The organism is Staphylococcus sp. GDY8P120P, assembly GCF_017892065.1.
Classification (GTDB): Bacteria; Bacillota; Bacilli; order Staphylococcales; family Staphylococcaceae; genus Staphylococcus; species Staphylococcus nepalensis.
Genome location: NZ_JAESKI010000003.1, coordinates 115,343 through 173,013 on the forward strand (window position 1 = coordinate 115,343; position 57,671 = coordinate 173,013).

Annotated in this window: 54 protein-coding genes and 4 pseudogenes (2 of these 58 running past the window's edge); 8 read left to right on the plus strand and 50 right to left on the minus strand. The window is 32.8% G+C overall.

The features are described from left to right. Window positions 1-402, plus strand: the 3' end of a protein-coding gene (locus tag KA900_RS02705; protein ID WP_245339147.1) for an MFS transporter. 501 nt of this gene lie to the left of the window's left edge; the window shows 402 of its 903 coding nt (coding positions 502-903); its start codon lies beyond the left edge, outside the window; its stop codon occupies window positions 400-402. A 273-nt stretch (window positions 403-675) separates the two neighbouring features. Here KA900_RS02705 and KA900_RS02710 read toward each other — a convergent pair whose 3' ends face one another. The 3 genes and pseudogenes from KA900_RS02710 to KA900_RS02720 form a co-directional block, all read right to left on the minus strand. Further along, window positions 676-1,293 carry an FMN-binding negative transcriptional regulator gene (locus tag KA900_RS02710; RefSeq protein WP_107644381.1) on the minus strand — a complete coding sequence of 206 codons (618 nt, stop codon included), beginning with the start codon at window positions 1,291-1,293 and terminating at the stop codon, window positions 676-678. A 15-nt stretch (window positions 1,294-1,308) separates the two neighbouring features. Then, window positions 1,309-1,814: pseudogene (locus tag KA900_RS02715) on the minus strand (GNAT family N-acetyltransferase). Between the two features lie 17 nt (window positions 1,815-1,831). After that, window positions 1,832-2,284 carry a MarR family winged helix-turn-helix transcriptional regulator gene (locus KA900_RS02720; protein ID WP_103372570.1) on the minus strand — a complete coding sequence of 151 codons (453 nt, stop codon included), beginning with the start codon at window positions 2,282-2,284 and terminating at the stop codon, window positions 1,832-1,834. Window positions 2,285-2,481: 197 nt separating this feature from the next. On the opposite strand from KA900_RS02720, the pseudogene KA900_RS02725 reads away from it, so the two are divergent. Beyond that, window positions 2,482-3,119: pseudogene (locus KA900_RS02725) on the plus strand (HD domain-containing protein). A gap of 513 nt (window positions 3,120-3,632) precedes the next feature. On the opposite strand, the pseudogene tnpA reads toward KA900_RS02725, so the two are convergent. From tnpA to KA900_RS02750, 5 genes and pseudogenes are all read right to left on the minus strand, one after another. After that, window positions 3,633-4,097 (minus strand): annotated as a pseudogene (tnpA, locus tag KA900_RS02730) (IS200/IS605 family transposase). 244 nt (window positions 4,098-4,341) lie between these two features. Continuing rightward, on the minus strand, window positions 4,342-5,145 hold the full coding sequence (locus tag KA900_RS02735) for a Cof-type HAD-IIB family hydrolase (protein ID WP_210139287.1): 804 nt from the start codon (window positions 5,143-5,145) through the stop codon (window positions 4,342-4,344). Window positions 5,146-5,190: 45 nt separating this feature from the next. After that, window positions 5,191-6,111 (minus strand): homoserine kinase, encoded by a 921-nt coding sequence (gene thrB, locus KA900_RS02740; protein WP_096809964.1) that lies wholly within the window; start codon window positions 6,109-6,111, stop codon window positions 5,191-5,193. 1 nt (window position 6,112) lies between these two features. Continuing rightward, window positions 6,113-7,174: a threonine synthase gene (gene thrC / locus KA900_RS02745; protein WP_210139288.1), complete on the minus strand. Its 1,062-nt coding sequence runs from the start codon at window positions 7,172-7,174 to the stop codon at window positions 6,113-6,115. A gap of 5 nt (window positions 7,175-7,179) precedes the next feature. Then, entirely contained in the window at window positions 7,180-8,463 is a 1,284-nt protein-coding gene (locus KA900_RS02750; RefSeq protein ID WP_108909348.1) for a homoserine dehydrogenase, read from the minus strand. A 192-nt stretch (window positions 8,464-8,655) separates the two neighbouring features. Here KA900_RS02750 and KA900_RS02755 point away from each other — a divergent pair, with 192 nt between their 5' ends. Further along, complete coding sequence (locus KA900_RS02755) at window positions 8,656-10,023, plus strand: aspartate kinase (protein WP_115342190.1); 1,368 nt, start codon at window positions 8,656-8,658, stop codon at window positions 10,021-10,023. Between the two features lie 93 nt (window positions 10,024-10,116). Here the strand turns inward: KA900_RS02755 and KA900_RS02760 are convergent, their stop codons facing one another. Continuing rightward, window positions 10,117-10,710: a hypothetical protein gene (locus KA900_RS02760; RefSeq protein WP_096809971.1), complete on the minus strand. Its 594-nt coding sequence runs from the start codon at window positions 10,708-10,710 to the stop codon at window positions 10,117-10,119. A gap of 111 nt (window positions 10,711-10,821) precedes the next feature. Continuing rightward, window positions 10,822-11,268 carry a sugar phosphate isomerase family gene (locus KA900_RS02765; protein WP_229719048.1) on the minus strand — a complete coding sequence of 149 codons (447 nt, stop codon included), beginning with the start codon at window positions 11,266-11,268 and terminating at the stop codon, window positions 10,822-10,824. A 285-nt stretch (window positions 11,269-11,553) separates the two neighbouring features. On the opposite strand from KA900_RS02765, the gene KA900_RS02770 reads away from it, so the two are divergent. Further along, entirely contained in the window at window positions 11,554-12,417 is an 864-nt protein-coding gene (locus KA900_RS02770) for an NERD domain-containing protein (protein WP_096809973.1), read from the plus strand. A 107-nt stretch (window positions 12,418-12,524) separates the two neighbouring features. On the opposite strand, the gene nucI is transcribed toward KA900_RS02770, so the two are convergent. Next, window positions 12,525-13,055, minus strand: a complete 531-nt coding sequence (gene nucI / locus KA900_RS02775) for a thermonuclease NucI (RefSeq protein WP_096809975.1) — start codon at window positions 13,053-13,055, stop codon at window positions 12,525-12,527. Window positions 13,056-13,265: 210 nt separating this feature from the next. On the opposite strand from nucI, the gene KA900_RS02780 reads away from it, so the two are divergent. Next, on the plus strand, window positions 13,266-13,457 hold the full coding sequence (locus KA900_RS02780; protein ID WP_096809976.1) for a hypothetical protein: 192 nt from the start codon (window positions 13,266-13,268) through the stop codon (window positions 13,455-13,457). Between the two features lie 285 nt (window positions 13,458-13,742). Then, the gene (gene isaB / locus KA900_RS02785) at window positions 13,743-14,252 is read left to right on the plus strand and encodes an immunodominant staphylococcal antigen IsaB family protein (RefSeq protein ID WP_096809978.1); all 510 of its coding nucleotides are present in this window, start codon (window positions 13,743-13,745) and stop codon (window positions 14,250-14,252) included. A 761-nt stretch (window positions 14,253-15,013) separates the two neighbouring features. On the opposite strand, the gene KA900_RS02790 is transcribed toward isaB, so the two are convergent. The 8 genes from KA900_RS02790 to hflX all read right to left on the minus strand — a co-directional run bounded on the left by KA900_RS02790 (window position 15,014) and on the right by hflX (window position 22,271). Next, entirely contained in the window at window positions 15,014-15,286 is a 273-nt protein-coding gene (locus tag KA900_RS02790) for a hypothetical protein (protein WP_096809979.1), read from the minus strand. Window positions 15,287-15,727: 441 nt separating this feature from the next. Then, window positions 15,728-16,141 carry an SRPBCC family protein gene (locus tag KA900_RS02795; RefSeq protein ID WP_207572640.1) on the minus strand — a complete coding sequence of 138 codons (414 nt, stop codon included), beginning with the start codon at window positions 16,139-16,141 and terminating at the stop codon, window positions 15,728-15,730. Between the two features lie 255 nt (window positions 16,142-16,396). After that, complete coding sequence (locus KA900_RS02800; protein ID WP_232164794.1) at window positions 16,397-16,948, minus strand: GNAT family N-acetyltransferase; 552 nt, start codon at window positions 16,946-16,948, stop codon at window positions 16,397-16,399. A gap of 239 nt (window positions 16,949-17,187) precedes the next feature. Next, window positions 17,188-17,385, minus strand: a complete 198-nt coding sequence (locus KA900_RS02805) for a hypothetical protein (RefSeq protein WP_096809983.1) — start codon at window positions 17,383-17,385, stop codon at window positions 17,188-17,190. Between the two features lie 420 nt (window positions 17,386-17,805). Further along, window positions 17,806-19,146 (minus strand): type I glutamate--ammonia ligase, encoded by a 1,341-nt coding sequence (gene glnA / locus KA900_RS02810; RefSeq protein ID WP_096809985.1) that lies wholly within the window; start codon window positions 19,144-19,146, stop codon window positions 17,806-17,808. Between the two features lie 20 nt (window positions 19,147-19,166). Further along, entirely contained in the window at window positions 19,167-19,535 is a 369-nt protein-coding gene (locus KA900_RS02815) for a MerR family transcriptional regulator (RefSeq protein WP_170006890.1), read from the minus strand. A gap of 252 nt (window positions 19,536-19,787) precedes the next feature. Further along, window positions 19,788-21,020, minus strand: coding sequence for a methionine gamma-lyase family protein (locus KA900_RS02820; protein ID WP_103373139.1), 1,233 nt, complete (start codon window positions 21,018-21,020; stop codon window positions 19,788-19,790). A 15-nt stretch (window positions 21,021-21,035) separates the two neighbouring features. Next, window positions 21,036-22,271, minus strand: coding sequence for a GTPase HflX (gene hflX / locus KA900_RS02825; protein ID WP_096809989.1), 1,236 nt, complete (start codon window positions 22,269-22,271; stop codon window positions 21,036-21,038). Window positions 22,272-22,374: 103 nt separating this feature from the next. Between hflX and KA900_RS02830 the strand changes: the two genes are divergently transcribed. Then, a complete protein-coding gene (locus KA900_RS02830; protein WP_096809991.1) occupies window positions 22,375-22,848 on the plus strand; it encodes a glutathione peroxidase in 474 nt (157 codons plus the stop codon). A 102-nt stretch (window positions 22,849-22,950) separates the two neighbouring features. Here the strand turns inward: KA900_RS02830 and hfq are convergent, their stop codons facing one another. The 20 genes from hfq to KA900_RS02930 all read right to left on the minus strand — a co-directional run bounded on the left by hfq (window position 22,951) and on the right by KA900_RS02930 (window position 45,871). After that, window positions 22,951-23,169, minus strand: coding sequence for an RNA chaperone Hfq (hfq, locus tag KA900_RS02835; RefSeq protein WP_096809993.1), 219 nt, complete (start codon window positions 23,167-23,169; stop codon window positions 22,951-22,953). 1 nt (window position 23,170) lies between these two features. After that, on the minus strand, window positions 23,171-24,118 hold the full coding sequence (gene miaA, locus KA900_RS02840; protein ID WP_096809995.1) for a tRNA (adenosine(37)-N6)-dimethylallyltransferase MiaA: 948 nt from the start codon (window positions 24,116-24,118) through the stop codon (window positions 23,171-23,173). Window positions 24,119-24,123: 5 nt separating this feature from the next. Beyond that, window positions 24,124-25,056, minus strand: coding sequence for an alpha/beta hydrolase (locus KA900_RS02845; RefSeq protein WP_115342192.1), 933 nt, complete (start codon window positions 25,054-25,056; stop codon window positions 24,124-24,126). 674 nt (window positions 25,057-25,730) lie between these two features. Next, a complete protein-coding gene (locus KA900_RS02850; RefSeq protein ID WP_096809998.1) occupies window positions 25,731-27,404 on the minus strand; it encodes a glycerol-3-phosphate dehydrogenase/oxidase in 1,674 nt (557 codons plus the stop codon). Between the two features lie 146 nt (window positions 27,405-27,550). After that, window positions 27,551-29,053, minus strand: a complete 1,503-nt coding sequence (gene glpK / locus KA900_RS02855; RefSeq protein WP_210139289.1) for a glycerol kinase GlpK — start codon at window positions 29,051-29,053, stop codon at window positions 27,551-27,553. Window positions 29,054-29,231: 178 nt separating this feature from the next. Beyond that, window positions 29,232-30,050 (minus strand): MIP/aquaporin family protein, encoded by an 819-nt coding sequence (locus KA900_RS02860; protein ID WP_096810002.1) that lies wholly within the window; start codon window positions 30,048-30,050, stop codon window positions 29,232-29,234. A gap of 172 nt (window positions 30,051-30,222) precedes the next feature. Beyond that, window positions 30,223-31,257, minus strand: a complete 1,035-nt coding sequence (locus KA900_RS02865; RefSeq protein ID WP_103373146.1) for a S66 family peptidase — start codon at window positions 31,255-31,257, stop codon at window positions 30,223-30,225. A 177-nt stretch (window positions 31,258-31,434) separates the two neighbouring features. Then, the gene (locus tag KA900_RS02870; RefSeq protein ID WP_096810004.1) at window positions 31,435-31,968 is read right to left on the minus strand and encodes a glycerol-3-phosphate responsive antiterminator; all 534 of its coding nucleotides are present in this window, start codon (window positions 31,966-31,968) and stop codon (window positions 31,435-31,437) included. 13 nt (window positions 31,969-31,981) lie between these two features. Next, the gene (gene mutL, locus KA900_RS02875; RefSeq protein WP_103373143.1) at window positions 31,982-33,943 is read right to left on the minus strand and encodes a DNA mismatch repair endonuclease MutL; all 1,962 of its coding nucleotides are present in this window, start codon (window positions 33,941-33,943) and stop codon (window positions 31,982-31,984) included. A 15-nt stretch (window positions 33,944-33,958) separates the two neighbouring features. Continuing rightward, on the minus strand, window positions 33,959-36,601 hold the full coding sequence (gene mutS / locus KA900_RS02880) for a DNA mismatch repair protein MutS (RefSeq protein ID WP_103373144.1): 2,643 nt from the start codon (window positions 36,599-36,601) through the stop codon (window positions 33,959-33,961). Between the two features lie 386 nt (window positions 36,602-36,987). After that, on the minus strand, window positions 36,988-37,476 hold the full coding sequence (thiW, locus tag KA900_RS02885; RefSeq protein ID WP_107644220.1) for an energy coupling factor transporter S component ThiW: 489 nt from the start codon (window positions 37,474-37,476) through the stop codon (window positions 36,988-36,990). 34 nt (window positions 37,477-37,510) lie between these two features. Further along, window positions 37,511-37,870 (minus strand): YlbF/YmcA family competence regulator, encoded by a 360-nt coding sequence (locus KA900_RS02890; protein WP_096823876.1) that lies wholly within the window; start codon window positions 37,868-37,870, stop codon window positions 37,511-37,513. Beyond that, window positions 37,870-39,411, minus strand: a complete 1,542-nt coding sequence (miaB, locus tag KA900_RS02895; protein ID WP_096810014.1) for a tRNA (N6-isopentenyl adenosine(37)-C2)-methylthiotransferase MiaB — start codon at window positions 39,409-39,411, stop codon at window positions 37,870-37,872. The genes KA900_RS02890 and miaB overlap by 1 nt, the downstream gene beginning before the upstream one ends. Before the next feature lie 224 nt (window positions 39,412-39,635). Next, window positions 39,636-39,932: a thiamine-binding protein gene (locus KA900_RS02900; protein ID WP_096810016.1), complete on the minus strand. Its 297-nt coding sequence runs from the start codon at window positions 39,930-39,932 to the stop codon at window positions 39,636-39,638. A gap of 108 nt (window positions 39,933-40,040) precedes the next feature. After that, window positions 40,041-40,937 carry an NAD(P)/FAD-dependent oxidoreductase gene (locus KA900_RS02905; protein WP_210139290.1) on the minus strand — a complete coding sequence of 299 codons (897 nt, stop codon included), beginning with the start codon at window positions 40,935-40,937 and terminating at the stop codon, window positions 40,041-40,043. 72 nt (window positions 40,938-41,009) lie between these two features. Beyond that, on the minus strand, window positions 41,010-41,393 hold the full coding sequence (locus KA900_RS02910) for an RrF2 family transcriptional regulator (RefSeq protein WP_096810020.1): 384 nt from the start codon (window positions 41,391-41,393) through the stop codon (window positions 41,010-41,012). 104 nt (window positions 41,394-41,497) lie between these two features. Next, a complete protein-coding gene (locus KA900_RS02915; protein ID WP_103373194.1) occupies window positions 41,498-42,133 on the minus strand; it encodes a poly-gamma-glutamate hydrolase family protein in 636 nt (211 codons plus the stop codon). Between the two features lie 206 nt (window positions 42,134-42,339). Next, on the minus strand, window positions 42,340-43,206 hold the full coding sequence (locus KA900_RS02920; RefSeq protein ID WP_103373195.1) for a 2-oxoacid:ferredoxin oxidoreductase subunit beta: 867 nt from the start codon (window positions 43,204-43,206) through the stop codon (window positions 42,340-42,342). Continuing rightward, window positions 43,207-44,967, minus strand: a complete 1,761-nt coding sequence (locus KA900_RS02925; RefSeq protein ID WP_103373196.1) for a 2-oxoacid:acceptor oxidoreductase subunit alpha — start codon at window positions 44,965-44,967, stop codon at window positions 43,207-43,209. 115 nt (window positions 44,968-45,082) lie between these two features. Further along, the gene (locus KA900_RS02930; protein ID WP_096810028.1) at window positions 45,083-45,871 is read right to left on the minus strand and encodes a TIGR00282 family metallophosphoesterase; all 789 of its coding nucleotides are present in this window, start codon (window positions 45,869-45,871) and stop codon (window positions 45,083-45,085) included. 165 nt (window positions 45,872-46,036) lie between these two features. Between KA900_RS02930 and KA900_RS02935 the strand changes: the two genes are divergently transcribed. Further along, window positions 46,037-46,252: a hypothetical protein gene (locus KA900_RS02935; RefSeq protein WP_096810030.1), complete on the plus strand. Its 216-nt coding sequence runs from the start codon at window positions 46,037-46,039 to the stop codon at window positions 46,250-46,252. Between the two features lie 509 nt (window positions 46,253-46,761). Here the strand turns inward: KA900_RS02935 and rny are convergent. The 11 genes and pseudogenes from rny to KA900_RS14970 all read right to left on the minus strand — a co-directional run. Next, window positions 46,762-48,321: a ribonuclease Y gene (rny, locus tag KA900_RS02940; protein WP_096810032.1), complete on the minus strand. Its 1,560-nt coding sequence runs from the start codon at window positions 48,319-48,321 to the stop codon at window positions 46,762-46,764. Window positions 48,322-48,660: 339 nt separating this feature from the next. Continuing rightward, window positions 48,661-49,716: a recombinase RecA gene (recA, locus tag KA900_RS02945; protein ID WP_096810034.1), complete on the minus strand. Its 1,056-nt coding sequence runs from the start codon at window positions 49,714-49,716 to the stop codon at window positions 48,661-48,663. Between the two features lie 171 nt (window positions 49,717-49,887). Next, on the minus strand, window positions 49,888-51,033 hold the full coding sequence (locus tag KA900_RS02950) for a CinA family nicotinamide mononucleotide deamidase-related protein (RefSeq protein WP_103372874.1): 1,146 nt from the start codon (window positions 51,031-51,033) through the stop codon (window positions 49,888-49,890). A 230-nt stretch (window positions 51,034-51,263) separates the two neighbouring features. Next, window positions 51,264-51,842: a CDP-diacylglycerol--glycerol-3-phosphate 3-phosphatidyltransferase gene (gene pgsA / locus KA900_RS02955; RefSeq protein WP_096810038.1), complete on the minus strand. Its 579-nt coding sequence runs from the start codon at window positions 51,840-51,842 to the stop codon at window positions 51,264-51,266. 48 nt (window positions 51,843-51,890) lie between these two features. Further along, the gene (locus KA900_RS02960) at window positions 51,891-52,283 is read right to left on the minus strand and encodes a helix-turn-helix domain-containing protein (RefSeq protein ID WP_210139291.1); all 393 of its coding nucleotides are present in this window, start codon (window positions 52,281-52,283) and stop codon (window positions 51,891-51,893) included. Window positions 52,284-52,313: 30 nt separating this feature from the next. Then, window positions 52,314-53,144, minus strand: a complete 831-nt coding sequence (locus tag KA900_RS02965; protein WP_096810042.1) for a DUF3388 domain-containing protein — start codon at window positions 53,142-53,144, stop codon at window positions 52,314-52,316. A 141-nt stretch (window positions 53,145-53,285) separates the two neighbouring features. Further along, window positions 53,286-53,990, minus strand: a complete 705-nt coding sequence (ymfI, locus tag KA900_RS02970; RefSeq protein ID WP_096810044.1) for an elongation factor P 5-aminopentanone reductase — start codon at window positions 53,988-53,990, stop codon at window positions 53,286-53,288. A 3-nt stretch (window positions 53,991-53,993) separates the two neighbouring features. After that, the gene (yfmH, locus tag KA900_RS02975) at window positions 53,994-55,280 is read right to left on the minus strand and encodes an EF-P 5-aminopentanol modification-associated protein YfmH (protein WP_096810046.1); all 1,287 of its coding nucleotides are present in this window, start codon (window positions 55,278-55,280) and stop codon (window positions 53,994-53,996) included. Further along, window positions 55,280-56,569: an EF-P 5-aminopentanol modification-associated protein YfmF gene (gene yfmF, locus KA900_RS02980; protein WP_207606203.1), complete on the minus strand. Its 1,290-nt coding sequence runs from the start codon at window positions 56,567-56,569 to the stop codon at window positions 55,280-55,282. The genes yfmH and yfmF overlap by 1 nt, the downstream gene beginning before the upstream one ends. A 10-nt stretch (window positions 56,570-56,579) precedes the next feature. Continuing rightward, window positions 56,580-57,293: a GntR family transcriptional regulator gene (locus KA900_RS02985; RefSeq protein WP_210139292.1), complete on the minus strand. Its 714-nt coding sequence runs from the start codon at window positions 57,291-57,293 to the stop codon at window positions 56,580-56,582. A 2-nt stretch (window positions 57,294-57,295) separates the two neighbouring features. After that, window positions 57,296-57,671, minus strand: a pseudogene (locus KA900_RS14970) (DNA translocase FtsK) (its annotated part continues 1,079 nt past the right edge of the window); the annotation flags it as partial.

The window sequence follows — 57,671 nt, forward strand, 5'->3', positions numbered from 1 at the left end:
GTATTAGCGTCTAGACCTTTCACAGGAAAAATTGCTGATATTTATGGAGCAAATAAAATTATGTACCCCGCCCTTATATTCTTTTTTGTTGGTTTATTTTTACTAAGTATCAGTAGTGACGACTGGATGATGCTATTGTCAGGACTATTTATTGGACTTGGTTTTGGTAACATTTCATCAATCACTCAAACAATTGCTGTTAGTGAAGCTAAACCAGAGAATGTAGGACTAGCTACTTCAACATTTATGATTTTTATGGACTTAGGAAATGGATTAGGACCTTATATATTAGGATTTGGAATTCCCATTTTGGGTTATGCGGGAATGTATAAAATCCTTGCGGTTATTATTCTATTAACATTTATTTTATATTACTTTTTACATGCCAAAAAACTAAAATAACTATATAGATATTTTACGTTAAAAATGGACTAGTGCATTGATGTAAATGACATTACCAATCAAACTGAATAATATAGTAGAAAAACAACATACGCTTAATAATGTATGTTGTTTTTCATTTATTAGGTAAAACCTTCCTTATATATTAAGTAAAATGACATATACTATAGTTAGTAAATAGTTATTACGGTCACTTATTGGTTAAATTGTAGTATTTTCAAATTAATAAAAACTATATTCTTTTACCATCAAGTTATATAGCTGTTTTTTTCTTTAATCATTTCGAATGACTCTTTTCATTTCTTCTGCTAATTTTTTATCTGACAATTCGTTAGAGTTACTCAACTCATTAATAATATTATTTTTTTCACTCTCACTACGTTTTTGGCTTAGCTTGTAGGCAGCTAAAATTTTAGTTGCTTTAATTTTAAAACCTACAATACCTTTAATCTGTTTTTTCGTTTTATCTGACATGTTATCCCACGTAGCACCATTTTCACGATATTTTTCATATTTATCCAATAATTGTTCTAGATCTGCTTCTAATTCATCTTCATTTAAAGTCTTACCCTTTCCATAGATATGAACACTTTGATAATTCCAAGTCGGAACATCTTCTTGATGATACCATGTTGACGATATGTAACTATGTGCTCCTTGAAATATCACTAATATGTTATCGTTGTCGTCTATAGTTCCCCATTGCTGGTTCCCTCTTGCAAAATGACCAGAAATATATAAATCATTGTCCTTCTCTGTAATCATAACAGGAATATGTGTAGCTATGGGACATCCATTATCAGTCGATACTATAACGGCAAAATTATTTTTCTCAATAAAGCTTTTAATCTCCTGATAATCATTAATTTGATAATAATTTGGTATGTACATAGATTATCTCCCCTTTTATAATTCTTTTAACATAATGAAATCAATTTGTTTCTCATCTCCCATAAAAAATACATGTTCATCAATTTTATAGAAACCTAATTTTTTATAAAATTGAATCGCATTTTCATTTTTTCCCAAACCCCTAACCATATATTCTCACACTCTAAATCTTTCGCTAGTTTTATTGCTTGTTTATATAATTCCTTCCCTAATCCATGTTTTTGAAATTCCCTCAATATATAAATTCGTTCAATTTCTATATTGTTACCTTCAATTTCTTCAGTTTGTGCATTACTTAGATTTAGCTTCAAATAACCGGCTAATTCATTTTCAAAATAAATGAAATAAAAATATGAATTGGGATTTTTTAACTCTTCAGTCATTCTTTCCGAAGTAAAAGCTGTTTTTAAGTATTCTTCAATATTTTCTTTTTTGTTTTGAGACCTAAAGGTTTCGCCAAAAGTTTTTTTCCCAATTTGTTTCAATGCTTCTGTATCACTCTCGTTACATGTTCTAATCATCACTACCCTCCTATTTTCTAATAGTTTCTTTTATTGCCTTTTTTAACATAAAGCCAATCCTCTGATATATTATTTTTAACTTTGTCTAGCAATTTTACTAAAGTTGTAATTTCTGTTTCTGTTAACCCTTCTAAAGCCACAGAATTAGAATGCTCATTCTCTCTAATTATAAAAGAATAAAGTTCTTCTCCTTTTTCAGTAGCATATAATAATTTGTTTTTTTTATTTTCTTTTTGACTTTTTTTCGTGATTAGTCCATTATTTTCCATATTCTTAATAGCTCTAGAGGCTGTTGCTCTATCAATTTTTAACATTTCTACTAATTGTTCTTGAATAATACCTGGGTTCTCATAAATTCTAACTAAATAAACAAATTGTCCTTTTGATAAATTGATGTCTTTAAACTCAATATTACTTATTGAATCCAAAGCTCTTGCAATAATTCCTATATCTCTTAATATATCTTTCATTAATATCCCTTTCTTTTTATTGCAATTACAATAAAATTAACATAGTGATATTCTAACACAATTACACTTAAAAAAGATAGAAAAATGAAGAGAAATGAGAAAAAGTATCTATAACCATATTTCACTATATTATTTTAAAATGTGTTTAATTTAAATAAAGTAGGGAAGGCTATTAGAAAAGTAAAGGAGGAATTATTTTGCTTAAAAATATTAACGAAGTTAGAGTTCCAGATAGTAAAATAATAGAAGATGCTCAAAACATTGTTAGAGAATATGGTAATGAATTAATATGGAACCATTCTAATAGAGTTTATTTATTTGGAGAAGTTAAGGGAACACAAGATAATTTAACTTATGATAAAGAACTGTTATACATTACAGCATTGTTCCATGATTTAGGATTAACAGAAAAATATAGTAGCGATGATTTAAGGTTTGAAGTGGATGGGCTAACGCTGTTAGACAGTTTTTAACCACATATAACTATAAGAAGGGAGATTTACAATTAGCTTGGGATTCTATCGCTTTACATACAACTTTAGGTGTCGCAGAACATAAAGAGAATAATGTTGCATTACTATATCATGGTGTGGGAATGGATGTTATGGGAGACAATTGGAACCAATATTCTGATGAGATTAGAAAAGCAATCGTTAATAAATTTCCAAGAGGTAATTTTAAACATGATGTAATAGAATCTTTTTATAACGGGTTTAAACATAAACCAGAAACTACTTTTGGAAATATTAAATCAGATGTTATAAAATATTTTGAACCAGAATACCCACAAAATAATTTTTGTTCTTGTATTTTAAGATCTAAATGGGAGCGTTAAACTAATGAGAGCCCAAGAGATAAATATCTCTAATTAAAGAATAAACGCCAAATTCTATTGAAATAATATAGAAATGACGTTTCCTTTAACTTTATAAAGCTTTATGCCAAAAAACTAGACAGAATTTATAAATTTTAGCTACTCATAATAAATAGATGATATGAATATGGCCACTTAAATATTTGATAATATTTTTACGTTGTGGCAATTTATATATAGAAAAGAGACAACACACAAGTTTACTGCCCCAGTAATTCCGTTAAAAAAACGGTGACTTTAAAAATGATATTTTATTAAAATAACCATCTTCTCCTTGCCAAAGTTAGTGATGGTTATTTTTATGGTTGGCCTTACTAACTAATACTAAGCTAATAATTGCCATGACAAGCATTAGCATTTCATAATCAGTCAATACTACTCCTTTCTAGGAGTAACACCACATTTCATGTCGCCCCTTATATAAAGAGATCAGCCAAATGGACTACTTTCTCAGTAACCCTTTAAAAGGAGTGTTTATTTTTTCTTCCTAATTTCTTCGCCAGTGAAAGGATTTTTATATTCAACAAGTGTTAATTGCTCTGCAATGGCATTCTCTTGTAATTGATTACGAATATAATTTTTTGTTTCTTCCAACTGTATCCGTATAAAACCCTTTACACCCAATTTTTTATTACCCTATCTATATTTTAAATGAGCATATCTGTCAAAAATCATTAAACTATTCTTTCCTTTTAAATATCCTACAAATTTTGAAACACTTAATATTGGAGGAATAGTAACTAACATATGAATATGGTCTTTACATGCTTCAGCTTCAATAATTTCTACACCTTTTCTTTCACACAACTACCTCAATATTATTCCAATATCTTTCTTGATTTTCCCATAAATAATTGTCCTTATATATTTAGGTACGAAGACTATAGGGTACTTACAATCCCATTTTGTATGTGCTAACCTATTTGTGTCTGATGACATAAGTTGCATCTCCTCGTGGTGTTAATTTTGGTTGGCTGCCTAAATATTATTTTAACGTGAAGAGATGCAATTTTTAATACAATGGTATAACCATACCGAACCCACACGCATAGCTTATGGTTTTATACAAATAAGCCCCAAAAAGATTTCTAACTAATGAAATCTTTTTGGGGCAAAATTTTGGGATTTGCATCTTATTCCTTCACATATCAAACTTTGGCTATCTTGCTATGCTTCATTTATTTTAATTTAATAATTTTTTTAAACTGTAAGGAATACCGTTATAGTCATTTGTTAAAGTCACTTCATCAGCAACAGCTTTCACGTCATCATTAGCGTTCCCCATAGCGATTGCTTTACCAACAACTTTTAACATTGATATATCATTTGAACTATCACCAAAGCCAATAACTTGAGATAAATTCAAACCTAATTTATTACTAAGATCAGTTATTGCATTACCTTTAGAAACGCCTTGTGCCATAAATTCTAAGAAATAGGGTTTACTTGTTGTGACATCAATCGTTTCGTTAAAATGACCAGCTAAATCATTTCTAATACTCGTAATTTTAGGAATATAATCAATACCCATAACTTTAGGTACATCCTCTTGAATATATGATTTTAAATCATATACTGCTTTCATTGGTAAACCTGTCAGCTCTGATTCAATATTCATATATTCATGTTCACCTTCATATACGATATAGCCATCTTGGTAAGTCAACACGAATAATTGGTTATCTCTACAGAAATCTACAATTTCATCAAAGTCTGATTTTGATACTGTACGACTAACTTCAACTGTTTCATTTGCTACGTTTACTGTCTTACCGCCATTATAACTTATAACATAACTGTTAAATTGATCTAGTTTTAATCGTTTTGCAGTTGGTAACATACCTTCAGTTGGTCTGCCTGATGCTAGCACAACTGTATAACCTTGATGTTGTATATCAATTAAATAATTGGCCGTATCAGTACTCACTTCATTGTCTGAAGTCATTAATGTATCATCCATATCCATAACTATTAACTTATATCCCATCTTCCTAATCTCCTTTCAACGTCTACTCAACTATAATACAACAAATTAATGACGTTGGTACAATACTTCAGATTCTACACCCGTCACATTAATAGTAACAAGTTCTGAACGACAATGGATAAATTCACGTTTAAGTTCTCTTACTAATTCTCCGCTTCGTTCAGGCGCTATCATTGTTAAAACAGTTGGTCCTGCGCCACTGATAACAGTAGCATATGAATGATACCGTTTCGCAATCCGTTTAATTGTTTGAAATTCAGGAATTAAATGTTGACGATAAGGTTCATGAAAACCATCTTGTTCCATCATTTTACCTGCTAATTCATAGTTATGTTGAATCAATGCACTAATCATGGTATTACTAATTGCACTATTTCTAACGGCATCCTTATGCGAAAAAGTCTCTGGCAATGCATTTCTCGAAAGTGTAGTACTTAATTCATTAGATGGTATTGTGATAATCATGTCTGCTCTAGGTGGATCAATATACGATACGTCCGTCACTTTCGTTTGTGGATCATAATACCCTAATACGAGCCCCCCATAAATCGTCGGCGCCACATTGTCAGGATGTCCTTCAAACTCGGTAGCTAACTGCAATAATTCATATTTAGAAAGCTCTATATCTCCAAAGTAATTTGCTATGTAAAGTGCACCAACCAATGCAGAAGCAGACGAGCCTAGTCCTCTTGCTAATGGGATTTCACTCCTCATTTCTATATCTAAGGGAGGTAAAGTAACTTCATATCTATTAGCAACTTGCTGTGCAATTTGGTAAATATAGTGTGTTTCATCAATTGGTAAACCTTCAACATTGGGCCCAATATGTTTAAATGACCACCTATCACTATTATTGATTTGTACATTTAGATATAAAAATTTATTTAATGCCATACCTATAGAATCAAAACCGACACCTAAATTTGCAGTAGATGCCGGGATTTTTAAACTTAAGCTTTCACACATGCTATAGTGCTCCTTTAATATATTCTAGAATGCTTTCTCTATCATTTGGTAAAGGTTTAATTGGATCGTCCAATAATGAAATAGCTGTATCTGGATCTTTTAATCCATTACCTGTAAGCACTGATACGACACGTTTACCTTTAGGTAATTTACCTGCACGATGTAGCTTAATTAAACCTGCAATTGAAGCATTACTAGCAGGTTCACTGAACACGCCTTCTTTTCTAGCCATTAATTGATACGCTTCTAAAATTTCTTCGTCTGTGACACTATCTATTAAGCCTTCAGATTTTTCCAACGCACTCGTTGCTTTATCCCAACTTGCTGGGTTACCAATTCTAATTGCAGTAGCAACTGTATCTGGCTCTTTCACTACTTTATTTTGTACAATAGGCGATGCGCCTTCAGCTTGAAAACCATATAAATTAGGTAATTGTGTGCCATGTGCATCATGATACTCTTTAAAGCCTTTCCAATAGGCAGAAATGTTACCCGCATTGCCAACTGGGATGGATAAAATATCAGGTGCTTGACCATCTAATTGTTGGATTACTTCAAATGCACTTGTTTTTTGTCCTTCAATACGGTATGGATTAACAGAATTAACGAGTGCAATCTCACCATTTTTTGCAACTTCTTGTACAATTTCGAGTGCTTCATCAAAATTCCCTTCTATAGAAACAATTTCAGCACCGTACATCACTGCTTGAGACAATTTACCTAAAGCAATTTTGCCTTCTGGAATGACTACGATTGCTTTCAAACCTGCTCTTGCAGCATATGCAGCTGCGGAAGCAGAAGTGTTACCAGTAGAAGCACAAATAACAATTTTTTTGCCTTCCTCTTTCGCTTTGGCCATAGCCATAACCATACCTCTATCTTTAAAGGATCCTGTTGGATTAGCTCCTTCGTATTTCACATGTAATTCAATACCCAGCATTTCTGACATATTTTTACAATAAATTAAAGGGGTTTGGCCTTCATTCAAGCTCACTTTAGGGGTATCAGATGTAACTGGTAAATACGCTTTAAATTCTTCTACAAGTCCTTGCCAATTTTTCATAAATTTTAAACTCCTTCAACTGGGTAGATTTTCTGAACAACATAACCTGATTCTTTAATAGCAGATACTGGTGACTCATCAACACCAATAACAACTATACCGGCAGTACGAGCATCACGTTCAGCCACAGTTAATGATTTGTGTACAGGTAATTCTCCTTTTAATAATGTTTCTACTTGATTTATATCTTCACCATCTGTTTGTACTACAACATAATAACTTTCTTTACCTTTAATTGTAATAGTCTCTTCTTCATCGTTCATCATTTCTTTTGTCTTTTCTGTTTTTAATTCAAAATGAGGTGGCAACGTATGCAAGTTAGTATCAAAATTAAACGTGACATTTAATAAATCACTTACTACCGCACTACCAGTAGCTAAACTACCTGCGCCTTTACCATAGAACATCGTTTCCCCGACTGCATCGCCAATCACATAAATCGCATTGAACTCATCTTCAACTGCTGCAAGCTGATGGTCCTTATTGATGAACGTTGGCGCCACGGATGCGTTTACTTGAGCATTTTCATACGTCCCTTTACCTATTAATTTGATTTTATAGCCAAGTTGGTCTGCAACTTTAATATCTGACAATGTCACGTCACTAATACCATGTCTATCTACCTCATCTAAATTAATTACTTGATTGAATGATAGATATGAAGTGATGACAACTTTTCTAGCTGCGTCAATACCTTCAACATCATCAGTCGGATCTGCTTCAGCAAATCCTAAGCGTTGTGCCTCTGCTAAAGCATCTTCGAATGACGTTTCTTCGTGTGTCATCTTACTTAATATAAAGTTAGATGTTCCATTTAAAATACCCATAAACTTACTAATATTATTGGCATTTAAGCCATTGTTTATAGCATTTACAATTGGAATGCCGCCCGCAACGCTTGCTTCATATTTTAAGGCAACGTCGTTTTCTTGCGCTAAACTCTCTAATTCATTTAAATTTACAGCTAATAAATCTTTGTTAGCTGTAATAACATGTTTCTTTTGGCTTAACGCACGTTTCAACCATTCTACTGTGGGTTCAACTCCCCCAAGTACTTCGACAACAATATCAATTGAAGTGTCATTTAATATGTCATCAATATTTTCAGTTAAATGATATTTCGAAACATTAATAGGTCTTTGTCTAGTCTTATCACGGACTAAAATATGTCTAATATTAATGTCCTTATTCATAGTGTCTTTAATTTGTTCTCTATTTTCTTCTATTATTTTTACTACACCAGAACCTACAGTTCCTAAACCAAGTAGTGCTACGTTTAATTCTTTCATGTCTTCATTCCTCCGTTTGTTCTTCTAAAAAATACAATTGTACAGTTGAAAAATACTTGAATATGGTATAGTATAAATTCATTCATTCTTTTTGTAAAGCCTATGAATATTAAAAGCGTATATTTATATTATCACTCCTGTGATAAAAACTAAACTAAATTTTCTGATTTTTTAGAAAGGTTGTATGACATTATGAAAGTATCAAAATTTGGAGGAAGTTCTGTTTCCAATGCAGAACAAATTAAAAAAGTATTAGACATCGTTAATTCAGATGAAGCAAGAAAAATTGTAGTTGTATCAGCACCAGGAAAAAGGTATAAAGAGGATGTAAAAACAACCGATTTATTGATTCGTCTATATGAAAAAGTAATAGAACAATTGGATCACGTTTCTAAAAAAGAAGAAATCGTTCAACGCTACGCTGATATTATTGACGAACTTAATATGAACCATACTTTATTAAAAACAATAGACGAAACATTAGAAAACTATATCAGTACATTAAAAAACAAACCTTCAAGGTTATTAGACGCATTGCTTTCATGTGGGGAAAACTTTAATGCTCAACTGATTGCAGAATACAATAATAGTCAAGGCATACCAACACGTTATGTTTCTCCTGGAGAAGCTGGTATTACTGTTACGGATTTACCACAAAATGCTCAAATTTTAGACCAATCATATGAAACACTTTATAACCTAAGATCGTATAAAGAAAAATTAATCATCCCAGGGTTTTTCGGTATTTCAAGACAAAATTACGTAGTTACATTCCCACGCGGAGGTTCAGATATTACTGGGGCAATTGTAGCTAGAGGTGTCAGAGCAGATTTATATGAAAACTTCACTGATGTTTCTGGTATTTTTAAAGCTAACCCTTCTATTGTAAAAAATCCTGAAGTTATTAATGAAATTACTTATCGAGAAATGCGAGAATTATCCTATGCAGGATTCGGTGTGTTTCATGATGAAGCATTACAACCATTGCATAAAGATAGAATCCCAGTGGTAATTAAAAATACAAATAAACCGAACGATACTGGAACGTATATTAGACATGATAGAGAAATCGATTCAACGAGTGTCGTAAGTGGTATTAGTTGTGATAAAGATTTTACAGTGTTAAATATTAAAAAATATCTAATGAATAGACAAATTGGTTTCACACGTAAAATATTGGCAGTGTTAGAAGATTACGATATTTCATTTGACCATATGCCATCAGGTATTGATAACATCAGTATCATTATGCGTTCAAAAGAAATACAGAACAAAGAAGAAAAAGTACTTAATGATATACGTAAGCATTGTGATGTTGACGAATTAAGCATTGAACATGACTTAGCGGTATTAATGGTAGTTGGGGAAGGTATGCATAGAATTGTTGGCACAGCTAACACGATTACGCATGCACTTGCAGAAGCTAATATCAATCTAAAAATGATGAACCAAGGTGCGTCAGAAATTTCTATGATGTTTGGTATTGATGTAACTGATGCTGAAAGAGCAGTAAATGCGACTTATGAATATTGTTATACTAAAAAATGTTTAAACGTTTAAATAACAGCATATAAAAAATAAAAAGCAAAATCCTTCAAATCGCATAGTTTCATTTGAAAACTGATGAATACTATTGAATGATTTGAAGGATTTTTAAATGGCTCTGTTCTCAGAAATAAGTGCTTGGTTGATACGTTCGTCTCCAACCACTAAACGTAAAATAACAAATTGATAATAACTTAATGAATCTATGACATTTCTGTAATTAGGCAATTGATGATAATCAATCGGATCTAATAACTCGTACATTAAAACAATTTCTGGTTTAATGTAATCGACATCCCACTTAATAGAATGGAAATAAATATGTTTTTCAGGTAAACGAATGTTGTGGTTCCATCTAAACATCCATTCATCGTTTTCGACGTCATAAACAATAACTGTCATTACTAATTCATCATCTGCATATATATTAGCATGGGTCACATCTGAAAAATGAACGTTTGAAAAGTCAGGTGTCTCATTTTTACCGTCATGTAACTTTATTATATTATCTTTAGGTATGAACTTTAGAACTTCACCAAGAAATTTCCTTTCCACACTGATATCAACCTTATCGTTTAAGTTAAATTCATCATGAAGAAAAAGTTGTTTCGCAATTTCACCATTATATTTAAACAAATCAGGTACATTTTCAGTTAAATTATTTACAACGTCTTTAATTTTACTACTATTACTAACTGCCAAATCTGTACCTCCAATCAAAAGTAAGCGTTTCCATTAACAATTATTATAGTATTAGTAAGTTTATTTTTCAACGTAAAATATTTAAAATTGTGAAACCAAACACAAATTTATTTAAAATTTACCAATATAGCTATAGTCTTGTCTATCTTGTTGCTTTAAAGTATCTGGTCTATTAACAAGTAATAATTCTTGAGTACTATTAGATATCGCTAGTTGAATTTCAGCAATTTCTGGCAAAGTTTGATATAATGCATTATCTACCATATATGGGGCAGTAGCGAAATAATAACGAATATGATACTTCTCAAATGTTTGGTTAACATCAGGACCAGTAATAATATGTAAAGCGTTGTTTACTTTTCCGTTAGGCATAATAATATTAAAATTTGTATATTTTGCCACGTATTTTATAATATCTGTCGAAAAACTAATGATTGAAATTTTGGTATGCGCTTCATATAGTTCATCAATGATTTTATAAGATACTGGATGATTATCAAATGCAATCACTTCATTATTATTTATATTTTCGATAGTATAGTTAATATATTTTTTCATAGTAGTCAAATCTTTGTCCTCCAAATAGATTTTTCGAAAATAAATGTAGTACATAATATACGTATTACCTAAATAAGCGCTAGTTACTTCTTTATATTTGTGGCTTATTTCATTTTTTAAATGCACGCTACTTCACCTTGAATTATAGGCCATTACACCTTATAATTTAAGATTAAAACTGTATGCTTATCACCCACTATTAATTAGTTAATAGTATTTGTGCTAATAGAAATAAAAGAGTAAAATATACTTTGTTAAAAAATTATTAAGATTAGGATGATATCAATGTTTTTTCCGATTATTTTAGCAATTATTATTGTAATACTAATTTTAGTTATTATTATAGAACGAAGAGTGATGAATCATAAACTTGAAACTGAAACTTATGCTAAAGACCAATTAGTAAATAAAATAAGTCTCATCACTCGTGAAAACACGTACTTGAAAAACCAAATGCTTGAAAAAAATGCTAGTAATGACACGCATCATCATGGTTTAAGAAAAGCAAAACAGGAATTACAAGAGATATTATCACAATATCAAAAAGAAGGGGCCATTTCATTCTTTGATATTATTACCACTGGTAACTTAGCTGTTAAACATCCATTATTTGAATATGCTAGAGCATTTGATTATATTGTCATTACAGAAAAAGGTTTATTTAATATTAATGTGAAAAACTGGAAACAAAAGACATTTTACCATTTCACTGTAGATCCATCTACTGCGTTAGAAAATAATCAGGAAGATACTGTAAACCAAACTGTAGGCCGTTATATAGCTGATCAATTTCATAGTCAATTCCAATCAACGCGCCCTACAACGTACACATTTATTGAAAGAATCAGAAACAATTCTGTTACGTATGATTTTTATAATTACGACCCATATGAACAATCTTCAAAAAATACAAAAGCATTAGAAGATAGAATTGCAGAAAAATTAAATCATAGAATCCATAACATCGGTTTAGTTTACTTCACAGATGGAAGTGTAAATTTAATTGATGGCCCTACAGAAAGACAAGATTTTGTAGAAACAGTGTCTTCTAAATCCTCACTAAAAGAAGTCATTGGTGAAACTGTGACTCATGCACCTGAATCATTGTCTGAAGAACAATATAATGCATTACTTTCACATTTTCATTAATTAAATATTAATAAAACACTCTAAATTATTAATTGAAAAAGGCTAGTACTCAATTTTAAAAGTTGAGCCACTAGCCTTTTTTATATTTTAAAATAGTAAAAATTAAATTAACTCCAAATATTTTCTTTATTATTTTTTGCTTCTTGTTCCGCCTTTTCAAATAAGTCTCTATATTTGCCATTTGGAGCATAATATTTTTCTCTAGCCAATCCTTTTCTTACTAGTTCTTCGTTAAATAGTGTTTCTTTATCTAACCAAACGTAAGCAAGTGTTCGCCCATAATGGTCTTCTTTTTCTTTATCATATTCTAAATGTATATCTTTATCAGTTAAATGTGCTTTAGAGTAACCAGAAGCTGCCTCTCCATATGGCTGCACAGACGTGTTAGGTTTAACCGTTTCTGGCGTATCTATGCCTATTAACCTCACTCTCATTTGTTCGTTATCATTACTTCTTGCTACAAGCGTGTCACCATCTACCACACGCTCTACATGTACTGTTTCAGTTTGTTCTGGACCAGAAGCATCATTTGAATCATTGAATGAAAACGGGCCGGTGCCATTGATAAATTGAAATACGAGAACACCTAAAATAACGATACTCACAACTAATATAGTGATTTTCTTTGTCGATTTCATTGTTGCACCTACTCCTTAAGCATATTCCAAATTATCATATAGAATATAAAACTATACGTCAAGATAGCTATACAAAAACAAATGTATTATTTACGCAATAAATATTTACTACTTTATAATGTCTACATGATTGTTAAATAATATGATGGTAATTTATTTTATCTTATCTGTTTTCTCGTGCTATAATAAACAACGATAGGAGTGAAACACTTGAGCATATTTAAAGAAAACATGATTACAGTTATTGCAATTGTTATAGCAATCATCGTTGGATTGATATTACAATACCAATATCAATTTCCTCCCCTTGTGTCAGCCGCTGTAGCTATATTTCTAGGCATTTTCATTGGATTTATTGTCTTTGTCATTCAAGTTATTGTAACTAAAATTAAGAAAAAATAGTATTTCCTGCCGCACAATTGAGTCGGCAGTTTTTTTGGCATCTAGTTAACATAATATTATTATAGTTTTGTAAACATACTTTGTCTATGATTGTTTATTATACTTCAGCATTTTTTCTACTTCCAATTTTCCTTTCATTAAATAGCCTACTTTAATATAGTAGTATTTTAATTGCTTCCATTAAACTTTTATCAAAAAAGTAAATATACACATTACTTGTAATATTTTGTTATAGTGTAACTGAATCGTAATGTGATTCAAAATTTCTATTTGGAGTGATATAGTATGAATAAAATTTCAAAGATTTTTGTAGCAGGTACGGTTACGCTTGGAACTGCATTAGGTATAAATATTTCTAATGAAGAAGAATCACATAACGAAGCGCAAGCAATAACGACGCAACCTTGGTATACTTATAGTGGATATACTTCAGAGGGTGGTGATTTTGTATTAGATCAATCTTTTTTTAATGGGTTAAAAGCTGGAAATATGACATTTAATGAAATTAAAGTCAACAGCAAGTACCATTCTGGATCTAGCAGTAAGGTGATTTACGATCAAACTTTTCAGCAAACAAATGGTAAAACCGCAAATAGTGTAACATTTAGTATACAAAATAAATCAGTAAGTTTAAAAGATATACGTGTGCAGTATGGTGAAAATTATAAGTACCAACAGCCAATAAATGGAGATAAAGAAACTAGTAGTGACGGACTTTATGGATACCAAGTTGGCGACGGTAATATTGTTTTCCATGTCAGTGATGGTTATGTAACAAGTGCTGTGGTTTCTTAATAGTTCACTTTATAAATCAACGCTAATGACACTTCACAAACAAATATTTTACATTGTTACTCACTATATAATACAATTAACAAACATATCTGTACGCCACGCACCGCCCCTCGCTATCGTTAATTAGTGAGGGCTTTCATTTGTAGTTTAGCCGCCTATTTGCTCATCTCATCTTCAGGTTTGCAAAGGTAATATACATATGATGTGACAACCCAATTACGTGCTGCTGTGATCATGATATGAATTAGAATAACTGTCGCTTTTTAACCCTCTTTTTGATATACCAACTGATGTTTGCAGTGATCAAAAACGATTATGTTAATCCTTTAGAAACATGTCCGCTTCCGATAAATTTCAATATATTAAACAGAATTTAAAATCTTTAATTTTAATATAATTAAGTATGTCCTAACAGCTATTACACCATTCTCATCGTTAATTGAGCGTTTATAAAGTTATCGTAAAAAGGACAACATGCTACTGCATGTCGTCCTATATGAGTGCCGTCCAAAAGACGTTGCCTTTACATTAAATTTTGTATACCTATAGTATAATTGCTATCATTTTTTAAGCTTAAATTACTCAGCAACTGAATATGAGGGTTGTGCCTGGCATATGAACTGCAAGTGTAATCCCAATTAGAAAAAACTGTCTGATTTAAATTAAACTTTATATAGTATGACCATAGTTATTTGAAAAGTCATTTACAATACTACTTAATATGAATGTTTATTTATTACATTGACAACAACGTGACATAATTAATTTCTCACAATATCTTTACTCGTTTCAATAATAAATAAAACAAGTAAAGTCAGGCAAACAGAACCAACAAGCGTTGGGATAATAAAGAACATGTCTGTCGAGTTTGATATAGCCTCGCCTGTAGAATTTAACATGGTTACTCCAATGAATGCGCCAATTACTGCTGAAATCGTGCTAATAATAAGGTTAGTCATTTTATTATTAGTTAACCAAATTGAAAATGTCACCCCAACGATTACACCTATTACGATTGTAATAATAAAATCCATCAAATCCCTCCTATAGTATAGTGTTTCTATCTGCGTATACCATTTATTTAAACACACCAGAACATGGTACGATGCCTAACATTTATAAGAATACAACTTACATATTCTGCTTATAAATTCAATAACCTCAAAAAAGTATATTAAACACATAAAACTAAAATTTTGGTTTTAGAAAAAGTTTATTTTCTAAATTAAATAATAAGCAAACGCCCTACCTTCAGCCTACGTATTGCTCAAAAAAAGTTAAACCATACAGTGAACAGTAACCAAACGTACGCTTTTTACATTTTCATAAATTTAGCTCTACGCATCCAAAAGTAAAATAGATATATTAAAATCTTCAGTGATTGATTTAATGGATATTTCGTTATCTGCATGTAATTTTATTATTTTACGACGTTGGGGGTCCACCATTGCTTGAAACACATTATAGTTTTTATATTATTCATTAGCATTTAGATACTTAGGAAGGTTCATCTTCACTATTTCTTCCCAACCGTCATCCATAAATCCTTGTACAACAGAGTGTGGCTGGCCAAACTCTGTTTCTTTTTCTTCATCCCAACCAGAATGTATCAGTATAAATTCTGTTGTACTATCATCTATTTGTTTAAGTTGGAATGTTATGGTCCAATCTTTTCCCCAATCAAAACTTAAGCTATCTTTAGGGTTTAGTTCTGTTACTTTACATGGGGATGCCCCATATTCTCCAGCGTAAAGCGTAAATTCTTTGCCTAACTTAGCTTCAAAATCATTTGGCATCCACCAAGAAGTTATACCTTCTGATGTTCGAATGGCGTGCCAAACTTTATCTTTACTTGCTTTGAGCATAACTACTTTTTCTATTTGTGGCATTTTGTTACTATTGTTTATCTATGACACCTCCGTGTTTGATGTAACACCTTTTAGTGTTATATTCAGCATAGTTATTTTATTTAAATATATAATACTTCTTTCAAAAACCATACTATTTCCCTATTATTATTCTATTTATAAAAAATAATTTTAAAAAACTTATCTATTAAACTTATCAAAATTAAATATTGTATTTTTCTTTAGACAAAACTGTATTTGGTGAAAGTATATCTTTTTAAAACCTTCATTGATGGATTATAAAATAGTCCTATTTAATTTTTCTTCTAATAATGACCAAGCTTCATAAAAATGCTCATCTAAATGAATCGGTCTAAAACCAAAATCAAGATACATATTAATCGCTTGGTAACTAGTCGTTTGAGAAGTTAAATAAACTTGGTTATGATATTTAGCTATAAGTTTCATTGTGGCAGATAATAGTGGTTTAGATAAATGCTTGCCTTGGTATTCAGGTATGATTGCTACCCAGTGAATACGACCCATTGTATGGCGTTCATCTGTTAATCGTCCGTACCAAGCGGTTGCAGTGCCAATGACTTCTTCTTTAGCATTTTCTATAAATAAACATCGTTGTTCCATTTGGTCTAAGTAGGGACCAAATTCATCATTAAAATGGCATAACGCTTGGTTTATAGTATTAAATTCGTTAACGCTTGTTTCTACATTAGCCCATTTTAATTGTTCACCTTTTTGAAAATGGCGAATTTTATAATCATTGGGTAATCCGTAATCTGGTATATGATCTAATTGATCTCTTAGCATCTGTAATTTAAAATATTTCATCATTATCTAACTCCTTATAACTCCGATCAAATTAAAACTTGTGTTTTTAAAATCATTTAGCATTATGCTAAAAAATATAAATGTTGTACATAAAACAAGAGACTAAGATATAAATAACTTCTTAGTCTCAAATATAGCTATGGATTATGGTTGTTATAATAAGTCAACGCGTTAACACGCGCTTTATTCAATCCGAGTCGCTTTATAAACCGCAAACACAACAGTTTAAAAATGGTTTTTGATTAAATTTCTTTAATAAAAGTTAATATCGCATGAAATTCTTCTTCATCCGATGAAAATGTGCGCTCTTCGATTTCACGTATTGTACTATTCAATAATTTATATTCTGAAACTTCTTCATCTTTTAAATATGCGTTGATGCTACTTTCTAATTCTTTTAAAGAATGTGCTTTGATAGTGCTTAATTTTATTTCTTGCATTTAAATACATCCCCTTTTTGTAATTGTATATTTCTATTATTTAAAAAACACAAAATCTCATGATTAAAAAATAATTCCAAACATATATACATTATACACTTTATCAATGAATTTAATCTTATTTTTCAAAATTATATTACATATCACGCATGATTTAGAATCTAATAAATATGTTAAAAATACATATTTTTAACATGACACATAAATACAATCTAAACCACTTATACAAACAAAGGTAGGTGCAGAAAATTAGAAAAAATTATTCAAGACAAAGAAGTATTGTAAAATTTGCACATACAAATTGCCCCCAAATACTAATATTGATAAAAAAAGGCGCAAAAAAAGCAATCCGAATTTATTCGTATAGAAGAAGATTCGGATTGCTGATATTACTAGTGTTTTGCCCCTTTTGCTTAGCACCTAGTATTGTTTTAAATATTGTTCTCTTTCCCATTCAGAAACTTGGGTCCTGTAATAATCCCACTCAATTGATTTAGAATTGATAAATTGATTATAAATATGGTTACCTAAAGCTTCTTTAATAGAATCATTTTCTCTCATCGCTTTGATAGCTGTATATAAAGTTGAAGGTAAATCTTGAATACCCACTGCTTCACGTTCTTCACGATTCATTTCATAAATATTTTGATTTACGGGTTCAGGTACTTCTAATTTATTTTCAATACCATCTAAGCCTGCTTGCAAGATAGCTGCTAATGCTAAGTATGGATTAGCTGCAGGGTCAACAGAACGGACTTCCACACGTGTTGATAAACCACGTGAAGTTGGTACACGTATTAATGGAGAACGGTTTTTACCACTCCAAGCAATATAGCAAGGCGCTTCATAACCTGGAACTAAACGTTTATAAGAATTAACTAAAGGATTACATACACCTGTTAAACCGCGTGCATTTTTAAGAATTCCGGCAATAAAGTGGTAAGCATCTTTAGTCATTTGCATATCACCTTCAGGATCATAAAAGGCATTTTCTTTACCTTTAAATAGTGACATATTAAAGTGCATTCCGCTTCCATTTACACCGAATAACGGTTTTGGCATGAAAGTTGCATGTAGATTATGTTGACGTGCGATTGTTTTGACAACTAATTTGAACGTTTGAATGTTATCACATGCAGTGATTGCATCTGCGTATTTAAAATCAATTTCATGTTGACCTGGTGCCACTTCATGGTGACTTGCTTCAATATCGAAGCCCATATCTTCTAACTCTAAAACAATGTCACGACGACAGTTTTCACCTAAATCTGTAGGTGCAAGGTCGAAATAACCGCCATTATCATTTAATTCTAATGTTGGTTCACCTTTCTCATCTAATTTGAATAAGAAGAATTCTGGCTCAGGTCCTAAATTTAACTCGGAAAAACCTAAGTCTTGCATATTTTTTAATACACGTTTTAAGTTTGCGCGTGGGTCACCTTCAAATGGTGTACCGTCTGTTTTATATACATCACAGATTAGACGAGCCACTTTGCCTTGACCAGCTGTCCACGGGAAAATAACCCAAGTGTCTAAATCTGGATATAAATACATGTCTGATTCTTCAATACGCACAAAGCCTTCGATTGAAGATCCATCAAACATCATTTGATTATCTAAAACTTTTTCTAATTGGCTAACTGGCACTTCTACGTTTTTAATTACACCTAAAATGTCAGTAAATTGTAAACGTAAGTACCTGACATTTTCTTCCTTAGCGAACTTGTGAATGTCTTCCTTTGTAAATGAACGTTTTGCCATTATAATGTCCCCCATTAATTTTATTTGATAAATCGAGATAAATCTCCACGATTTATCGGAATCGCTTCTCGTTGTGGTTTCTGTGTAGCATCAACTATCATTTGTTTTCTTGTTTCTTGTTCATTGTCAGATAGGTGATCTTGTTCGTTGTTTAAAATTTGTTTGATTCCTTTTAAGTTAAAACCTTTTTCATTCAGTCTTTTTATCTCTAAAAGGCGATCCAAATCATTTAACGAAAAAAGTCGTTTATTTCCTTCTGATCTTTCTGGCTTAATCAGTTCATGTGTTTCATAATAACGAACTTGTCTAGCGCTTAATTCGCTTAATTTTGTAACAACACTCATAGAGAAGACTGGCATGTTGCGTCTTATCGTATCTTTTGACTCCAATCCAATCACCTCTATTTTTGAACTTGTATATAATTTAGCATAATTAATAAATGATTTCAAAAATATGTTAGGTTTTCTAACATCAGCAGTTAATCCTTGATACGAACAGTTTTAAGCAATGTTCTTTATTTTATAACATTGAATATTCCAAAAAATCTTAAAATTAAATAAAAAATCCACATGATAATCCCGTTTCACTCAAAATATAAATTACATAAGTGAACACGCGAATCATTGTGGATTTAATTTATCTTAAATTTGTTGTTGTAATTTTTGTGCAGCTCTTGCCACAGCTAGTTTAACATGTTCATATGTCAAACCGCCTTGCACATAAGCTTCATATGGTGGTCTAATGGGACCATCCGCTGATAATTCAATTGAAGACCCTTGAATAAAAGTACCAGCTGCCATAATCACATCGTCTTCATACCCTGGCATATATGAAGGTTCAGGACTGAAATGTGCATTGATAGGAGATGCTTCTTGAATACTTTGACAAAATTGAATCATTTGTTCTTTTGTATCAAATGCAACTGTTTGAATTAAATCTGTTCTCAGTTCATTGTATCTTGGTGTTGTGCGCATATTCATTTTTTCTAATAATAAGCTTGTAAATAACGCGCCTTTTAAGCTCTGGCTTACAACATGAGGTGCTAAGAAAAACCCTTGGTACATTTCTTGCAAGGAATATAATGAAGCACCGGCTTCTTTTCCAATACCAGGTGCTGTTAAACGATATCCACATCTTTCAACTAATGCAGCTTTTCCAACAATATATCCGCCGATTTTAGCCAGTCCGCCGCCCGGGTTTTTAATTAATGAACCTGCCATTAAATCAGCACCACATTCAATAGGTTCACGTTTCTCAACAAATTCTCCATAACAATTATCAACAAAGACAATCACTTCCGGATGTTTCGCTTTGATTTGATTAATAGCTCTTTCAATTTTTGCTAAATCAATAGATGGTCGTTGATCATAACCTTTAGAACGTTGAATCGCAATGACTTTAGTTTGAGGTTTAATATTATTTAAAACAGCGTCAATATCAATGTCATCTTGTTTTAAATCCACTTTACTGTATGCAATACCATGTTCTTTTAAACTTTCTATACCATTGCCATTGATGCCTATCACTTCTAATAATGTATCATATGGATTACCAGTAATATATAATAATTCTTCCCCATGTTTTAAGAGGCTTTGTAACGCAATAGTTATAGCATGTGTGCCAGATATAATCTGTGGGCGCACGATTGCGTCTTCTGCTTTAAATGTATGTGCATAAATTGCTTCTAAATGATCTCTACCAATATCATCGTAACCATAACCTGTGGTGCCGAGTAAATCACTTTCTGTTGCTTTAACAGCATGAAAAGCATCTAACACTTTTTCTTGATTTCTATAAGCTGTTGCTTCTATTTTCTTAAAATAGGGATCTAACATCGTTTCAGTGTCTGCTATTAATTGCTCTATCTTCTCCATTACCCATTCTTCTTTCTATTCTTTTTTAAAACCTTTCACTTCATATGTTGCATCATCTTCATTAAAATTCAATTCTGAGACGAGTGTATGCTGTTTTAAGAAGTATAACCTATCAGCATTGTTGCTTGGCACACTTTCTTCATAATAAGTGAGCGCTGCTTTCACTTGCTCAATCAGCATTTGTTTCACTTTGTCTTTATCTTCATCATTTTTACTAGAAACAAAAACGGATGGTAAGTTCGTTGTGGGCAGTGTCCCCTCATGTAAATCTTTTTTATTAAATATAATTGCTTGTGGGATATGCCCCATGTCTAAGTCATCAACAATTCGATTGACAGTATCATATTGAACACGGTATTCTGGATGGCTACTATCAACCACATGCAATAACAAATCTGCGCCTTTCGCTTCTTCTAAGGTAGATTTAAAAGCAGCGATTAAAGTTGTGGGCAGTTTCTGTATAAAGCCAACAGTATCAGAAATAATTAAATTAAATCCCTCGTTAATTTGAATCTGTCTCGTTTTAGGATCCAATGTAGCAAATAATAAATTTTTCTCATAAGTCACTTCATCAGCTAATACATTAAACCATGATGATTTACCGGCGTTGGTATAACCAACAAGGGCTACTTGGAACACATTATTCTGTTCACGCTTATTACGATATCGTTCACGATGCTCAACAACTGTTTCTAATTGATGTTTGATTTCATTCATCCGCGTTCTAATGTGACGACGGTCCATTTCTAATTTGGTTTCACCTGGACCTCTTGTACCGATACCGCCACCTAAACGCGACAAGCTACGACCATGGCCTTGGAGGCGTGGTAATAAATAATCTAATTGCGCAAGCTCTACCTGTAATTTACCTTCCTTACTTCGCGCTCTCAATGCAAAGATTTCTAATATCAACTGTGTTCTGTCTATAATTTTGACATTCAGGTTACCATTCAATGTTTTTGACTGTGCCGTCGTCAATTCATCATTGGCTACTACAACGTCTATGTCATTCATTTCAACATATGCTTTTATATCTTCTAATTTTCCTTTACCTACGTAGTATTTATTATCAAAATGATTTCTATTTTGCGTAAACTGCGCTTGTACATTAAGTTGGCACGTTTCTGACAATGAAGCTAGTTCTTCCATTGTGGATTCAAAATCAAATACTTCATCGGATTGAGCATGAACTCCGACTAAAATGGCTGATTCTAATTCTTTTTTAGTCGTATGTGTGTGTTGTTGGCTCATAACATGCACCTCTTTCAAAGTTTTCTTAGCTATTCTATCATAGTGTTAATATAAAGACTATAAACTTAAATTATGTTAGATTAATAATAAGAGGTGACGCAATATGACTATATACGATATAGAAGTTCAGAAACCAAATGGAGAGACTTATAAACTAGAAGCATATAAAGATAAAGTACTGTTAATTGTTAACACTGCAAGTGAATGTGGTTTCACACCACAGTTTGAAGGCTTGCAAGCGTTATACGAAAATTATAAAGACCAAGGTTTCGTTGTTTTAGGTTTCCCATGCAACCAGTTTGGTGGTCAAGAACCAGGGACAGGGGAAGAAGCTACACAAAGTTGCAAAATCAATTATGGTGTGTCATTTCCAATGCACGAAAAAATTGACGTTAAAGGGGAAAATCAACATCCTTTATACCAATTCTTAACAGAACAACAAAATGGTTTCTTCAATGAAAAAATCAAATGGAACTTCACTAAATTTTTAATTGATAGAAATGGTAACGTAGTTAAACGTTTCTCTCCTCAAAAAAAACCAAGTCAAATTGAATCTGAAATTGAATCACTGCTTTAAACTTAACCAATTATGAATTAATTAAAAAAGCTACGCTTGATTATTAAAAATCAAGCGTAGCTTCTTATTATTTAAAGTATGCAAAATATATTGTTAGAAAAATTATGCTTCGTCAACTGTATCATCAATTGTAAATGTACTGATTGCATGTTTATAAATTAGATGTTGCTTACCTTGTGTTAATAAACAAACTAAGCTATCATCATAATCTTCAATAATCCCCTTCATTTGAAAACCATTAACTAAAAAAACAATGACTTTAGTTTGATCATTTTTAAATTGTCCTAGGAATTTATCTTGGATGTTTTCTGTTGTATTCATGTTATGTACTCCTTTTATTTATTTGGACTGAAACTTCATCTAACATCAATGAAAGTGACATTTTCTCTCTATCTAACCATACTACGTCGAGCTTGTTTTTGAACCAAGTCATTTGTCGTTTTGCATAATTTCTAGAATGCTTTTTCAATTTATTTGTTGCTTCATCTAGATTAGACTCATTTTTAATTACAGGTAACATCTCTTTATATCCGATAGCTTGCATACTTTGACAAGTTTCAAAACCATCTTCAACGAGTTGTTTCACTTCATTAAGTAATCCGCGTTCCAACATTATATCTACACGTTTATTAATTCTTTGATATAAAGTTTCGCGTGACATTTCTATCCCTATTAATAATGTATCATAATTCACCGTATATTGTTGACTTTTCTTACGAGAACTTAAAAGTTTTTTTGTTTTTAAGTAATATTCTATCGCTCTACGTACTCTTTTTCGATTGTTTGGGTGGATATTGTCAGCTGAGGCTTTATCAAACGAAGCTAAATAACCATGCAAATGTACATTAGAAAGTGAATCTAATTCACTTAAAGTTGCGTCTACGTATTTTTGTCTTTCTTCTGAAATAGTCTCATCTTCAAAGGCGTAATCATAAATTAATGATTGAATATATAAGCCAGTACCACCTACAATAATAGGTATACGCCCTCTATTGATAATTTCTTTTATTAATCGCTGTGCGCTTTTTTTGAAGTCATATGCAGAAAATGTTTCATTAGGTTCGAGCATATCTATCATATGATGCGGTATGCCCTCCATCTCACCTTCTGTTATTTTTGCTGTTCCGATATCCATATGTTTATAGACCTGCATGGAATCTCCGCTAATAATCTCACCGTTGAATTTTTTGGCTAGTTCAATACTTAATTCTGTTTTACCTACAGCCGTAGGACCCACCAACGCAACTATAAAAGGCTTGTCGCTATGCACTTGTATCAACTCTCTCTATTCTTTTTTAAAATTTGTTTCTCTATCCAATCATACATATGATGCCAAGTCGTTATGCTATCTCTTTCAAAAAGTACTTCATGCCTTTTATTTTTATATAAGTGAACTGTAATATGTTGAATATTACCCTTCTTATATAGTCTACCTAAATGTCTAATCCCTTTTCCACAATTACCTATGGCATCTTCTTTTCCTGAAATAAGTAAAATAGGCATTTCTGATTGCATTTTTTTTATATTTTTTAAACGGCTTGTCAGCAACATATGTTTGACAGTTTCATAAATTAATTGGTTTGAGACTAAAAATCCAGTATAAGGGTCTTTTTCAAATTTTTTAACTTCTTCAACATCGCTGGATAACCAATCACTATTAGATTTGTTGTTTTTAATATTTTTATTAAAGGATTTGTACATGATTTGATTTAACCATTTTAAACGACGTCGTTTCCCTGTTATTAAAGTGACTATTTTCAAACATATTTGTATTAACTTTCCTAAAAATTTTGGGTATTGCATTGTCCCAGATAAAATCATACCTTGTGCAACATCTGGATATTTCTGTGTAAATATTCTACTAACAATAGACCCCATAGAATGACCTAAAATAATATAAGGCGTATTTGTATCATTTGAATACAATGTTTGAGCAATTTCATAAGTATCGTCAGCTATATGCTCCATATTATCTATATGACCACGTTCAAACACTTCAATATCCTTACCATGACCTCTATGATTATGGCGTAACACATCATAACCTTGCTGATTCAGTGACTCAATAAGTGAATCATACCTGTCCATATGTTCTGCCATACCATGAAGTAGGTGGACGATGCCTACCCTTTCTTTTTTAGCTTTATTCAATTTAACTTCCAATGTTGTCCCATCTGCAACTGTGATTTTAAATTCATTTACACTCATGTTATAGCCTCCAAATCACACTTCGATTCACTCATCATATATTATACAATATAACTTCAAAATGTATTGTTTTCAAATACAATGCTAGTATGTATTTGAAAATGTGTAACTCTAAATTTTCTAATTTTAATATCGGACTAGAACAGAAACCGTATTTTTTCAAACGATTTCGCAGTCCGACGCAGACAAAAATAACTAAAAAATACAAATTATTATAGTTCAACCATAAATCGTATTAAAGTTAAAATGGTTACATCGACTAAAGCTCATTGCGAAAAGGCCGCTAACTCAATTAGTTCAGAAATAACACTTTACATTTTATGGTAATCATGCACTATCAATCTCATATTTAAAACCCAAGGCGTTTATCTATGTTCTAACTTAACTCATAAAAAGCACCATGCTTTTTGTAGCATAAAACGATGATGAAATAAACACATTTTTAACTGCGGCATATCTGAAAGAATAACATGGTCTTGAAACTTAATGTTCAAGACACACTCGCAGCAATAATACAAAGTATCATTATAAAATAAACCCCAAAAAGATTTCGTTAACTAGAAATCCTTTTGGGGCTAAATTTTGGGATTTATGTCCCAGATAGTTTTATTTTGAGTGTAGGCATTTATACTCACTAACTAGCTCTCATATCAGTCGTTTAAATATTATATTTCTTATTCTTTTACTGCGGGTTGATTGTTGCCTGTTTGTGCTTCGTCAATGGCAGTTTGAAGTTCTTTTGTAAACAATTCTTTTTGAACGTCTGTGTAGCCAAGTAACTCAGCCATTACATTAATAACTTGATCTTTATAATTTAATACATCGTCAATTTTGAAATATAGTTTGCCTGTACGGCGAATAAAGAAATCTGTTGGACGGTGAACCATTTCATTTTGAATAGAATAAATCAATTCAGTATAAATATCTAATGGCAAACCAGAATCTTGATATTGTGCTGTTTGTGCAATTTTGAATAATTCTTCTGCATTTGAACCATATTTAGTAGCAAAATGACGTGCAGTTGCGTCATCAATTTGATAAGCTTTTGCATCTTCTACTTTTTTATCTATGAAGTCGCTAAAGTTAGCACTGCCACCAACATCTCCACCTGAAATAGGTAAATGTTTGGTAGCACATTTATCAAATTTCATACCATATTCTGTTTTTAAGCGTTTAGATAATAAATCTACAATTTCTAACGCCATATGACGATAGCCTGTTAATTTACCACCGGCGATAGTTAATAGTCCTGATTTACCTTCCCAAACTTCGTCTTTACGAGAAATTTCTGAAGGGTCTTTTCCTTGTTCTAAAATCAATGGTCTTACGCCAGCCCATGAAGATTCAATATCTTCATCAGCTACATTTACATCTGGGAACATATAATTAATTGCCTCAATTAAATAATCTCTATCTTCTTGTGTAGCTAATGGCGATGTTTTATCATTATCATAGAAAGTATCTGTTGTGCCTACATAAGCTTTGCCTTCACGAGGAATAGCAAAAATCATACGTCCATCTTTTTCAGTGTCAAAATACACTGCTTGACCTAATGGGAATTTAGATTGATCAATAACAATATGCACACCTTTTGTTAAACGTAATTGTTTATTATTACGTGCATAATCGCCACTACGTACTTCATCTACCCATGGCCCACTTGCGTTGATTACTTTTTTAGCTTTAATTGGGTAAGTTTCTCCGCTAATTTGATCTTCGGCGTGAATACCATTTACCTGTTCGTTTGAATCATACGTGAAGTGTATTGATTTAGTATGGTTAATTACGGTTGCACCTTTTTCAGCTGCACGCTTCATTACTTCAATTGTTAAACGAGCGTCATCAGTACGGTATTCCACGTATGAGCCGCCACCTTTTAAGCCTGATTTTTTAACAAGCGGTTCTTTTGCTAATGTTTCTTTAGCATTTAACATTGTTTTACGTTCTGATTTTTTTACACCTGCTAATCTATCATATAAAGCTAGGCCAATAGAAGTAGTGAATTTGCCCATTGAACCGCCCTTATGCATTGGTAATAGCATGCGTTCTGGTGTTGTTACATGAGGACCATTTTCGTATACAATCGCACGTTCTCGACCAGTTTCAGCTACCACACCAACTTGTAGTTGTTTTAAATAACGTAAACCACCATGAACTAATTTTGTTGAACGTGAACTAGTGCCTTGTGCAAAATCTTGCATTTCAACTAATGCAACCTTCATACCTCTTTGTGTTGCATCTAAAGCGATGCCTGCACCTGTAATTCCGCCACCAATAATCACAACGTCAAATGTATCATTTTTTAACTCTTTCTTAATCTGTTCTCTTTTCAAAGTTGATAAACTCATAAATCTAGCGCCTCCTAGTAATAATAAAAAAAGAGAGACCTATCCCATACATATATTATTGTACGAACAGAGTCTCTCATTTCTCATCTCGGTATTATTAACTTACCCTTATTATAGCATAAAAAACTAAATAAAGTCTAATTCTTTTATGCTTCATCTAATTTAAAGACTTGTGTTGCTTTTACAGCTTTTTTCCAGCCTTTATATAATTTATTTCTTTCTTCTTCTTCCATATCTGGATTAAACTCTTTCTCAAGTTTCCAACGATTAGCAATTTCATCTTTGCTATCCCAGAAGTCGACAGCTAAACCTGCTAAATAAGCTGCACCTAGAGCTGTGGTTTCGTTGATTTCAGGTCGTTCAACGCTCACATTTAACAAATCTGATTGGAATTGCATGATAAAGTTGTTTTTTACAGCACCTCCGTCAACGCGCAGATTGTTGACAGTAATATCAGAATCTTTTTCCATTGCTTCAAGTACATCACGTGTTTGATAGCATAATGATTCTAATGTAGCACGGATAAAATGTTCTTTTTCTGTACCACGAGTTAAACCAAAGATAGCACCTCGCGCGTCAGCATCCCAGTATGGCGTTCCTAATCCAACGAAAGCAGGCACAACATAAACACCTTCAGTTGATTCTACACGTTCTGCGTAGTTCTCTGATTGTGGTGCAGAGTTAATCATTCGCAAGCCATCTCTTAACCATTGGATGGCTGAACCTGAAACAAAAATAGAACCTTCCAGTGCATAGTTAACCTTACCATCTAGGCCATATGCAATGGTTGTTAATAGTCCACTTTTAGATGCTACGGCTTCTTCGCCTGTATTCATCAACATGAAGCCACCTGTGCCATATGTGTTTTTAACATCGCCTCGTTCAAAACACGCTTGACCAAATAATGCTGCTTGTTGGTCGCCTGCGATACCAGCAATTGGGACTTCTTGGCCAAAGAAATGATAGTCAATTGTATTTGCATAAACTTCGCTAGATTCTTTAACTTCAGGTAACATAGAGTTTGGAATTTCTAAAATGTCTAGTAATTCTTGATCCCATTCTAAATCATGGATGTTATAAATTAATGTACGGCTTGCATTCGTGTAATCAGTAATATGTGCATTACCACCTGATAATTTCCAAACTAACCATGAATCGATGGTACCGAATAATAAATCTCCATTATCAGCTTTTTCTCTTGCTCCATCCACGTTATCTAGTATCCATTTAACTTTTGTTCCTGCAAAATAAGGATCTAATAAAAGGCCTGTTTTTTCACGGAATTTGTCTTCTAAACCTTGTTCTTTTAAATCTTGACAGATGCTTTGTGTTTGGCGTGATTGCCACACAATTGCATGGTAAATGGGTCTAGATGTTTTTTTGTCCCACACGACTGTAGTTTCACGTTGGTTTGTAATACCGATGCCTGCAATCTGCTCTGCGCCCACGTTTTCTTCATTTAAAACTTCAGCCATAACTGCTAAAACTGATGTCCATATTTCGTTTGCATCATGTTCTACCCATCCTGATTTAGGAAAATATTGTTTAAATTCGCGTTGTGCGACTCCTTTTATTTTACCTTCTTGGTCAAAAAGAATGGCTCTTGAACTCGTAGTGCCTTGATCGATTGACAAAATATATTTTTCCATAATTATTATCTCCCTCTTCTAATGTTAGTAAAACGAATTACTTATGTAATCCAAATTTACATGCATACTTTCACTGTACCCATTTTTAACTGATTCACACAACAAACATCTAATGGTAAACCAACTAAAATATTATCTGTTAACAGTTTAACGTATATTCTATATAGATTAAATATAATTAATATATAGATTCAATGCCTTTTGCATTTTTTGCTTTATTTAAAGTGACACCTAACACAAGTGTAATAATCAATAATACAATTGCAATTACTGATAACGTATCAAATGCACCTTTATAGAATAATCTATAAATTACAGCACCAATCATACCACCAGTTATTGGTCCTAATACTGGCACGATTGCATATGACCAATTAGAACCGCCCTTACCTGAAATCGGTAAAATCGCATGAGCAATACGAGGCCCCAAATCACGGGCAGGATTGATCGCATAACCAGTTGGTCCACCCAAACTTAACCCAATTGCGACGATTAAGCTACCAACGATTAATGGATTTAATCCATCAGCTATTTTATTCATACCAATGAATAATAGACCCATAGTTAAAACGCCAGTACCAATAATTTCACTCATAAAATTGGCGAAATAGTTTTTAATTGCAGGCGCTGTAGAAAACACAGCCAACTTAGTATCTTGGTCTTCTGTTGCTTTCCATTGCGCTAAATACATTAACCAAACTAAAACGCCACCAACAACGCCGCCAAGTATTTGACAAATAATATAACCAGGTACCATTCCCCAACTAATTGCTCCGTCCATCGCAAAAGCCAAGGTGACAGCGGGATTCAAATGGGCGCCAGAAATTTCTCCTACTGCATAAACGCCCATCGTTACGCCTAGACCCCATCCTGTAGCGATAACAATCCAATCTGCACCATTACCATTACTTCTTTTCAAATTGACATTGGCAACAACGCCGCCGCCTAATAACACAAGTATTGCTGTTCCCAAAAATTCAGCAAAATATACACTCATAAAGACTCCTCCTAAAATAAGACAGGGAGATCCCTACAATTATACCCAGTTTCGAACCACCGGCTTAATGACTGTAGAAATCTCCCATCTCTGTTCTAAATATTAACTTGAGTTCATCTTACACCGATGTTGTAAGCGTTGTCAAATCTTTTCGTGAAAAACTTGTCACAATTTAATTTGATTGTACGCCGCTATCATTGATACTAAATTGGCCTGTTAAAGCGTTTATTTCTGCCGTTAAGCCATAAGGTATCATATGTTTAGGCTCATTGTGGCCAAATGATAAATTATAAAAAACTGTCATTTTAGGATTATTACATTTTGAGATAATTTCTAAAATTTCTTTTTTGTAACTTTCATAGTATATATTGTTAAAAGGTTTCCCAAAGAGCATACCATTTATGCGTTCTAAAATTCCTTTCTTCAACAATTGCTCTAAATATGCTGAGAACACTTTTGGTGTCGGTGTATCTTCTGATGTTTCTAAAAATAATATGGCGTTATTAAAATTTTCTAAATCAGGAAAAAACGAGGTGCTCATTAAATCCACAAACGTTTCTAAATTACCTCCCACAAGTTTGCCACTAACCTTTTGATTACCATTTAATACTTCAAGGCCTTTTTGCTTTAAAATGGGTCTTGAAATAGCTTTGTTTTTAATATCCCATTCTAACCCGTAAGGCCTAATATAGTTTGCTGTTTTTATTTCACCTATTTCATTTGAAGTAAACCAACATTTTCTAATATTCTCTACCGTATAAGAATCCATTTCGACATTTTCTGCAAAATCAGTTAATAATGCCTGGCCATAGAAACTGACTACGTTCATTTTATAAAACATTAAATGTATCGTTGTAGTATCTGAATAGCCACTAAATATTTTAGGATTTGCAGCAATAGTTTTTAAATCGACGTAAGGTGAAATTCGTCTAGCATCCTCTCCACCAATACAAGAAATAATGGCTTTGACCTCTTGGTCTTTGAGCGCTTCATTTAGATCTTCAGCGCGACATTCTGGATGCTCACGGACATATGCTAAGCCCTTAAGCGCATGCGGCATCACTTTTACATTTAATCCAAATTCATTTTCTAAGCGTTGGACCCCTTGATTAGTCCTCCATAAAATTTCAGCTTCGCCAGCTAAACCAGAAGATAAAGAAACAATCGCTACAGTATCGCCTTTCTTTAATTTACTAGGTTTTATTATGATGATCATCTCCTTAATAGGTAGTTATCATTATTTAGACCGAAAATAGATTCTTATAAAAAACTCCCTCGCCATCATTTTGATACGTTTCAATATCTCATGGAGAGGAAGCAGCACGATTAATGAATTTTATAATCTATACACTTTGTTTTTATTTAAGCACATTCATATCTTTATTTACCATAATAAGCGGTCGCTCGTGGTGATATGTTTAGCGCCATTCTCAATTGCAATATCGACTTCTTCTTTACTATTAATCAATCCACCAGCGATCACTGAAGTATTCGTTTCTTCGTTAATAATCCTAATCGCTTTTGTAGCGACACCTGGTAACACTTCAACAAAATCAGGCTCCACACGTTTAATTAATTCTATACTTCTAGACAGCGCATGGCTATCTAATACAAATACTCTAAAAACAGTTATAGTATTTAATGATTTCGCTTTATTAATCACTTTAGTTTTCGTTGAAACAATCCCTTTCGGGTGGTAATTTTGGATAATATATTCACAAGCATACTCATCATGGCTCATGCCTTTTATTAAATCGATATGCATATAAGTTTCTATATGATGTTTATTTAATAAATCCATAATGCTTTTGACATGCCCAATATGTGCATCCAACATCACACATTCTTTATAATCAGTCTTCGTCAATTTTTCTAGATCTTTCATTGACCTTACTGCTGGTAAAATATGTGGTTTCAATACGACGCCCTCCTTAAATAATGCGTTTAAACAAGCGCTCTAATTCATAATTTGAAAAATTAATGATAATGGGTCTTCCATGCGGACAAGTAAACGGGTCTTCTGTTTCTCTTAATTGATTAACTAAATCAGCCATTTCATTATTTTTTAAATAATGATTTGCTTTAATAGATTTTTTGCAACTCATCATAATTGCAGCTTCTTCACGAATTTTCTTAACATCTACTTTTTTATGCTCTAGTACGTATTCGATCATATCTTTTATAATTTCTTCCGCTTCTTGTTTTGGAAACCAAACTGGATAGCTATCAACAATGTAGTCATGCCCACCAAATGGTTCTAAATGTACGCCTACTTTATCCAATTCTCCTTTATATTGGTTGATAATCATCAGCTCATCTTTTGAAAAATGGAAGGTCAATGGAATCAATAGGTTTTGGCTTTCATTTGCAACATCACCAATTTTCTCTCTGAAATATTCATACTTTATGCGTTCTTGAGCGGCGTGTTGATCAATCATAAACATGCCATTTTCATTTTGCGCTATAATATAAGTCCCATGTACTTGGCCAACAATTTCCATATAAGGTACTCTACGAGACGACGTACCCCCCACAGGCTCTTTGATATCCTTATTGATATTGCTTTCTGAAAAATGATTTCCATGCGTCGTTGTTTCTTCATTATTACTTACGCCTTTTGTCTCCATATCATCAAGTATTTCGTTTTGTGCTTTTTTGTATTCATCATAACCATTTGCGGATTCTTGAATACTATCAGGAAAGGTATCCGTTAAATTGGAATAGTTCAATTGATGTTCATCGTTTAAAACGTTATTGTTTTCAGATGATACGTTATGGTGCTCTAGTGTGTTAGGGTTCGGGGTATTGTGTTGTTGACGTTTTTCAAATTCCATTTTCTGTTGTTCAAACTTATCTAACACTTTATGCTTCTTCGTCATTTTATCCATATCATTTTGAGGGATTAAAATTCTATTTTTAAAAGCTTCATGAATTTTTTCAACAATGAGTTCATAAAGTTGATCCTCTTTTGATAATCTAACTTCTAGCTTGGTCGGATGAACGTTTACATCTACAAGTATAGGGTCCATTTCAATGTTGATATAACATATTGGGTACCTACCAATCATCAACAAAGTATGATATCCCTCTAAAATCGCTTTATTTAATAAAAAGTTTTTAATATATCTCCCATTAATAAAAATAGAAATATAGTGTTTATTACTTCTAGAATGCTCTGGTTTAGCGAAATAAGCATCTAAATGATAATCACTTGTATCTCCAGTAACATGGACTAAGTCTTTCGCAACTTTCATACCATAAATTTCCGCCATAACTTCATTGGTTCTACCAGATCCATTTGTTTTTATAATAGTCTTGCCATCTGAAACCAACGAAATACGAATATCTGGATGACTCATCGCCATTCGATTAACAATATCTGTTATTTTACCGAGTTCGGTATATAGACTTTTAATATATTTTAAGCGTGCTGGCGTGTTATAAAATAAAGATTCCACTAAAATATCTGTGCCGCGCTTGGCTTTTGCTGGCTTTTGGTTTAAAACCTCGCCATTTTCTACATAAACTTCTTGTCCTTCTTGGTTATCTGTACAAGTTTTTAAAGTCACTTTAGAAACTGACGAAATACTGGCCAATGCCTCACCACGAAAGCCTAACGTACGAATATGAAACAAATCGTCGTCTACATCTAATTTGCTTGTTGCATGTCGATGAAATACTAAATCTAAATCGTCGATTTCTATACCAGTTCCATTATCAACCACACGAATAGAAGCTACACCAGATTGTTCTACTTCTATATTAATTTCAGTCGCTTGTGCATCTATGGCGTTTTCTAATAATTCTTTCACGACAGAACCAGGTCGTTCAACCACTTCTCCAGCTGCGATTTTATTTGCTAATGATGTCTGTAACTCTTTTATTTTACCCATTGGATGACTTCACCTCTACTTTAACTGATTTTGCAATTCACTTAGTTTTACTAGGGCTTCTATTGGCGTCATAGTTGATAAATTTAATTGTTTAATTTCACTTTCTACTTCACTTTGTTTTACAGGGGTTTCAAACAAATCAAATGCAGCTTGTTCAAATTGAGATTGAGTGTCATCCTGTACTTTTTCTTTATAAGTCATTGCACTTTCTTCTACTAAATCATCTTCTAGAGGTTGTGCATCTATCCCATTTTTAATGAGATTTACTTCTTCATTCGTCGCTTGTTTTTGCGTATTATGCTCTTCAAAAGCATCTAAAATAACCTGCGCACGTGAAATCACTTCGTCAGGTAAATCAGCTAATTTAGCTACTTGTATACCATAACTATCATCTACAGCGCCATCTTTAACTTTATGCAAGAAGATAAGTTCACCTTTATATTCATTTGCAGCCACGTGTACATTTTTTAAACTTGATAATGACTGATCTAACGCTGTTAATTCATGATAATGCGTTGAAAACAAAGTCTTAGCATGTGAAGTATGTGCAACATACTCAATCATTGCTTGTGCTAACGCTAAACCGTCATAAGTAGATGTACCTCTTCCGATTTCATCAAAGATAATCAAGCTATTTTCTGTGGCATTTGCAAGTGCTTTTTGTGCTTCAAGCATCTCTACCATAAATGTACTTTTACCGGAAACAAGGTCATCGGCTGCACCAATTCTCGTAAATATTTGGTCAAATACTGGTAGCGTAGCTGATTCACATGGTACATAAGCACCCATCTGTGCCATGATGCTTATGATAGCTACTTGTCTCATGTAAGTAGATTTACCAGACATGTTAGGGCCAGTAATTAAGTAAATAAAGGTGTCTTGATCTAATTTACAATCATTTGGTACATAATCATTGTGGTTCATTACACGTTCTACAACTGGATGTCTAGAATTTGTCAATTCTAACGTTTTATTTTCACTAAATGAAGGTCTAGCATAATTGTATTTTTGTGCTATTTCAGCAAAACTTTGTAAACAGTCAAGTTCAGAAATAACTTTCGCTTGTTTTTGTAAACGTTCGGTGTAGGTCTTGATTTGTTCACGTAATTGGACAAACAGTTGATATTCTAATTCTATTGCTTTATCTTCAGCGCCTAATATCATGTCTTCTTTTTCTTTTAATTCATCAGTAATAAAGCGCTCCGCATTTGATAATGTCTGTTTACGATGATAACCATATGCCGCAGGGTCAAAGCCATGTAAATTGGCTCTTGTGATTTCAATAAAATATCCAAAGACTTTATTAAAACTAATTTTCAGCGATTTAATTCCTGTTCGTTGACGCTCCTTAGTCTGTAGTTCAGCTAACCAAGACTTACCATTTTTAGATGCTTCCAAGTATTCATCAAGTGTCTCGTTAAATCCTTGCTTGAATAATCCACCTTCTTTCACAGAAATTGGTGGTTCTTCTTTGAGACTGTTTTCTAATAGTGCTAGTAATTCATCTAAAGGCTCTAATGCATTAAATTGTGCTGTCGTTTTAGTATCTAAGCTGTCTAATAACTGTTTAATATTGGGTATTTCAGAAATGGAATGTTTAAGTTGAATTAAATCTCTCGCATTTACATTGCCATAACTTACACGACCAACCAAACGTTCAATATCATAAACTTGATTTAAATGTTCTCTTAAGGTATCTCTCTCTATAAAATAATCAATAAACTGTGTCACTGTATCTAGTCGTGATTCAATTTGGTTTTTGTGAATTAATGGTCTATCAATCCATTGTTTTAATCTTCTAGCGCCCATTGGCGTTTTAGTTTCATCCATCAACCATAACAGTGTACCTTTTTTACTTTTAAGCCGTATACTTTCTGTTAATTCTAAATTACGCTTTGCATAAAAATCCATTTTCATAAAATCGACAGCTTCATATTGAACTACGCTTTCAATATGGGATAAATCTCGTTTTTGCGTATGGAAAACATAATCAAGTAATAGTTGCGTAGCGTTAAATAGTGGTAGGTCATTATTTGTATTAATGTTATATTGTGCATCAGATATTTCAGATAAAACCGTAATTGTTTCTGTTGTTAAGCTAATTTGTCTTTTTAATACCTCACTAATCGGTGCGTTTACAACTATTTCATTTGGATTAATTGTTGTAATTTCATTGATTAATGTAGCATTATCATCAAATGATGTAACTTTTAATTCACCAGTGGATACGTCACAATAACTTAGCGCATAAACTCCATTAATTTGGACAAAGCTCAAAATATAATTGTTCTGTTTTTCGTCAACGCCGCCTTGATCCATGACTGTCCCTGGTGTAACAATTCTTACGACTTCACGCTTTACCATACCTTTAGTTTGTCTAGGGTCTTCCATTTGTTCACAAATAGCAACTTTATATCCATTATTGATTAATGTTTCAATATAACCATCTGCAGAATGATACGGCACCCCACACATAGGAATCGGGTTTTCTTTTTTAGCATCACGTTTTGTTAAAGTTATTTCAAGTACTCTTGAAGCTTCTTTGGCATCTTCATAAAACATTTCATAAAAATCGCCTAACCTAAAAAATAATAAACAATCTTGATATTGTGACTTTATTTTTAAGTATTGTTGCATCATTGGAGTTTGATTCGTCATTTAATATTTCACAATCCTTCTATTAGTTTCTTACTTTGATTTATACTTATTTCAAACTATCAATTTCTTATGTATGATTCGTCGTTATGTTATTTTAAAAGCTTATTACTTTATATGACTTATTTCTATATCTTTTACACGCTACGTTTTTGTAGGAACACAATTATGATTAACATTTTACAGCTCATTTAACTCTTAAATTTTAACATAACTTTAGCTTTTACGCCTATGCTTACAAGTTATATAAGTTTCTAAGCTATTATCAATTTGATATAACAAACAAACGAGATTAAGCCTCATAGTCATATAAAAGTATTTAATTACAACATTGCATTATAATTAATACTTTTATATGTCCAAAGTAATGAAACTTAATCTCGTCATATTTATAAGAAACGTTTTAAAATACCTTTTCTTTTCATAGTCATCAATATGATATAACTGATGATGGCACCAATGACACTTGATGCGATAAATGCTACCATGAGTGGCTTAACAGCAAAATTCGTAAAGCCAAGTATCCACGCTAACGGTATACACATGATACTGCCAATAATACCAGTCCCTATTACCTCGCCAATCGCTGCCATAAAGAGATGTTTTCGATAATAATAAAATCCACTTGCTAATAATACGCCAACCATACTACCAGGAAATGCAAAGAAACTACCTGTTCCGAAAAGCATTCGGAGTATTGACGATATAAACGCCTGTGCCAAACCAAACCAAGGTCCAACAAATACTGCACATAAAACATTGATTAAATGTTGTATAGGTGCTGCTTTTATGGGCCCTAATGGAATGACTATAATACTACTTAGAACTATATTAATAGCTATAAATATGGCAGTTAATGTTAATTTTCTAGTCTTCATAGCGTTCATTTCCTTTCTACAAGCAGATTACGTATTAATCTTCGCCTTGTTGATTCTGATTTAAACGGTTTGACATCGTGCTGATCATCATTTGTAATAATTCATTTGCTTCAGATTGTGATTCTCTAAATTCTTCTACGATAGGTATAACATTGATGTCTTGCTCAATGTCTTCAATCTTACCTTCAGATTGGCGTAATGCTTCATGTTTGCCATAGTTCTGTAGGTTAACAGATTGTTTTTGGGTTCTTTTTAAATCTTTCATACGCGTTTCAATATTTTTATTGTGATGGATTTGTTGTTCTATAGCTTGATAATCTTTTACTGTATCTAATGACTTAATGCGTTGGCTTAGTAACTCCGCTTCAGCTAATATTTCATCTTTTTCATACATTATTGTGTCACCACTGCTTTGTCACTAACACTTAAAAATGTGCCATTTAATGAAAATTGTTTAGCTTCATCAATTTTGACATCCACAATTTTTCCAATCATATCTTTGGGTGCTTTAAAATTAACAAGTTTATTTTTATTTGTATAGCCTGCTAGTACAGTGTCATCTTTTTTACTAGCACCTTCACAAAGCACTTGTACAGTTTGCCCTTCATATTGGTTCATAGCTTGTTCTGAATATTGAGCTACTTTTTGATTTAATTGTTGTAAGCGTTCTTTTTTCACATCTAAAGGAACGTTATCTTTCATTTTAGCTGCTGGTGTACCATCTCTTTGTGAATAAATATAAGTATATGCATGTTCAAACTCAACTTCGTCATATAGCGTTAATGTTTCTGCAAATTGCTCATCTGTCTCATTTGGATAGCCGACAATAATATCTGTAGTTAACGCAACGTTAGGTATTCTAGTTTTTATTCTATCTACTAAATCTAAATAGCTTTCTCTAGTATATTTACGACCCATTATTTTAAGTACAGCATTATTTCCTGATTGTACTGGTAAATGAACATGTGGCACGATATTTCCACCATTAGCGATAACTTCGATCATGCGGTCAGTAAAGTCCCACGGGTGACTTGTTGTAAATCGAACTCTTGGTATATCAATTTTTGAAATATCTTCCAATAGATCACCCAGTCCATATGTTAAATCATCGATATCTTTACCGTATGAGTTTACGTTTTGACCTAATAATGTAATTTCTTGATATCCTTGGCGGGCCAAATCTCTGACTTCGTCAATAATATCTCCAGGTCTTCTACTACGTTCTTTCCCTCTAGTAAATGGAACGATACAATATGTACAGAATTTGTCACAACCATACATGATATTTACCCAAGCTTTAATATTACCTTTTCTAACTTTTGGTAAATTTTCTATGACATCGCCTTCTTTAGACCAAACTTCGACAACCATTGCTTTTGATAAATAAGCTTCTTCAAGAATTTCAGGTAATCGGTGTATATTATGTGTACCAAAAATCATATCTACATTTTGATATGATTTTAATATTTTATTAACTACAGATTCTTCTTGTGACATACAACCACAAACACCGATAACTGTCTCAGGTTTCTCTTTTTTTAAATGTTTTAAATTTCCTATTTCACTAAAAACTTTGTTTTCTGCATTTTCTCGGATAGCACACGTATTGATTAAAATAACGTCCGCTTCATTTATCTCCTCTGTTGGTTGATAACCTAAAGCCCCCAAAATACCTGCCATAACTTCTGTATCATGCGCATTCATTTGGCAACCATATGTTTTGATTAAAAAGGTTTTACCTTTCCCCATATTACGGTATTTTTCATCTATTTGGAAATCACGATTATAGTGTACTTCTTCTTTACCACGTTTACGTGCTTCTTTTAAACTTGGTGGTTGGTAAACATGTTCAAAATACTTACTATAATCTTTTGTCTTCTTATCGCGTTCGGCTAAAACATCTATAGAAGTACGCTTTCTTTGTTCTTCATTCACGCTAACAAAACCCTTTCTATATCATAAAAACTATGAACAAACGTCTAAACATATGCCTTATTTCCGTATATTGCAGCCGAGTTGTTCAAAGTTCCATAACTTTATCTATAATCATTACTTCATTATATTAAATTTAACTCTAAAGTGCAAAAAGTCTTATAAATAAATAAAACCGATTCAACAGCTTTTGTGTGTCGAATCGGTTGAATTTGTATTGTATATTCTTAAATTTCGTCATATTTCCCAGTGAGTGTCTCAATTGTAATACCTTCAGGGACATGGTAAAACTTAACTTGACTTATTGTACTTGGCACTTCTAATTCAACCATACGTTCGTTTAATTTTTGAATTAAGATTAAACATTCATTCATCTCGCCTTGTACTGTTGTTTCCAATGGTCCAACTCTATAGGATAGACCAGAATCATCAATGACTTTGATTGCTTCATCTACGTAAGGCACAACGTCTGCACCATTAGCAGTTTTAGGAATAATTTGAACACTCATTAAAGTATCATGCATACCGCTTCAGCCCCTTTTAATCATTTGTTTATATTTCAGTTTATCAAATATGAGGATAAAGGTATACATATTAACTACCAAACTGTTTTATATTTATCTCTACATTCATTAAAAATCTTCATTTATTTGTGTCATCATCATCATTTTAGCAACCATACCGCCATTTGATGCAGCATCTATTAATTGGCCTGCAAAGTTATCTTTTGTTTCTCCAGCTATATATATACCTTCAACAAATGTTTCTCCAAAAGGTGAAATTTCAATTTTGTCATTTTCATCACGCTTTATACTTAAGTTTTCTAAAAAACTGAAATGTGTATCCCAATCCATCTTAGTAAATGCGCCCTCAACTTTGACGGTTTTCTCATTAGCTAACTTAATAGCGTCTAAGTCGCCATTATCTCCAATAAATTGAGTAATAGGTTCCGTATATAAATCGATGCCTTTTTTATCAAGGATGACTTTGTCTTCTAAAGCAATGTTATTTTCACCATTTGTAAAAACGATCAGTTTTTTTGAAAAATTGCTTAACAGTTTAACCATATGAATCATCATTTCATCCGCATAAATAATGGCCAATGTTCTATTGCGCATTTCATAACCATCGCACCAAGGACAATAAAATATAGATTGCCCATAAAACTCATTAAAACCTGAGATATTAGGTCCTTTTTCCCTTAATCCCGTAGCAATTAATACTTGTTTTGCTTTAAAGGAACGGCGTTGCGTAACAATTTCAAAGCCTGTTGCACATTGCTGAATATCTAATACACTATCTTCTAAAAATGACACATCTTCATATTTGGCAACATCTCGCTTAGCCTTTTGCTTAAACTCAATTGGTGAAATGCCATCCTGTGTTAAGTAACTGTGCGACTCATTAGTCACTCTATTCCGTGGTTTGTCTTCATCTATCACTAATGTACGTTTCATACCTCTACCAAAGTTTAATGCTGCGCTTAAACCAGCTGGTCCTCCACCAATAACGATTACTTCATAATCCATTTCATTTCCTCCTTTAAGCCTTTTATAGATTCTTAATATCTACAAAATATCTAATAATATAAGAACTTAGTATTACACTAAGTTCTTTAAAGTTTTTCGTTCTAAATTATTTATTAAAGTACTTTCGGCTTCGTCCATTATTGTTTTAATTGGGCAACCATCGCCATGACTAAAACTATCTTCTAACAAACTTTGTTTACCATCTATTGTTACGATAATTTCATAAATTGAAACGTTTTGCCAACCCTCTTTCAGTTGGTAGCCACCCTTAGCACCACTATTGGCTGAAATAATATTCGCTTTTACTAGACGTGTTAATATTTTAGATAAATAAGTAGTAGACACTTTTAATGCTGAAGCTAAATCTTGGACAGGAATTCTTTTTGAATCTCCATTACTTTTTATCATAAATAATAATGCATGTAATGCATAATCTGTTGCTTTTGAACATTTCATGAGTGATCAACTTCCTATTATAGATATTATAAGTCTATAATATCTTATGAAGATGTCTTTTGCAATAATTATTTACGATGTGCATTAAAATTAGCTGTTAAAATTTAGTTGAATCCTTGTTGATAAAAATTCATGGCTAAAATAATTGCTTCAGTAAATTCACTCATGGTTGAAGACCAGTTGTCTCGATTTTCCCTATCATAAAGGTTGTACTTCTTATTTTTAAAGAAACTTTTTCTAAGCTTAGCTGTAAGTTCTAATTGTACGCCAGCTTTGTTTTGGTTACAATTAACAAAATTATCATCATGCATACCAGAAATATGAGCTGGCGCATCTTTAACAATAATGTCGATTTCAGATAGTCGCTTTTTAATGTGTTTTATTAAACTTTTATCTTTCCCTCCAATATATACTTCTGGTGTGTCACCCATACAACCATGCACAGAGATAGTGTATCGATGATTTTTAATCATTTCCAACAGTTTAGGTTCATCAAAATGCCTAGACGTGACATGAAGTTTATTATTTTTATTTTTTCGTACGCCTTTAAATGTGTAAAAACTATAGTTCCCTTTTTCGCTAATAGATTGAGCAATTTCAGTAGTACCACGTTCAATAGCGCCGCCATGGACTGCAGTTATTATGACTGGATGTTTCATTTGTCTTGTACTAATTTCCCAATCTATACCTTCAATTGTATGAGACAATAATTCACTCATTGAATTAAATTGGTCTATCATGTCGTTCCCTCCAAAATATCTAACGCTACTTAACTCATATGATACTATAAACTTTACTATTATATAAATTAATTTCATTAAAAAAGCTGATCCTATACGATATTGGAAAACTTCTTAATCCATTAACGTAAGTAATCAGCTTACATATACATATTATTATTTATTTATCTGTTTCAACTCTAATCATGGCGCTTATTTTCTCCGATTTAAACAAATTGTTTTGTTAATTCCTTAAACTGGTTCTCATCAAGATGTATGTCTTTTTTAGCTAATGCTGTACCTTCTATCGCTTCTATTTGTGATTCATATGAAGGTGTTTCTGTATCTTGGTATACAATCCCTTTAAGTAATGAATCATATTCAAGCACTTTTTGAGTGACTTTATTTTTATCTGTCATATCGTAATCTTCTAAATCTTCAATACTAGTAAGATTTTCTTTAAACCAATCATAAGTATTTACTTTATTATATGTTACGCATGGTGAAAAGACGTTAACAAACGAAAAGCCGTCATGGTTAATCGCATCTTCTAACATTTTAGTCAATCCTTTAATATCACTAGAAAATCCTTGTGCTACAAACGTTGCACCTGAAGACAAAGCAAGTTCTAATGGCGCAACGTTTTTCTCAATATTACCTTTTGGTGTTGATTTAGTGACAAATCCTTGTGCGGATGAAGGAGATGTTTGGCCTTTAGTTAAACCATAAATTTGATTATCCATGACAATATACGTCATATTCATATTTCTACGTAAGGCGTGAATCGTATGACCCATACCTATGGCATAGCCATCCCCATCGCCACCAGACGCGATAACAGTTAGATCTTTATTGGCCATTTTCACACCTTGAGCTAATGGTAATGAGCGACCGTGAATGCCATGTACGCCGTAAGAATTAACATAGCCAGACAAGCGACCTGAACAACCGATGCCTGTTATAATAGCAACTTCTTCAGGCTCTAAACCCACATTGGCAGCTGCCTTTTGAATGGCTGCTTGAACAGAGAAATCCCCACAACCAGGGCACCAATTGGGCTTCACGTTATTTCTAAAATCTTTAAATGTTGCCACTTATACCAACTCCTTCAAATTTTTAGCAATTTCTAATCCTTTAGTTTCAATTTCTTTTGGTAAGAACGGCGTACCGTCATATTTAGTTTGATTAACTAATTTGTTCCCAACATTCACATTCATTTTTAATATATTAGAAAGTTGTCCTTGATAATTATGCTCAACCACTATCACTTTGGAAGCTTTATCAACTGCTGCTTGTATTGTTTTGCTTGGGAAAGGATGTAATTGTCTAATTTGTAAATGGTTTACATTTAAACCTTGTTGTTCTAATCTTTCCTTACCTTCTTGTATCGCACCTTTAGTTGAAATAAAGCCTAGATAAAGAATATCTGCTGATTCATGCGGCGCGTCGCTTTCTACTGGATCGTTTATTAACAAATGTTCTGTTTTGCGCATCCGTTTTTCCATTTGTTGTTGTCTATTCTCTGCTGCTTCGCTTGTCTTGCCTTCTTCGTTATGTTCGACGCCCGTAACATGATGAATACCACCTTTGACACCAGGTAGTGGTCTTGGCGATATCCCGCTCTCAGTTAATGCATAACGCTTAAAGTATGTTTTGTCATCTTCGTCGCGTTCTATATCGGACTGAATGGTTTCGCCACGATTTATTTCAATTTGGTTATAATCTAAAGCATCTACTGTTTGTTTACCTAATGACAATTGTAAATCGCTTAATACAATAACTGGACATTGATATATTTCAGCAAGGTTGAAAGCTTCTATTGTTAGATAAAATGCATCTTCAGCATCTGTAGGTGCTACAACAATTTTAGGTATATCACCGTGTGTGCCATAAATCATTTGCATAAGATCTGATTGTTCTTGTTTAGTTGGTAATCCTGTAGATGGGCCACCTCTTTGTGTATTGATAATTACAAATGGCGTTTCTGTCATACCAGACAGTCCAATCGCTTCCATCATTAGAGAAAGCCCCGGACCAGCACTTGCAGTAAAAGCACGCACGCCAGCATAGTTAGAGCCAATGGCCATATTTGCAGCAGCAATTTCATCTTCAGTTTGTACGACTGTGCCGCCTACTTTAGGTAAGTTTGCAATCATATATTCCATAATTTCAGAGGCAGGTGTAATTGGATAAGCAGCCATAAATCTTGAACCTGCTGATAATGCCCCTAATCCAATTGCATCATTACCAATCATGTAAAGATGTGGTGAATGATTTGTTTCTTCTAATACGAAATCGCCTTTAACTTCATTTAATTGTTCTGTCATTAAGCGGTGACCTTCATTCAACGCTTCTATATTCATCTCAACGACTTTGTCGCCTTTTTTATTAAACATATTTGTGACTAGTGTTTCAAACGCGCGAATATCTAAATTCATTAATGCACAAGTCGCGCCTACAGCAACCATATTTTTCATCAAAGTAGTACCTAATTCTTTTGCAGTTGCCGTAAAAGGTAAATCAACGAGTTGCGCACGACAGTTTTCTGGCTTTTCTGGTTTAGCCTTACTATCAGCAATAATAACACTATCTTCGCGCATTTCATGATGATTTAATTCAATCGTTTCTTGGTCAAATGCTATTAATATATCTAAATCATCACTAATCGCGTGTACAGGTGATGTAGATACTCTAATTTTATTATTAGTATGTCCGCCTTTGATTCTACTTGAAAAATGACGGTATCCGTATAAATAATATCCTTTACGGTTCATAGCAGTGGCGAAGATTTCTCCAGTGGATTCGATGCCTTCACCTTGTTGACCGCCCACTTTCCATGATACTTGAGCTTTCATATCATCTAGCCTCCTAGTGGTTATAATAATTCATATTTCATCATACCAAAAAAAACCACCCTTTTACTACGAAAAGCGCGGTTTATTTAAAAATTCATACTAATGGACGATTATTTTAAAATGGGTGATCGTCATTAATAAGGATACGTTCTATGTGCGTTGTTTTGCCTTCTTTATTCAAATCTATAATCACACCAGACAAGACACTACGTCCTTCATCAGGCACTACATGCCGTTGAGGTAAACTGGTAATAAAGCGCGTGATGACTTCATCACGATTAATACCGAGAATGCCATCATAATAACCTGTCATGCCAACATCTGTGATATACCCTGTTCCCCCAGGTAAAATTCTTTCATCTGACGTTTGGATATGTGTATGCGTACCAACGACCGCACTGACTCTATGATCTAGATACCACCCCATTGCATTTTTCTCTGAAGTTGTTTCTGCATGAAAATCAACAAATATATAATCAGTTTCTTTTTGCGCTTCAGCTATCAATGCATCCGCCTTTTTAAAAGGGTCATCAATATCTTGCATAAATGCCCGACCCTGTAAATTTATAATCGCTAATTTAATTTCATTAATTTGAATAAAACGCATGCCAACACCTGGCGCTTCGTCCGGAAAATTGGCAGGACGCACCATACGATTAGCATTTTCTATAAAATCATAAATTTGACGTTGTCCATAAGTGTGGTTACCCATAGTTATAAAATCAACGCCTTCTCTTAATAATGACTTATATAATTTTTCAGTCAAACCTTTGCCATGTGCAGCATTTTCTGCGTTTACAATTGTAACGGTAGGACGGTATGTTTGCTTTAGTTTGGGTAAATAATTAGTAATAGCCTCTCTACCTATTTTACCAACAATATCACCAATAAATAATATTCTCATTTACGTGTCATCCTCTCTTAATGCTAGTTTAATTGAATTTATGAGTGATGAAAAGGTGCTTTCAAAAATATTTATAAAAATTCATTTGTTTTAAAAGGTTCGTTAGTGGTAATAATGATAGTAGTTAAGTATCATTTCAAAAAAATTAGGAGTTGTAAGTAAGATATGTCAATCAATATTGATCCACAGCATTTTGCTGATTTAGTTGTTTCAGCTAACCCTGCCAATAGCGAAAAACCAGAAGATATCGCAAAAGAAAGTTTAGAATTATATATCAATGCGTATAGACTCGCCGAACGCTACGCAAATATTTCCACTAATTGTTACGACACCGCTGAAGTAATTAAAGAAGTAAATAACGCAGATCTAGAACTAAAATAATTATATTATTTTAAATGAAAACACTTAGGTCATAAATATGCTAAAAATCAGTAGAAATTCATTTTGAAAATTGAATTTTTACTGATTTTTAGATTAAAGAGGAAGTGCCGTGGGGGACACTATATTTTTAGTTGTCTCGCCTCAGTAAAGATGATAATAAAATAAATGGGCCAAGTTCACACACAAATGCTGTTATGCTACTCACTTAATAAATTAAGAAGTAGCACTTCAGGAAAATTAGCATGGGCGAAAGACTAAAGGGTTGAAAAGTGCCCCAAATGAGAATATATGTTCAAAATCGTAGGATTTTAAATACAGAAATACACCTTCATTCAAAATGAAGGCGTATTTTATTTTGAATACGGGAATTGATCCCCTCAATTTTTTTATGATATCTTTATTTTTTTAATGTTATTGTGTTACGGATAACAATTAAATTAAACAACTGCCAACAAAGCGATATAACTCTGCTGACAGTCAATGACTAACTTGGTTAAGTTAATCATCCATTATTTTGCGTATTCAATTGCTCTAGTCTCACGAACAACTGTCACTTTTATATGTCCAGGATATTGAAGTTCATCTTCAATTTGGCTCTTAATATCTCTTGCTAAGCGATGTGACTTTAAGTCGTCGATAGTATCAGGCGATACAATAACTCGAATTTCTCTACCTGCTTGGATTGCGAACGCTTTTTCAACACCTTCATAGCTTTCAGAAAGTGTTTCTAGTCTTTCTAATCTTCTAATATAATTCTCTAATGTTTCTTTACGAGCACCTGGTCTTGCAGCCGACAATGCATCTGCCGCAGCGACCAAGATAGAAATAATAGAAGTTGGTTCTACATCTCCATGGTGAGAATGTATAGCATTAATGACTGTATCATTTTCAGCATATTTTTTAGCTAATTCTACACCAATTTCAACATGGCTTCCTTCAACTTCATGATCGATAGCTTTACCAACGTCATGAAGTAAACCAGCACGTTTAGCTAATGTAACATCTTCTCCTAATTCAGCTGCTAACATACCACTTAAGTGAGCAACTTCTATAGAATGTTTCAGTACATTTTGTCCATAGCTTGTACGATATTGTAAGCGACCTAAGATTTTAACTAAATCTGGATGCATGTTGTGTACGTTAATTTCAAATGTGGCTTGTTCACCAGCATCTCTAATAATGTCGTCTACTTCTTTTCGAGCTTTTTCAACCATATCTTCAATTCTTCCAGGATGGATACGTCCATCTGAAACAAGATTTACTAATGCAGTTCTTGCAATTTCGCGTCTAATTGGGTCAAAACCTGAGAGAATGACTGCTTCTGGTGTATCGTCTATGATTAAATCAATACCAGTTAACGTTTCTAGCGTTCTAATGTTTCTTCCTTCTCTACCAATGATTCGACCTTTCATTTCGTCATTTGGTAAATTAACAACAGATACTGTAGATTCTGAAGTATGTTCTGCAGCTAATCTTTGAACAGTAGTTGCTAATAGTTCTTTTGCATTTTTATCGACTGTTTCTTTTGCTTCTTTCTCTTTTTCCTTAACAAGTATTGCAATATCATGTGACAATTCTTCCTCAACTCTTTGAAGTTGCTCATTAGCAGCTTCTTCTTGAGAGAGACCAGAGATGCGTTCTAATTCTTGTTCATGCTTATTTATTAATGACTGAACACTACTCTCTTTTGCATCTACTTGTTGTTGTCGTTCTTCAAGTTTAGACTCTTTTTGCTCTAAAATCTCATCTTTTTTATCTAGTAGATCAGATTTTCGCTCTAAGTTTTCTTCTTTTTGAAGAAGTCGTGCTTCTTGCTTTTGAAGATCACCACGTCTTTCACGAAGCTCATTTTCACTTTGTTCTTTTAAGATTTGATTCTCTTCTTTAGCTTCAAGGAGCTTTTCCTTCTTAACATTCTCTGCTTCTTTATTACCTTGTTCGATAATATCTTCTGCAGTTTGTCTTGCTTGTAATTGCTTTTGATGCAATACTTTTCGGGCAACAACGTACCCTACAACAACTCCGAGAATAATACCTAGCAAAATGAGTAGGAGGTTTAATAAATTCACACAAACACCCCCTTTTTTTCTAGGATTTTGCTCTGTATATCAAATTTAATTCAATATGATTATATGAAGTTATATAAGAATCATACAATGTAATTGTACGGTCTTAAACTAAGAAGTGTCAAGGTGTGCAACTACATTAATTCAATATTTGAATAAGTCCCTAAACACTAAACTTGTTTTAGTTATTGCTGTTACTTATTTCATCTCGTTTTTATATCGTAAATTTTTTTATTTAATTTTTTTCAAAGCTATATATAATCATAAAAAATAAGCGTATATTTAAATATACACGCTTATTTTATCAAGAAAATTTATTATATTTAAAATTTTAAATATAATTTACTCTTCTTTTTCATCAAGCAGAGTACCTTGTGTTTCTTCTTGCTCTTTTTCTTCTACATCTCCATCAAAAATACCTAATGTTTCGCGTAATTTTTGATCAATTTCCTCTTTGATTTTAGGATTTTCTTTTAAATAAAGTTTAACATTTTCTTTACCTTGTCCCATACGTTCACCATTATATGAGTACCAAGCGCCAGATTTATTCACAATTTCATTTTCAACGCCAAGATCGATTAGCTCTCCTTCTTTAGAGATACCTTTACCGTACATCATGTCTACTTCTGCCACTCTAAATGGGGGTGCGACTTTATTTTTAACTACTTTAATTTTTGTTCTATTACCAACAATTTCTTGCCCTTGTTTTAGTTGTTCAGCACGACGTACTTCTAAACGCACTGAACTATAGAATTTCAATGCACGTCCGCCTGGCGTCGTTTCTGGATTACCAAACATAACACCGACTTTTTCACGGATTTGATTGATAAATACGGCTGTTGTATTTGATTTAGAGATGGCACCGGATAATTTACGAAGCGCTTGTGACATTAAACGTGCTTGCAAACCAACATGCGTATCTCCCATTTCACCTTCAATTTCGGCTTTTGGTGTTAAAGCTGCTACGGAGTCAACAACCACAATATCTACTGCGCCACTTCTAACAAATGCTTCTGCAATTTCTAAACCTTGTTCACCGTGATCTGGTTGAGATAAATATAAGTTTTTTATGTCGACACCTAATGCTTCTGCATAAACTGGGTCTAACGCGTGTTCCGCATCAATAAATGCTGCAATACCACCATTTTTTTGTACTTCGGCGATTGCGTGTAAAGCTACAGTAGTTTTACCAGAACTTTCTGGACCGTAAATTTCAATTATTCTACCTTTAGGGTAGCCGCCCACGCCGAGCGCATTATCTAGAGTTACTGAACCACTTGATACACTTGAAACTTTACGTGCTTCGTTATCACCAAGTTTCATTACTGCACCTTTACCAAATGATTTTTCCATATTTTTAATTACTGTATCTAAAGCTTTTTGACGATCATTATCCAAAACGCTGGACCTCCTAAATGAGATTTATCTCTGTAAAATATCTTAACCATACTATACATTGATTTTAATCTTTCTGCAAGTATTTTGCGAATATTTGTTCGCTTATTATAGTACGCATTCTCTTAAATAGAGAACATACGTACTAAAATTCAAAGTTTTCATTTTCACATTTTATTGTTTAAAATAATTCAATAATCTTATTAACACATGATTTTGAGTCCTATTTTTAATTAAATTCCTTTTTTGAGGCATTTTAAACGACTCAATCGCAATATGCTCTTTTTCTAAAATACCTAAATATACTGTGCCATTTTTTTGGATAACTGAAATGCCTGTTTCAACATCATACAATGATTTGACTATCCCCGCTGTAATTGAAAGTTGATGCCCAATATCTTCAGTAGTATTAACAAACTGTTCGTGATGCGGCAACATACCTACTAGTTTGTTAGATTCATCATAATCCTTCATTCTAGAATACAATATCCCATCTGTCACTCCATCGTATATGGCAAACGATTGCGTCATATTATCCATAAATGATGCTTCTAATGTAATATCATCTGAGCCATAATAATATTTACCGATACGTGACAATATTTCTTGTTTGACTGGAGCGATGCGTTTCTCACATGCTTGTTTTGTATCACCGTTCGCTGTTAATCGAATATTCACCTCATGTGTTCCTGCTAATGGCGCAATTGTCGGATTAGTTTGTTTATCAATTAAATCGATTAATATGGTTTCAACTTTAGATTCACCTATACCTGCAAAACGTAATAACTCTGAGAAAATAGTACTTTCTCCGTTTAAGAAGTGAGGTAGTAATTCATTTTTAGCCATCGGTTGCATTTCTTTAGGTGGGCCAGGTAATAAAGCGATGCGTTTATCATTTTGTTCAATAAGCATCCCTGGCGCCATACCCACTTTATTATCTAGCACTTGAGCTCCATCTATCACTAATGCTTGTTGTTTATTGTTAGGCGTCATTTCAATATTTTGTTCTTGGAAATATTGTTCTATATATTCAAGTGATTTTGCATCAGTAATTAACTTTCTATCTAATATTTCAGCCACAGTATGTTTTGTTAAATCATCTTTTGTTGGGCCTAACCCTCCCGTAAGAATAACAGCATCATATTGATTTAAAGCTGCTTGCACAGCCTTTTTTAATCTTTCTGGATTATCCCCAACCACGGTGTGTTCGATGACATTATGACCGATATCGTTTAATTGTTTTGATAAATACTGGCCATTTGTATTTGCAATTTGGCCGAGTAATAATTCAGACCCAACTGCTATAATTGATATGTTCACAATTTTGCCTCCTCGATAGCAAGTAACCTTTTCTTCAATACGCTTTTTAACCCTTTATATTAATTATAAATCTAAATTAGTTCAAAACCTAAGATTTCGTTTTTATATACATCAATGCTTTCGCTTTTGTTTATATTTTTAGAATAACAAGCATTTTCAGCATCAAAAAACTGGAAATGTGTTGATAAAGACACTTTCCAGTTAAAATTCATTTTACAATTTAAATTACTTTATTTGGCTTTAAATACATCTCTACCTTTATAAAAATATTCAATCCCAGAAAGGATAGTGAAGAGCACACCAATGTATAACAGCACTTGTCCTATAGGGAAGCCAATCCAAGTGGCTAGTGGATCACCTAGCAAAATCCAAACAAGCGCTACCATTGTAACAGCTGTTTTTATTTTACCTAATTGCCCAGCTGCACTTACAAATCCTTGTTCAATTTGTAACAATCGTAAACCTGTTACTGCAAATTCGCGGGCAATAATGATAATAGCTACCCATGAATTTGTTAAGCCTATTTCTACAAGCGCAATAAGTGCGCTTGAGACTAATAACTTATCTGCTAATGGGTCTAAAAATTTTCCCATATTTGTAACAAGCTGCCACTTTCTTGCTAAATAACCATCTGCAAAGTCACTTAATGACGCAATGATAAAGATAATACCACTAATTAACAATTCAATTCTTATTTCATAACCGCCAACAAATGTCACGTTACCAAAACCAAAATCTAATAACGCAAATAATAGAAATACTGGAATTAATATAACTCTAAAAACAGTTATCCAATTCGGTATATTCATATGTAGTGTCCTCATTTCTATATATAACTTAATACTGCGCTGCTGTTTTTACAAAAATAATACTGCTAATATCCATAGTATCGCAGTAATAATAATAACAAGACTTATAATAACTGCTAATTGTAAGGGTTCTTTATTTTTACTACGATACGTCGGCTGATTACCAGAAGAAAAAGCTTCCATCGTTTGTTTTAAATTATTGTCATGATTGGGAATTTCATCTCTGTGTGCATGAATAAGCTGTTCCGAATCAATATTCACAGCTTTTGCATATTTTCGTATGAATCCTTCAGTATAATCTGCATTTTTAAGTGAATCAAAATCATTATTTTCAATTAATGTTAATGTTTGGCGCTTTATTTCTGTTCGATTTTCTAATTCAGTTAACGTCATACCTAGTCTTTCACGACGCCCTTTTAAAGTTTGACCAACTAAACTCACGATGTTAGTCCTCCTCAGTATTATCCATCACTATTCAAAAAATCCAAAACCACCGCCAAAAACATCATCTCCGAAATCAAGGTTGTTTTTACTTTTTACAGTTTGTTTTTTCATTTCTTCATAATGGATTTCTTGATTTTTGTTTTCTCTTAATTCAATAATATAATCAAAATCGCTCATTTCATAATCACTAGTTTCTACAAATAAATCCGGGTGTTCTACTACTTTAATTGCCGGTAAACTCATCACTTCTTTAACTAACTCTTGATGTTTTTGGTTAGATTCTCTTCCTGTGACTGCACCATCAATGATATATACATGATCAGAGTCATATTCCCCTTTTATCAACGAGCTACGGACTGTTTGTTTAATTAAAGTGGAACTAATAAACAGCCAACGTTTGTGCGCACAAACACTACCTGCAACAATGGATTCTGTTTTACCAACTCTAGGCATACCTCTTATACCTATTAATTTATGCCCCTTTTCCTTAAATAGTTCTGCCATAAAATCTACTAATAAACCTAAATCTTCTCTTTCAAAACGAAACGTTTTTTTATCATCAGCATCTTGTTCTATGTATCTACCATGTCGTACTGCTAAACGGTCTCTCAATTCAGGCTTACGTAATTTAGTAATAGAGATATCATCAATTTCAGTAACAATATTTTCAAACCTGCTAACCTTTTCCAGATTATCAGATTTAATTAATAAACCTCTACGGCCTTCATCTATGCCATTAATCGTAACAATACTGATACCCATCATACCTAGCAAACTAGAAACATCACCTAATAAACCAGCTCTGTTCATTGTTATTTCATATTCTAGATACCATTCTTTTTTTGTAGCAACTGTCATGGAATACGCACCCCTTAGTTTATAAATAACAGCGATTGGTTTAAATTAATATCAATCAAGTTTATTACATTTAATGTATGATATTAATATTATATCATTGAATGTTTCATAGGTGGTTTATTTTTTCTATTATATTTAAATTTATAAATACCAAGCACCATTCACTTTTTGTACAGTGCCAGTAACGCTTTTAGCTAATGGATTACAAAGGTAACTACATGTATGTGCTACCTCTTCAGGTTGGATAAATCTTTGTTGAGGTAAATCTTGAGTTAACGTTTCAAGTTCGTCTTCTCCCCAAACTTTAAGCATATTACCACTTACAAAACCAGGCGCAACCGCATTCACAGTTATTGAAGTCATCGATAACTCTTGGCTTAACGCTTTTACAAAACCGATTTGAGCCGCTTTCATCGCTGAATATATTGTTTCCATGCTTGCGCCTGTCTCTCCCCATATGGAGGAAATAACTATAATTCTACCATTGTGACTTTGTCTTAATTGATCTATAAAGTATCTACAAATCCTAATAAATTGTCGAACGTGTATTTGATAATGTTCGTCAATCATTGTATCTGTCATCTCTTGTAATTGGCCGTAAAGCGCAGTCCCACTTGCATATATAAGACAATCTAAGTTTTTAATAAAATTGAAATAGCTGTCAAAGTTAACTACTTGACGTAAATCACATTGTACAAATTGTACTGGGCTATATTCAAATTGGAATTTCAGTTGTTCAATATTTGCAGCGTTATAATGCACAATAACCTCATAACCATCCTCTAATAAACGATTAACAATCGCAGACCCTATCGATCCGGACCCACCTATGACTAATGCTTTCATTATTTATTTCATCTCCAAACGACTATCTACAACTTGAGATAAATTTAAGCATAATTTAGAAGTTTCATTTACGCTTTCTAATGTAATACTTTCGACGATATCTAATAAGTCAAATAAACTAACGCCTTCAAAATAAAGTTTAGTATATTGATTAGCAATATATTCAGGAGAATTCAAACCGGATATAAACTCACCAATAAACTGCTTTTTCAATAAATTAAATGCTTCTTCATCTGTTAATTTGCCTTGTTTCTCTTCTAATTCATGCAATAATAATGCTTTTAATTTATCAGGATATTGGGTTGCGCTGGTGATTAACGAAAAACTGTATGTGGGTTCTAGTAAGAATTGATAACCGAATGTTTCGTCAATCAATTCGTCATTAAGTAAAGATTGATAAAAATCAGTTTCTTCACCAAAGAGCATTTCAAAGAATAAGCTCATTTCTAAATCTTTTTTAACAAACAGTTCGTCAGGCACATCCAATAACGGCTTGTTTTTAAAACCAAGCATGATTCTAGGTGATTGCAATTTCATCGTTTCAGATACTGCTGTTTCATTCACATTATCTTGTTCTATTAAAGGATCCCTTACTATTTGAGGCTGATTTATTTTATCTCTCTGCGCTTCGTGATCTACAACAACATTATAAATATGTTCCACATCAACATCACCTACCACAAATAAAACCATATTAGAAGGATGATAAAATGTTTCATAACATAAATACAAATCTTCTTTAGTTATCTCGTAAATGCTTTCTACACTGCCAGCAATATCAGTTCTAATCGGATGTGAATCATACATTGCTTTTAAAGTATTAAACATTAGTTTATAACCAGGTTGTTCTTGATACATTTTAATTTCTTCAGCAATAATACCTTTTTCTTTGTCTACTGTGTCTTTTGTAAAGTATGGGGTTTCAACCATTGTTAGTAAACGTTTAATATTACTTTCAATATGATCTGTCGCGCTAAATAAGTAACTTGTGCGGTCAAAACTAGTAAAAGCATTCACTTGGGCATTGTCTTCGGCAAAAGCTGTAAACAAGTCTTCTTCTTCATTTTCAAATAATTTATGTTCTAAGAAGTGCGCCACACCATCTGGGACTGTAACATAATCATCGCTTTCATGTGGCTTAAATTTGCGATCTAACGACCCAAATTGGGTGGTATAAGTAACAAATGTTTTCTGGAAATCTTTTTTAGGTATAATAAACATTTTCAAGCCATTATTTAACTCAGCTTCGTAGACTGTTTCATCGATTTGTTCATAATATGTACTTTGCATTAATCATTACCTCCTTTCGTTAACACATAGATTGTATTTAACTCTATATGTTTTGTTAAGTCTATAATTTCTGCTTTAGTAACATTTTGAATACGTTTAATATAATCTGATTCTGACAAATCATTTTCTAGTAAAATATTATTATTCAATATTTCAATCATACGTTTAGGTCTGTCGTACGATTCTTGACGTTGTGACACAATGACCTTTTTAGCAAGTTCAAGTTTCTCTTCGTTAAATTGCCCTCGTTGAAATTTTTCAAATTCAGCAATAATTGTGTCTTTAGCCACCTCGTATTTATCAATAGAAACGCCACTAAGTACAAACATAAACCCGTTTTTTGCGTCAATTTGTGAATGTATAGAATAAGCTAAACTTTGCTTTTCACGTACTTCATTAAATAATACGGAAGATGGGTCGCCGCCAAACATTGTATTAAACACAACACTAGCAAAATACTGTCTGTCGCCAAATTGTACTGGTAGTTTAAACCCCATATTTAATTTAGCTTGGTCTACTTCATCTGTCTCAACAATTTCTTGCGGCACTTTATCCCTTTGTGGCACAGGCGTCGCATGTGATAATTTGAATTGGAAAGGTTTGATATCGAAATAAGATTTAATTTGTGATTTTACTTTTTGTTCTTCTACGTTACCAACAACATAAACAGCACAATAATCATTAAGTAACATAGATTGGTATGTATCGTATAAAGTTTCAGGTGTTATATCTGCTATGTATTCTACTTGCCCTGATGCAAGATGGCGATAAGGTTGCTCGTTAAACATAAGCTTTAAAAGATTTAAAAAAGATATTTGAGACTTATTATCTATCATTGCTTCTAATTTTTTAGTTAGCAACGCTTTTTCTTGAGCAACAAAATTATTATCAAAACTTTGGTTAGAAATTAACTGATTCCAAACAATTTCTTTTAACAAATTTAATCCCTTTTCAAATAATGGCGTTTGATCTGAAAGATAACGCTCGTTGACTAACTCTAATGTAATAGTGATTACATGTTTATCTTTGAATTTTGAGACAAAGCTATTAACATATGCGCCATATAATTCTGAGAGGTGACGATTAAAAGCCTTATCTGTTGGCCATTGTTGGGTAGCACGCACTAATAACTTACTTAGTATAGAGCGTGCTGTCATTGTTTTGCTATCTAATGGCGCCATAAATTTCAATGTAATCGTCGTTGTTTTGAATTTAGTAGTTGGTAGTACTTTAATATGCAAATCGTTTTGCTTTTGATTTATGTTCAAATTCTCATACCCCGCTTTCATAATTTTATTATTATATACTATTTCTAACCGTTTTAAACTTTACTAAACTACTTTTGAAATAATTAAAAGAATAAAGTATTGGTTGATCATCCATATCGTAGTGAATTAATTTCAAGAGCATAAGCCCCTCATGTGGTGAGGCGTCTAAAACATCTGAAATATGTGGTTCATAACTAATAGCTTCAATTTCTGTTTCCGCATATGCTACTTTTTTAGAAGCGTAAAATTCAATTGCATTTAATAAAGACTTATCACTATTTTGATATTGCGCACATGTTAAATCTGTCGCAGGCAGTTTATCTAAACAATAAACAACTGGCATTCGGTCAGCCATTCTAACGCGTTCAATGATTGTGACTTGTGCTTTGTCAGGTACATTTAACCTTTTTGCATCTAAAGATGTAGCTGGCTTTTCGTCTAAATTAAGATATTCTGTACTAGCACGATATCCTTGATTTTCAATCATCTTGCTAATACTTACTAACTCATCTAATGGGTAGAAGAATGGATGTAGCGGTTTAACACTAGCCCCTTCTTCTAAATTATTTGATAATACTTGTTCGGTAATAAGTTCGTCGACTGCGTCATATACATCGTCTGTTTTCACATTTAACTTTCTTGCTATATATAGGTTGCTCGGCAAATGATCACCTGGTTTTAATGCGCCAGAATTTATTTCTTGAATCATCCATTCTTTTACTTTATAAACAGAAGTTAATTCCATATTTACACCTCATCACTATCTAAATCCACAAGTATTTGTCTAGGTTTACTCCCTTTTTGTGGTCCAATAATTTGATTATGTTCTAAATCATCCATCAATCTTGAAGCACGATTGTAACCTATTCTAAATTGTCTTTGTAGTAACGATGTACTTGCTTTTTGTTGTTCGATTACAAATAAATATGCTTCATCGTACAGTGCATCTTCACTCTTCATTTCAGACTTTTCAACTGGCGCATCTGGCTCCATTTCTTTCACATAATTTGCTTTTTGCTGCTCTACGACATAATTCACGATATCTTGAACTTCTTGGTCACTTAAAAATGCGCCTTGGACACGTGTTCTTGTCGAACCGCCATTAGCCACATATAACATATCA

What these genes read in the sequence shown, in the direction of transcription:
- KA900_RS02890 (WP_096823876.1), bottom strand. Translation starts at nt 37,870, where the DNA reads ATGTATGAAAAAGATGAAATATTAGCTGAAGCGGAGTTACTAAGCCAA.
- KA900_RS02845 (WP_115342192.1), bottom strand. Translation starts at nt 25,056, where the DNA reads ATGAGTGTAAATGAATTTAAAATCACAGTTGCAGATGGGACAACATTG.
- hfq (WP_096809993.1), bottom strand. Translation starts at nt 23,169, where the DNA reads ATGAATACAACAGAAAACATCCAAGATAAATTCCTAGGACAATTTAAA.
- ymfI (WP_096810044.1), bottom strand. Translation starts at nt 53,990, where the DNA reads ATGAAAGCATTAGTCATAGGTGGGTCCGGATCGATAGGGTCTGCGATT.
- KA900_RS02800 (WP_232164794.1), bottom strand. Translation starts at nt 16,948, where the DNA reads ATGATGAAATATTTTAAATTACAGATGCTAAGAGATCAATTAGATCAT.
- KA900_RS02905 (WP_210139290.1), bottom strand. Translation starts at nt 40,937, where the DNA reads ATGGATTATGAAGTAATCGTTATTGGTGGAGGACCAGCTGGTTTAAGC.
- KA900_RS02720 (WP_103372570.1), bottom strand. Translation starts at nt 2,284, where the DNA reads ATGAAAGATATATTAAGAGATATAGGAATTATTGCAAGAGCTTTGGAT.
- KA900_RS02900 (WP_096810016.1), bottom strand. Translation starts at nt 39,932, where the DNA reads ATGCATGATACTTTAATGAGTGTTCAAATTATTCCTAAAACTGCTAAT.
- KA900_RS02790 (WP_096809979.1), bottom strand. Translation starts at nt 15,286, where the DNA reads ATGGATTTTATTATTACAATCGTAATAGGTGTAATCGTTGGGGTGACA.
- KA900_RS02805 (WP_096809983.1), bottom strand. Translation starts at nt 17,385, where the DNA reads ATGCAAGAAATAAAATTAAGCACTATCAAAGCACATTCTTTAAAAGAA.
- pgsA (WP_096810038.1), bottom strand. Translation starts at nt 51,842, where the DNA reads ATGAATATACCGAATTGGATAACTGTTTTTAGAGTTATATTAATTCCA.
- KA900_RS02770 (WP_096809973.1), top strand. Translation starts at nt 11,554, where the DNA reads ATGTTTTTTCCGATTATTTTAGCAATTATTATTGTAATACTAATTTTA.
- yfmF (WP_207606203.1), bottom strand. Translation starts at nt 56,569, where the DNA reads ATGAAAGCGGGGTATGAGAATTTGAACATAAATCAAAAGCAAAACGAT.
- KA900_RS02925 (WP_103373196.1), bottom strand. Translation starts at nt 44,967, where the DNA reads ATGAAAGCTCAAGTATCATGGAAAGTGGGCGGTCAACAAGGTGAAGGC.
- KA900_RS02795 (WP_207572640.1), bottom strand. Translation starts at nt 16,141, where the DNA reads ATGCCACAAATAGAAAAAGTAGTTATGCTCAAAGCAAGTAAAGATAAA.
- mutS (WP_103373144.1), bottom strand. Translation starts at nt 36,601, where the DNA reads ATGACGAATCAAACTCCAATGATGCAACAATACTTAAAAATAAAGTCA.
- yfmH (WP_096810046.1), bottom strand. Translation starts at nt 55,280, where the DNA reads ATGCAAAGTACATATTATGAACAAATCGATGAAACAGTCTACGAAGCT.
- KA900_RS02820 (WP_103373139.1), bottom strand. Translation starts at nt 21,020, where the DNA reads ATGGAGAAGATAGAGCAATTAATAGCAGACACTGAAACGATGTTAGAT.
- KA900_RS02935 (WP_096810030.1), top strand. Translation starts at nt 46,037, where the DNA reads ATGTCAATCAATATTGATCCACAGCATTTTGCTGATTTAGTTGTTTCA.
- KA900_RS02965 (WP_096810042.1), bottom strand. Translation starts at nt 53,144, where the DNA reads ATGACAGTTGCTACAAAAAAAGAATGGTATCTAGAATATGAAATAACA.
- KA900_RS02750 (WP_108909348.1), bottom strand. Translation starts at nt 8,463, where the DNA reads ATGAAAGAATTAAACGTAGCACTACTTGGTTTAGGAACTGTAGGTTCT.
- nucI (WP_096809975.1), bottom strand. Translation starts at nt 13,055, where the DNA reads ATGAAATCGACAAAGAAAATCACTATATTAGTTGTGAGTATCGTTATT.
- mutL (WP_103373143.1), bottom strand. Translation starts at nt 33,943, where the DNA reads ATGGGTAAAATAAAAGAGTTACAGACATCATTAGCAAATAAAATCGCA.
- KA900_RS02915 (WP_103373194.1), bottom strand. Translation starts at nt 42,133, where the DNA reads ATGATAGACCAATTTAATTCAATGAGTGAATTATTGTCTCATACAATT.
- KA900_RS02765 (WP_229719048.1), bottom strand. Translation starts at nt 11,268, where the DNA reads ATGAAAAAATATATTAACTATACTATCGAAAATATAAATAATAATGAA.
- KA900_RS02710 (WP_107644381.1), bottom strand. Translation starts at nt 1,293, where the DNA reads ATGTACATACCAAATTATTATCAAATTAATGATTATCAGGAGATTAAA.
- isaB (WP_096809978.1), top strand. Translation starts at nt 13,743, where the DNA reads ATGAATAAAATTTCAAAGATTTTTGTAGCAGGTACGGTTACGCTTGGA.
- KA900_RS02930 (WP_096810028.1), bottom strand. Translation starts at nt 45,871, where the DNA reads ATGAGAATATTATTTATTGGTGATATTGTTGGTAAAATAGGTAGAGAG.
- KA900_RS02755 (WP_115342190.1), top strand. Translation starts at nt 8,656, where the DNA reads ATGAAAGTATCAAAATTTGGAGGAAGTTCTGTTTCCAATGCAGAACAA.
- KA900_RS02910 (WP_096810020.1), bottom strand. Translation starts at nt 41,393, where the DNA reads ATGAAATGTTCAAAAGCAACAGATTATGCATTACATGCATTATTATTT.
- glpK (WP_210139289.1), bottom strand. Translation starts at nt 29,053, where the DNA reads ATGGAAAAATATATTTTGTCAATCGATCAAGGCACTACGAGTTCAAGA.
- KA900_RS02860 (WP_096810002.1), bottom strand. Translation starts at nt 30,050, where the DNA reads ATGAGTGTATATTTTGCTGAATTTTTGGGAACAGCAATACTTGTGTTA.
- KA900_RS02830 (WP_096809991.1), top strand. Translation starts at nt 22,375, where the DNA reads ATGACTATATACGATATAGAAGTTCAGAAACCAAATGGAGAGACTTAT.
- thiW (WP_107644220.1), bottom strand. Translation starts at nt 37,476, where the DNA reads ATGAAGACTAGAAAATTAACATTAACTGCCATATTTATAGCTATTAAT.
- KA900_RS02985 (WP_210139292.1), bottom strand. Translation starts at nt 57,293, where the DNA reads ATGGAATTAACTTCTGTTTATAAAGTAAAAGAATGGATGATTCAAGAA.
- hflX (WP_096809989.1), bottom strand. Translation starts at nt 22,271, where the DNA reads ATGAGCCAACAACACACACATACGACTAAAAAAGAATTAGAATCAGCC.
- glnA (WP_096809985.1), bottom strand. Translation starts at nt 19,146, where the DNA reads ATGGCAAAACGTTCATTTACAAAGGAAGACATTCACAAGTTCGCTAAG.
- KA900_RS02735 (WP_210139287.1), bottom strand. Translation starts at nt 5,145, where the DNA reads ATGGGATATAAGTTAATAGTTATGGATATGGATGATACATTAATGACT.
- thrB (WP_096809964.1), bottom strand. Translation starts at nt 6,111, where the DNA reads ATGTGTGAAAGCTTAAGTTTAAAAATCCCGGCATCTACTGCAAATTTA.
- thrC (WP_210139288.1), bottom strand. Translation starts at nt 7,174, where the DNA reads ATGAAAAATTGGCAAGGACTTGTAGAAGAATTTAAAGCGTATTTACCA.
- KA900_RS02850 (WP_096809998.1), bottom strand. Translation starts at nt 27,404, where the DNA reads ATGAGTTTATCAACTTTGAAAAGAGAACAGATTAAGAAAGAGTTAAAA.